This window comes from Pseudooceanicola sp. HF7 (assembly GCF_011806405.1).
Lineage (GTDB): Bacteria > Pseudomonadota > Alphaproteobacteria > Rhodobacterales > Rhodobacteraceae > Pseudooceanicola.
The window spans coordinates 1-55,535 of the sequence record NZ_JAATOW010000005.1; the positions used below are offsets into that span (position 1 = coordinate 1).

The 55,535-nt window shown below is 65.1% G+C and carries 51 protein-coding genes and 1 pseudogene (1 of these 52 running past the window's edge); 21 read left to right on the top strand and 31 right to left on the bottom strand.

All coding sequences use genetic code 11. The annotated features are described in order from the left end of the window. Positions 1-9 precede the first annotated feature (9 nt). Positions 10-126, top strand: a complete 117-nt coding sequence (locus tag HCZ97_RS20545; protein WP_368484321.1) for an aspartate/glutamate racemase family protein — start codon at positions 10-12, stop codon at positions 124-126. Between the two features lie 16 nt (positions 127-142). On the opposite strand, the gene HCZ97_RS03965 is transcribed toward HCZ97_RS20545, so the two are convergent. The 3 genes from HCZ97_RS03965 to HCZ97_RS03975 form a co-directional block, all read right to left on the bottom strand. Further along, positions 143-595, bottom strand: coding sequence for a RidA family protein (locus HCZ97_RS03965; RefSeq protein ID WP_167687385.1), 453 nt, complete (start codon positions 593-595; stop codon positions 143-145). Beyond that, positions 595-1,209 (bottom strand): NIPSNAP family protein, encoded by a 615-nt coding sequence (locus tag HCZ97_RS03970; protein ID WP_167687386.1) that lies wholly within the window; start codon positions 1,207-1,209, stop codon positions 595-597. The genes HCZ97_RS03965 and HCZ97_RS03970 overlap by 1 nt, the downstream gene beginning before the upstream one ends. 149 nt (positions 1,210-1,358) lie before the next feature. Then, on the bottom strand, positions 1,359-2,036 hold the full coding sequence (locus tag HCZ97_RS03975; protein ID WP_167687387.1) for a GntR family transcriptional regulator: 678 nt from the start codon (positions 2,034-2,036) through the stop codon (positions 1,359-1,361). 287 nt (positions 2,037-2,323) lie between these two features. Here HCZ97_RS03975 and HCZ97_RS03980 point away from each other — a divergent pair, with 287 nt between their 5' ends. Genes HCZ97_RS03980 through HCZ97_RS03990 form a run of 3 tightly spaced genes read left to right on the top strand, consistent with a single transcriptional unit; the run spans position 2,324 to position 5,733 of the window. Continuing rightward, a complete protein-coding gene (locus HCZ97_RS03980; protein ID WP_167687388.1) occupies positions 2,324-3,391 on the top strand; it encodes a nitrilase-related carbon-nitrogen hydrolase in 1,068 nt (355 codons plus the stop codon). A 9-nt stretch (positions 3,392-3,400) separates the two neighbouring features. Continuing rightward, on the top strand, positions 3,401-4,735 hold the full coding sequence (locus HCZ97_RS03985; RefSeq protein WP_167687389.1) for a Rieske 2Fe-2S domain-containing protein: 1,335 nt from the start codon (positions 3,401-3,403) through the stop codon (positions 4,733-4,735). Continuing rightward, positions 4,732-5,733: a PDR/VanB family oxidoreductase gene (locus tag HCZ97_RS03990; protein ID WP_167687390.1), complete on the top strand. Its 1,002-nt coding sequence runs from the start codon at positions 4,732-4,734 to the stop codon at positions 5,731-5,733. Before HCZ97_RS03985 ends, HCZ97_RS03990 begins: the two co-directional genes overlap by 4 nt. On the opposite strand, the gene HCZ97_RS03995 is transcribed toward HCZ97_RS03990, so the two are convergent. The 6 genes from HCZ97_RS03995 to HCZ97_RS04020 all read right to left on the bottom strand — a co-directional run bounded on the left by HCZ97_RS03995 (position 5,730) and on the right by HCZ97_RS04020 (position 11,554). Beyond that, a complete protein-coding gene (locus HCZ97_RS03995) occupies positions 5,730-6,341 on the bottom strand; it encodes an exonuclease (RefSeq protein ID WP_167687391.1) in 612 nt (203 codons plus the stop codon). The two genes, HCZ97_RS03990 and HCZ97_RS03995, sit on opposite strands and share 4 nt — an antisense overlap. A gap of 192 nt (positions 6,342-6,533) precedes the next feature. After that, on the bottom strand, positions 6,534-7,352 hold the full coding sequence (locus HCZ97_RS04000) for an ABC transporter permease (protein WP_167687392.1): 819 nt from the start codon (positions 7,350-7,352) through the stop codon (positions 6,534-6,536). A gap of 3 nt (positions 7,353-7,355) precedes the next feature. Next, the gene (locus tag HCZ97_RS04005) at positions 7,356-8,207 is read right to left on the bottom strand and encodes an ABC transporter ATP-binding protein (protein ID WP_167687528.1); all 852 of its coding nucleotides are present in this window, start codon (positions 8,205-8,207) and stop codon (positions 7,356-7,358) included. 65 nt (positions 8,208-8,272) lie between these two features. After that, the gene (locus HCZ97_RS04010; protein ID WP_167687393.1) at positions 8,273-9,061 is read right to left on the bottom strand and encodes an SDR family NAD(P)-dependent oxidoreductase; all 789 of its coding nucleotides are present in this window, start codon (positions 9,059-9,061) and stop codon (positions 8,273-8,275) included. 104 nt (positions 9,062-9,165) lie between these two features. Further along, positions 9,166-10,179 carry an ABC transporter substrate-binding protein gene (locus HCZ97_RS04015; protein ID WP_167687394.1) on the bottom strand — a complete coding sequence of 338 codons (1,014 nt, stop codon included), beginning with the start codon at positions 10,177-10,179 and terminating at the stop codon, positions 9,166-9,168. Between the two features lie 352 nt (positions 10,180-10,531). Continuing rightward, positions 10,532-11,554 carry a nitrilase-related carbon-nitrogen hydrolase gene (locus HCZ97_RS04020; RefSeq protein ID WP_167687395.1) on the bottom strand — a complete coding sequence of 341 codons (1,023 nt, stop codon included), beginning with the start codon at positions 11,552-11,554 and terminating at the stop codon, positions 10,532-10,534. A gap of 303 nt (positions 11,555-11,857) precedes the next feature. Between HCZ97_RS04020 and HCZ97_RS04025 the strand changes: the two genes are divergently transcribed. Continuing rightward, positions 11,858-12,541 (top strand): GntR family transcriptional regulator, encoded by a 684-nt coding sequence (locus tag HCZ97_RS04025; protein WP_217701720.1) that lies wholly within the window; start codon positions 11,858-11,860, stop codon positions 12,539-12,541. A gap of 29 nt (positions 12,542-12,570) precedes the next feature. Next, positions 12,571-14,025: an MFS transporter gene (locus HCZ97_RS04030; protein ID WP_167687397.1), complete on the top strand. Its 1,455-nt coding sequence runs from the start codon at positions 12,571-12,573 to the stop codon at positions 14,023-14,025. Between the two features lie 74 nt (positions 14,026-14,099). Here the strand turns inward: HCZ97_RS04030 and HCZ97_RS04035 are convergent, their stop codons facing one another. Beyond that, complete coding sequence (locus tag HCZ97_RS04035) at positions 14,100-15,026, bottom strand: dihydrodipicolinate synthase family protein (RefSeq protein ID WP_167687398.1); 927 nt, start codon at positions 15,024-15,026, stop codon at positions 14,100-14,102. Between HCZ97_RS04035 and HCZ97_RS20700 the strand changes: the two genes are divergently transcribed. Beyond that, positions 15,025-15,150, top strand: a complete 126-nt coding sequence (locus HCZ97_RS20700; RefSeq protein WP_303048690.1) for a hypothetical protein — start codon at positions 15,025-15,027, stop codon at positions 15,148-15,150. The two genes, HCZ97_RS04035 and HCZ97_RS20700, sit on opposite strands and share 2 nt — an antisense overlap. A gap of 22 nt (positions 15,151-15,172) precedes the next feature. On the opposite strand, the gene HCZ97_RS04040 is transcribed toward HCZ97_RS20700, so the two are convergent. Continuing rightward, complete coding sequence (locus HCZ97_RS04040) at positions 15,173-16,165, bottom strand: ABC transporter substrate-binding protein (RefSeq protein WP_254871333.1); 993 nt, start codon at positions 16,163-16,165, stop codon at positions 15,173-15,175. 141 nt (positions 16,166-16,306) lie between these two features. Between HCZ97_RS04040 and HCZ97_RS04045 the strand changes: the two genes are divergently transcribed. Next, a complete protein-coding gene (locus tag HCZ97_RS04045; protein WP_167687399.1) occupies positions 16,307-17,497 on the top strand; it encodes an amidohydrolase in 1,191 nt (396 codons plus the stop codon). Positions 17,498-17,597: 100 nt separating this feature from the next. Here the strand turns inward: HCZ97_RS04045 and HCZ97_RS04050 are convergent, their stop codons facing one another. Further along, a complete protein-coding gene (locus HCZ97_RS04050; RefSeq protein ID WP_167687400.1) occupies positions 17,598-18,365 on the bottom strand; it encodes an ABC transporter permease in 768 nt (255 codons plus the stop codon). After that, the gene (locus HCZ97_RS04055) at positions 18,362-19,234 is read right to left on the bottom strand and encodes an ABC transporter ATP-binding protein (RefSeq protein ID WP_167687401.1); all 873 of its coding nucleotides are present in this window, start codon (positions 19,232-19,234) and stop codon (positions 18,362-18,364) included. Before HCZ97_RS04055 ends, HCZ97_RS04050 begins: the two co-directional genes overlap by 4 nt. Before the next feature lie 255 nt (positions 19,235-19,489). On the opposite strand from HCZ97_RS04055, the gene HCZ97_RS04060 reads away from it, so the two are divergent. Together HCZ97_RS04060 and HCZ97_RS04065 are read left to right on the top strand one after the other, a co-directional pair. Then, positions 19,490-20,161 carry an SDR family oxidoreductase gene (locus tag HCZ97_RS04060; protein WP_167687402.1) on the top strand — a complete coding sequence of 224 codons (672 nt, stop codon included), beginning with the start codon at positions 19,490-19,492 and terminating at the stop codon, positions 20,159-20,161. A gap of 26 nt (positions 20,162-20,187) precedes the next feature. Continuing rightward, a complete protein-coding gene (locus HCZ97_RS04065) occupies positions 20,188-20,865 on the top strand; it encodes an SDR family NAD(P)-dependent oxidoreductase (RefSeq protein WP_167687403.1) in 678 nt (225 codons plus the stop codon). Between the two features lie 53 nt (positions 20,866-20,918). Here HCZ97_RS04065 and HCZ97_RS04070 read toward each other — a convergent pair whose 3' ends face one another. Beyond that, a complete protein-coding gene (locus tag HCZ97_RS04070; protein ID WP_167687404.1) occupies positions 20,919-21,566 on the bottom strand; it encodes a phosphoribosyltransferase in 648 nt (215 codons plus the stop codon). A gap of 68 nt (positions 21,567-21,634) precedes the next feature. Here HCZ97_RS04070 and HCZ97_RS04075 point away from each other — a divergent pair, with 68 nt between their 5' ends. Then, positions 21,635-22,807, top strand: a complete 1,173-nt coding sequence (locus tag HCZ97_RS04075; protein WP_167687405.1) for an amidohydrolase — start codon at positions 21,635-21,637, stop codon at positions 22,805-22,807. Positions 22,808-22,840: 33 nt separating this feature from the next. Here the strand turns inward: HCZ97_RS04075 and HCZ97_RS04080 are convergent, their stop codons facing one another. The 10 genes from HCZ97_RS04080 to HCZ97_RS04125 all read right to left on the bottom strand — a co-directional run bounded on the left by HCZ97_RS04080 (position 22,841) and on the right by HCZ97_RS04125 (position 34,673). Next, positions 22,841-23,737 (bottom strand): nucleoside hydrolase, encoded by an 897-nt coding sequence (locus HCZ97_RS04080; protein WP_167687406.1) that lies wholly within the window; start codon positions 23,735-23,737, stop codon positions 22,841-22,843. Continuing rightward, on the bottom strand, positions 23,734-25,068 hold the full coding sequence (locus HCZ97_RS04085; RefSeq protein ID WP_167687407.1) for an amidohydrolase family protein: 1,335 nt from the start codon (positions 25,066-25,068) through the stop codon (positions 23,734-23,736). Before HCZ97_RS04085 ends, HCZ97_RS04080 begins: the two co-directional genes overlap by 4 nt. Continuing rightward, the gene (locus HCZ97_RS04090) at positions 25,065-26,126 is read right to left on the bottom strand and encodes an ABC transporter ATP-binding protein (protein ID WP_167687408.1); all 1,062 of its coding nucleotides are present in this window, start codon (positions 26,124-26,126) and stop codon (positions 25,065-25,067) included. Before HCZ97_RS04090 ends, HCZ97_RS04085 begins: the two co-directional genes overlap by 4 nt. 5 nt (positions 26,127-26,131) lie before the next feature. Then, entirely contained in the window at positions 26,132-26,920 is a 789-nt protein-coding gene (locus tag HCZ97_RS04095; RefSeq protein ID WP_217701721.1) for an ABC transporter permease, read from the bottom strand. Next, positions 26,920-27,759: an ABC transporter permease gene (locus tag HCZ97_RS04100; RefSeq protein ID WP_368484316.1), complete on the bottom strand. Its 840-nt coding sequence runs from the start codon at positions 27,757-27,759 to the stop codon at positions 26,920-26,922. Before HCZ97_RS04100 ends, HCZ97_RS04095 begins: the two co-directional genes overlap by 1 nt. Before the next feature lie 156 nt (positions 27,760-27,915). After that, positions 27,916-28,932 carry an ABC transporter substrate-binding protein gene (locus tag HCZ97_RS04105; RefSeq protein WP_167687409.1) on the bottom strand — a complete coding sequence of 339 codons (1,017 nt, stop codon included), beginning with the start codon at positions 28,930-28,932 and terminating at the stop codon, positions 27,916-27,918. Positions 28,933-29,171: 239 nt separating this feature from the next. Continuing rightward, a complete protein-coding gene (locus HCZ97_RS04110; RefSeq protein WP_167687410.1) occupies positions 29,172-31,037 on the bottom strand; it encodes an adenine deaminase in 1,866 nt (621 codons plus the stop codon). A 128-nt stretch (positions 31,038-31,165) separates the two neighbouring features. Next, positions 31,166-31,705, bottom strand: coding sequence for an HdeD family acid-resistance protein (locus tag HCZ97_RS04115; RefSeq protein WP_175581636.1), 540 nt, complete (start codon positions 31,703-31,705; stop codon positions 31,166-31,168). 160 nt (positions 31,706-31,865) lie between these two features. Next, complete coding sequence (locus HCZ97_RS04120; RefSeq protein WP_167687411.1) at positions 31,866-32,966, bottom strand: AI-2E family transporter; 1,101 nt, start codon at positions 32,964-32,966, stop codon at positions 31,866-31,868. Between the two features lie 144 nt (positions 32,967-33,110). Further along, complete coding sequence (locus HCZ97_RS04125; RefSeq protein WP_167687412.1) at positions 33,111-34,673, bottom strand: phospholipase D family protein; 1,563 nt, start codon at positions 34,671-34,673, stop codon at positions 33,111-33,113. A gap of 586 nt (positions 34,674-35,259) precedes the next feature. On the opposite strand from HCZ97_RS04125, the gene HCZ97_RS04130 reads away from it, so the two are divergent. From HCZ97_RS04130 to HCZ97_RS04155, 6 genes are all read left to right on the top strand, one after another. Then, entirely contained in the window at positions 35,260-36,153 is an 894-nt protein-coding gene (locus HCZ97_RS04130) for a LysR family transcriptional regulator (RefSeq protein WP_254871336.1), read from the top strand. 111 nt (positions 36,154-36,264) lie between these two features. Continuing rightward, on the top strand, positions 36,265-37,785 hold the full coding sequence (locus tag HCZ97_RS04135; RefSeq protein WP_167687414.1) for an alpha-N-arabinofuranosidase: 1,521 nt from the start codon (positions 36,265-36,267) through the stop codon (positions 37,783-37,785). A 30-nt stretch (positions 37,786-37,815) separates the two neighbouring features. Then, a complete protein-coding gene (locus HCZ97_RS04140) occupies positions 37,816-38,901 on the top strand; it encodes an ABC transporter ATP-binding protein (RefSeq protein WP_167687415.1) in 1,086 nt (361 codons plus the stop codon). A gap of 30 nt (positions 38,902-38,931) precedes the next feature. After that, positions 38,932-40,209 carry an extracellular solute-binding protein gene (locus HCZ97_RS04145; RefSeq protein ID WP_167687416.1) on the top strand — a complete coding sequence of 426 codons (1,278 nt, stop codon included), beginning with the start codon at positions 38,932-38,934 and terminating at the stop codon, positions 40,207-40,209. A gap of 71 nt (positions 40,210-40,280) precedes the next feature. Beyond that, positions 40,281-41,168, top strand: a complete 888-nt coding sequence (locus tag HCZ97_RS04150) for a carbohydrate ABC transporter permease (protein ID WP_167687417.1) — start codon at positions 40,281-40,283, stop codon at positions 41,166-41,168. Beyond that, a complete protein-coding gene (locus HCZ97_RS04155; RefSeq protein WP_167687418.1) occupies positions 41,165-41,992 on the top strand; it encodes a carbohydrate ABC transporter permease in 828 nt (275 codons plus the stop codon). The genes HCZ97_RS04150 and HCZ97_RS04155 overlap by 4 nt, the downstream gene beginning before the upstream one ends. A 329-nt stretch (positions 41,993-42,321) precedes the next feature. On the opposite strand, the gene HCZ97_RS04160 is transcribed toward HCZ97_RS04155, so the two are convergent. The 5 genes and pseudogenes from HCZ97_RS04160 to HCZ97_RS04180 all read right to left on the bottom strand — a co-directional run bounded on the left by HCZ97_RS04160 (position 42,322) and on the right by HCZ97_RS04180 (position 49,186). Beyond that, a complete protein-coding gene (locus HCZ97_RS04160) occupies positions 42,322-43,824 on the bottom strand; it encodes an ABC transporter substrate-binding protein (RefSeq protein ID WP_167687419.1) in 1,503 nt (500 codons plus the stop codon). A gap of 128 nt (positions 43,825-43,952) precedes the next feature. Next, complete coding sequence (locus HCZ97_RS04165; protein WP_167687420.1) at positions 43,953-45,602, bottom strand: glycoside hydrolase family 3 protein; 1,650 nt, start codon at positions 45,600-45,602, stop codon at positions 43,953-43,955. Between the two features lie 79 nt (positions 45,603-45,681). Further along, positions 45,682-46,494, bottom strand: coding sequence for an ATP-binding cassette domain-containing protein (locus tag HCZ97_RS04170; RefSeq protein WP_167687421.1), 813 nt, complete (start codon positions 46,492-46,494; stop codon positions 45,682-45,684). Beyond that, a pseudogene (locus HCZ97_RS04175) lies at positions 46,491-48,248 on the bottom strand (dipeptide/oligopeptide/nickel ABC transporter permease/ATP-binding protein). Before HCZ97_RS04175 ends, HCZ97_RS04170 begins: the two are co-directional and overlap by 4 nt. Next, positions 48,245-49,186 (bottom strand): ABC transporter permease, encoded by a 942-nt coding sequence (locus HCZ97_RS04180; protein ID WP_167687422.1) that lies wholly within the window; start codon positions 49,184-49,186, stop codon positions 48,245-48,247. The pseudogene HCZ97_RS04175 and the gene HCZ97_RS04180 overlap by 4 nt, the downstream one beginning before the upstream one ends. A 253-nt stretch (positions 49,187-49,439) precedes the next feature. On the opposite strand from HCZ97_RS04180, the gene HCZ97_RS04185 reads away from it, so the two are divergent. From HCZ97_RS04185 to HCZ97_RS04200, 4 genes are all read left to right on the top strand, one after another. Continuing rightward, a complete protein-coding gene (locus HCZ97_RS04185; RefSeq protein WP_167687423.1) occupies positions 49,440-50,345 on the top strand; it encodes a LysR family transcriptional regulator in 906 nt (301 codons plus the stop codon). Between the two features lie 152 nt (positions 50,346-50,497). Next, positions 50,498-52,075: a sulfatase gene (locus HCZ97_RS04190; RefSeq protein ID WP_368484317.1), complete on the top strand. Its 1,578-nt coding sequence runs from the start codon at positions 50,498-50,500 to the stop codon at positions 52,073-52,075. 93 nt (positions 52,076-52,168) lie between these two features. After that, entirely contained in the window at positions 52,169-53,074 is a 906-nt protein-coding gene (locus HCZ97_RS04195) for a sulfite exporter TauE/SafE family protein (RefSeq protein WP_167687425.1), read from the top strand. Positions 53,075-53,079: 5 nt separating this feature from the next. Beyond that, complete coding sequence (locus HCZ97_RS04200) at positions 53,080-53,841, top strand: TIGR02186 family protein (RefSeq protein WP_167687426.1); 762 nt, start codon at positions 53,080-53,082, stop codon at positions 53,839-53,841. Between the two features lie 181 nt (positions 53,842-54,022). Here the strand turns inward: HCZ97_RS04200 and HCZ97_RS04205 are convergent, their stop codons facing one another. Together HCZ97_RS04205 and HCZ97_RS04210 are read right to left on the bottom strand one after the other, a co-directional pair. Further along, positions 54,023-54,760 carry an ABC transporter permease gene (locus tag HCZ97_RS04205; protein ID WP_167687427.1) on the bottom strand — a complete coding sequence of 246 codons (738 nt, stop codon included), beginning with the start codon at positions 54,758-54,760 and terminating at the stop codon, positions 54,023-54,025. Then, positions 54,757-55,535, bottom strand: partial view of an ABC transporter ATP-binding protein gene (locus tag HCZ97_RS04210; RefSeq protein ID WP_167687428.1) — the 3' portion only. 157 nt of this gene lie beyond the right edge of the window; only the last 779 of its 936 coding nucleotides appear in the window; its start codon lies beyond the right edge, outside the window — the gene reads right to left on this strand; it ends in the stop codon at positions 54,757-54,759. The genes HCZ97_RS04205 and HCZ97_RS04210 overlap by 4 nt, the downstream gene beginning before the upstream one ends.

Genomic DNA, 55,535 nt, shown 5'->3' on the forward strand with positions numbered 1-55,535 from the left:
GGATCGGTGGTGCTGGGCTGCGCCGGCATGGCCCCCATTCGCGGGCGGCTGGAGCGCGATATCGGGGTGCCTATCATCGACCCGGTGACCGCAGCGGCGGTGATGGCCCTGGGGGCGGTGAGCTGACACACCGCCCGCGGGCTCACTTCAGCGCGATGATCGCCTCGACCTCGCAGGAGATGCCGCCGGGCAAGGACGTCACCCCCATGGAGCTGCGCGCATGGGTCCCGCTCTCATGGCCGAAGGCCTCGACGAAGACCTCCGAACAGCCGTCGATCACAAGGGGATGCTCGGTGAACTCCGGCGTGGCGTTGACGAAGCCCAGCAGCTTCACCACGTGATCCACGCGCCCCAGGTCCCCGACAGCCGCCTGCAGGTTGGAAAGCAAGGCCAGCCCGACACGCCGGGCGCGGTGGCGCGCCTCTTGCACGCTCACCTCCTGGCCGACCTTGCCGGTCATCGGCGTGCCGTCATCGTCCAGCGGGGCCAGTCCGGACAGGTAGACCATCTTGCCGCTGATCCGGTAGGGGCGGAACATGGCCACCGGTGCCGGGGGCGGGGGCAGGGCGTCCAGCAGGCTTTGGGGAACGCCCATCAGGCCAGGTCCGAACAGGCAGCGGCCACCGCCAGTTCCGATTGCAGAGAGGTCAGGTGAACCGACCCGCCGGCAGGCGGCCAGACGCCACGCCTGGACCCCTCCGCCCGGGCAGCGGTCCGTTCATCCAGCGTCTTGTAAGGCCAGATGTGCAACATCTTGGTGGGTGCGCCCTCCACCGATTTCATGATCGTCAGCAAGGGAGAGATCTCTTCCCGCGCGGGCAGGCCCTTTTCCCAGGCCGCTTCCGTCTCATCCATGCCATGAGGCGCCACGGTATAGGTGCGGAACTCGTAGAAGGGGCCGTAATTGCCGGGTTTTAGCGGGCGCGCAAAGCCAAGCGCCTTGAAGGCGGTGCGCTCAACCCCGCCCAGGTGTTCGGCCAGCCGATAGGGGTCATAGGCCTCAAGGCAGCGGGCACGTTCGGCGTTCAGCGCCTCAACGTTCTCGTATTCCGTCAGGAAGTGAAACCGGTTCAACCCCCCGAATTCAATTGAGAAAACCCCCAGTGGCCTGCCGGTGGAGGAGAAGTTTGCATAGGTCTCTGCCAGCTTCGGCATGACCGCGCCAATGCGGTTGGGAAGCAGTGCGAGCGTTGTCAGATCGTAAATCATGGGGCCCTTTCCGGTTGGTTGCGACCTCGGCTTTTATGCTTGTGTGCCGATGGTATGCCATTTAGGTGCCATAGCGGTCACCCCATGGCAAGACGCCCCGCGCGAATATCGGCGGGGCGTCGGGAAAGGGGGTAAAAAGAAGGCGGTGCCTAGCGCGAGATGCCGGTCAGACGGTTGATGATCGCGATCTTCACGTTGTTGATATGGCCTTCCATGGCGGCGCGGGCCTGTTCGCTGTCCCCGCCTTCGACCGCTTCAAGAAGCTTGGTGTTCTCTGTCAGGTCGAAGGTGGACTCCGTCGGATTGCGATAGGCGTTCAGCACATGGGTGCGGCGGCGCAGGTCGCGGATCATGCCCGCCAGAAGCTGGTTGCCGGAGGCATCGGCGATCTCTCCGTGCAGGCTGTCATGCACGTACCAGATATCGGCTAGGGTGGCATCTTCCTTGTCCGCCAGGGCCTGCATGGCCGTACGGATCTCTGCGCAGCGGGCCTTGGGCAGGCGGCCGGCGGCCAGGCGCGCGGCCTCGGATTCCAGCAGCTGGCGCACGTTCAGGATCTCGATCAGGGCTTCAGTGGAAAAGGGCGAAACGGTCACGCCCCGGTTGGCCTGCTTGTAGACCAGACGCTCGGCTTCCAGCCGCCCCAAGGCTTCGCGGATCGGCGTGCGCGAGGCATTCAGCCGCTCGGCCATCCGCCGTTCCACGATCACGTCACCGGGCCGGAGTTCCCCAGAGATCAGGATCTGGATGAGTTGGTCATAGACCTGTTCGGTCAGATTCGGTTTCGTCTCTGACTCGGCACCGGTCACGGGGGTCGCAATGCTCATCCTCTGGCTCCGTTTTTCTTGAGGTGTGTCGCTATGTAGCGCCAACTGGCCACGCTTGGAAGGCCCGAGGTATCTCAGTTGTATTCCAGTTGTATTTTGTCGCGCCCTGTTGCCGAAAATCTGGTCTGGCCCCCAGATAATCCCGCGAAATCGCCGGCCTGATCAAATCAGGGCTTGAAATCAGTGGATCCTTCTTCAAGTCTAAATGGTATACCAACGGTGGGCAACTGGTCCGTAGCGATGGCCAGAACCACTGCGGAAGCTGAAAAGCGAACAGGGAGACGACAATGACATCCTGGAGAGCGACCTGCATCCAGATGAAAAGCGCACGGGCCGCTCAGGCAAAAAGCCGGGCAGAGGCACGTGCCGTCATCGCGATGAACCGCGACAAGCTGATATCCATGATCAATGCGGCCTGTGCCTCTGGTCAGAAGCCTGACCTGGTGGTCTTCCCGGAATTCGGGATGCAGGGGCCGCCGCTGGGCATGGAAGTGGATCAATGGATCGACTGGGCCTGCATGGAGGTGCCGGGGCCGGAGACCGCGCCGCTGCAGGATCTGGCGAGGCGGCAGGGCATCTACATCGTCGGCAACGCCTTCGAAGCGCCGGGAAAGTTTCCGGGCCGCTACTTCAACACCAGCTTCATCATCGGCCCAACGGGCGATGTCATCCTGCTGTATCGCCGGGTCAATACGGCGGCCTTCCCCAGCGTGCATGACTTCCGCACCGATTACCTGAAGGTCACGCCACAGGATCAGGTCATGCCCGTGGTCGACACGCCCCTGGGCAAGCTCTGCGTCATCGCCTGCGGAGAGATCACGGTGCCCGAAGTGGCGCGCTGTATGATGATGCAGGGGGCAGAGGTGATCCTGCACCCCACCAACTCGCGCCACAGCGCCGCCCAGGAAGCCGCCAAGCTGTGCCGGGTGACGGAAAACATGTGCGCCATGGTCTCTGGCAACGTGGCCGGACCGATCGGCTTTTCCCCCGATGGCACCTTTACCGGCGGACGCAGCCATATCCTGGACCACCTGGGCAACACCCTGGCCTTCGAGGAAAGCGCAGAGGAAAGCATCGGCGTCAGTGCGGTGATCGACATCGACAAGCTGCGCCGTGACCGGCGCGCCGACACGGGCCTGTCCAACCCCCACCTGCGCGCCCGCTACGAGATGTACGTGCCCTTTTACGAACAGGCGCGCTTTTACCCGGCGGACGGGTTCCTGGAGCGCCCGATGAAACATGCCTCTGAAACAGAGGCCTTGATCGCCCGCGCCCGGGGAAACCTGGAAGCGGCGGGCATTCTCACCCCATTGCCGGCCGATGAAGCGGAACCGGTATCCACAGTTGAACTTTAGGAGACGACAATGATTACAGCCGAAGAAAACGTGGACCTCTGCGCCGTCGGTCGCGGCACGCTGATGGGCGAGTTCTTCCGCCAGTTCTGGACCCCGGTCTGCCTCAGCTCTGAGCTGAAGGCGGACGGCGATCCAGTCCGCCTGATGATCTTGGGCGAGAAGCTGATCGGTTTCCGCGATACCGAAGGGCGCGTGGGGGTCATGGACCACCGCTGCCCGCACCGCTGTGCCTCTCTCTTTTTCGGGCGCAACGAACACGGCGGCATCCGCTGCGCCTACCACGGTTGGAAGTTCGACGTGAACGGCAAGTGCCTGGACCAGCCCAACCTGGAGGACAAGTCGAAGTACCCCGCCGGCACCCCGGCCTATGCCTACAAGACCTGCGAAAGCGGCGGCCTGGTCTTTGCGTACTTCGGTGAGCGCCAGGACAATCCCCCGCCGCTGCCTGAGATCGAGGCGATCATGGGCGAGGGCAACGATGCCAACATCGCGCTGACCCACCGGGACTGCAACTATATGCAGGCGCTGGAAGGGGATATCGACACCTCCCACCTGGGCTTCCTGCACATGGGCGGGATCGACGGCGACAACCTGGATATGTCCGATCCGGAGACCTACACGATCACGGAGAAATCCCCCAAGATCAACGTCTCCGTCATGCCCTTCGGCACGATGTATTCCGCGCAGCGCGACGCGATGGAGGGTCATGAGCACCAGCGTTACGCCTCCTACCTCTTCCCCTTCTGGGTGACTTATCCCGGGGGCGGTGAGCTGGGGGATGCCAAGACCGCCAACGCCTGGGTGCCGATAGACGACGACAGCTGCATGATCTTCAACATCGACCTGTCCCGCGCCACGGGCGGGGGGCACAAGAAGCTGAAGTACAAGGATGGCACCCCGGTCTCCGGTCTGGCGCGGCCGCTGGAATACCTGCCCACCACCACGGACTGGAAGGGCCGCTGGCGCCCGGTCAAGGATGCGTCCAACGACTACGGCATCGACCGGGACTGGCAGCGCTCAGGGGACAGCTACACCGGTATCGTCGGTGTGCCGCTGCAGGACCAGGCGATCCAGGAGAGCATGGGCCATGTGGTCGATCGCACGATGGAGCACCTGGCCGCCTCGGACCGCATGGTAATCCTGACCCGCCGCGTGATGCTGGATGCGGCTCTGGCCTGGCGCGACAACAAGGAGCTGCCCGATTTCGTGGATCATCCCGAATACGCCCGCCAGGCCCATGGCGGCGATATCGTGGTGCCCAAGGGCACCGACTGGCTGGATGGCTACGAAGAGCACATGGCCAAGGTAAAGGGCTACACGCCGCCGCCGGAGGCCGCTGAATGACGGCCCATTTTGCCAATGAGACCGGCGCAGAGGATGCGCCGGTTTCCCAGACCCAGACTCTTGAACTGCGGGTTGAGGCCATCCGCTACGCTGCCGAAACGGTGCGCGAGGTGACGCTGGTCGCCCCCGATGGCGCAGAACTGCCGGGCATCGAACCGGGCGGCCACGTGGATCTGCATCTGCCCGGCGACAGGATCCGCAGCTATTCCCTGACCAACGGCCCGGGTGAAACCACTGCCTACGTGGTAGCGGTGAACCGGGACGCGGCAAGCACCGGCGGCTCGGCCCATATCTGCGAGGATCTGCGCGTGGGCACGCGGCTCAGGGTCTCTACCGCGCCCAACAACTTCCCACTGGCCGAGGCCGCGGAAAGCCTGTTCTTTGCCGGGGGCATCGGGATCACCCCGGTCCTGTCGATGATCCGCCACCTGGAGGCACGAGGCGCCGCCTGGCGCCTGATCTACGCCGTGCGCAGCCGCGCCCAGGCGGCCTTTCTGAGCGAACTTCAGGCGCTCGATGCCGGCCGGGGCCGCCTTGAATTGCACGAGGATGATCGCAAGGGCGCCGTGCTCGACCTGGCGCAGCACCTGGCCGAAGCGCCCGAGGGCGCGCATCTGTACTGCTGTGGTCCCACGCCGATGATCGACGCTTTCGAGTCCCTCTGCGACGGACGCCCCGCCAGCCACGTCCATGTCGAACGCTTCGCCGGTCTCGCGGTCGAAGGTGCGGAAACCGCCTTTACCGTCGTGCTCAAGCGCAAGGGGTTGGAGTTCGAGGTCCCGCCGGGCAAGACCATCATAGAGGTGCTGCAGGAGAACGGCGTGAAGGTCGCCTATTCCTGCCAGTCCGGTGTCTGCGGCACCTGCGAGACGCGCGTGATCGAAGGCACCCCGGACCACCGCGACAATCTGCTCAGCGAGCGGGAGCGGGAGCGCGGGCAGGTCATGCTGATCTGCTGCTCGCTCGCCAAAAGCGACCGTCTGGTGCTGGATATCTAGCCGAAGGCGGCGGGCGACAGACGCCCGTCGCGCAACAGGTGCTGCAGGGCGAAAGCGACAGAGCGCGCATCGTCCAGCGCATCATGACCGCGCAGCTCCGGCACCCCGAGCCCGAAATGATCAGCCAGCGTGTTGCTGCGCAGGCCGTGGATTTCGTCCAGCGGCAGGCCGGCGGCCAGTGTCAGGTCACAGGCATTGCCGAAGCGCGTCACCGGCAGGGGCGGCGCGATTCCGGCCACGTAGCAGCTGATCGCCACCATGTTGAATTCGTCCTTGCCCCATGACCAGAGACGGTCATCGCCCGCGAAGTCCCCAAGCACGCTCAGCGCCGCGCCCAGCTCCTGACCTTCGGCCGCGATGGCCTCTTCCGTGATGCCGGTCAGCCGGGTGAACAGCGGGTCAAGCGGCAGGGGCGCCCCGTCGCGTCCCCGTGGTGTGACAAGGCAGGACAGGGTCTCTTCCAGTTCGAAATCACCACTCAGGGAAAGCCTCACCGCGCCGATCTGGGCAATCACCGGGTCGGGATCCTTCGGCCCGCACCAGAAGCGCATGGGCGCGCCGGGGGCGGTCAGGAATTCGCAATCATAGATCACTGCACTCTGGGTCATGGGCGTTCCTCTGGCGGTCTTGCGCCGGGCCTCGAGCGTTGGATCGGGGCGCAGCGGAAACTCCGCGGGTCCGGTGACGCGGGGCCTGCCGGACCTCCTGGTGCCGCCACCCTGCGCCGCAGGCCCCGGAATGACAAGACGCCCCAGTCGCGTTGACCGGGGCGTCCTTAGGGTTGAGCCGCGCAGGCGCGCTCAGCTCTCGCCTGCCAGGCCGCCGCCTTCGCGCCAGGGGATTGCCACCCGCTCCAGCCGCGACAGCGCGGCAAAGAACAGCATCCCCATGACGGAGATCATGATGATGGAGGCGAACTGCCGCGCGATGTCGAAGTTGGCCCCGGCAATCAGGATCAGGTAGCCCAGGCCCTTGTCGGCCCCGATGAACTCCGCGACGATGGCACCGATCACGGACAGCACCGTGGCCAGCTTCAGCCCCGCGAAGATCGACGGCAGCGCCTTGGGCAGGCGGAATTTCCAGAAGACCTCCCAGCCGTTGGCCCCCATGGAACGCGCCAGATAGAGCATTTCCGGCGTCGTCGCCTTCAGTCCCATGACCGAGTTGATCACGATCGGGAAGAAGCTGAGCAGGATCACGATGACGATCTTCGGGGTCATGCCGTAGCCGAACCAGGTCAGCAGCAGCGGTGCGATGGCCACCTTGGGGATGGTCTGGCTCATGACGATCAGGGGGTAGACGCCGCGCTCCATGAAGCGCGAATAGACGATGGCGACGGCCAGCGGCACGCCGATGCAGACCGCGCAGAGGAACCCGAACAGGATTTCGCTGAGCGTCACCAGCGCATTGGGCCAGAGCCGGTGCCAATAGGTGATGATCTCCATCACGATGACGGAGGGCGCGGGCAGGATGAACTCCGGGATGTTGCGCAGCTCCACCAGCAGCTCCCAGGTGGCGATCAGCACGATCAGGGTCCAGATCGCCGGGGGTACCGCGTTGAAGGCGCGCTTGAAGGGGTTTTCGGCGGCGGCAAAGCCGGTATCGGGGACGGAAGCCATGGCTCAGTATTCCTCTCTGAAGACGCCGAGGTTCTTGAAGATATCCGTGATCTCGTGGACGTAGCCCAGGAACTTCGGATCCTCGCGCATGGCAAGGCGACGGGGGCGGGGCAGGTCGATGTCGAACACCTGCTCGATGCGCCCGGGGCGCGGGGTCATCACCACCACCCGGTCCGACAGGAAGATCGCCTCTGAAATCGAATGGGTGATGAAGAAGACCGTCATGTCGCGCTCCGAACAGAGGCGCAGCAGGTCGATCTGCAGCTGGTCGCGGGTCATCGCGTCCAGCGCGCCGAAGGGTTCGTCCATCAGCATCAGCGGCGGCTCATGCAGCAGCGCGCGGCAGATGGAGACCCGCTGGCGCATGCCGCCTGACAGCTCGCGCGGCAGCGCATCCTCGAAATCCGCAAGAGAGACCATGCGCAGCAGGGCGCGGGCCTTTTCCAGGGCCTCCTTCTTGTCCATCTTGCGCAGCTCGGCCTGGATCAGCACGTTGTCCAACGCCGTGCGCCATTCCAGCAACACGTCCTGCTGAAAGACGATGCCGAGGTCCGAATTGGGCTTCAGGATCTCCTTGCCGCCCACGTTGATGTCGCCCGATGTCCGTCCCAGCAGGCCCGACAGCAGCATCAACAGGGTGGATTTCCCGCAGCCCGACGGCCCCAGGACGGACACGAATTCGCCTCGCTTGATATCAAGATCGACGGCGCGCAGGGCTTCGACCTCTCCCTTGCGGGAGCGGAAGATCTTGTTCACGCCCTTGATGGACACATGGCCCGGGGCGTCCGGGTCGTGGGGCGGGGTGAGGACGCCGGGCGCTTCCAGGCCGGTCGTCAGGCTGTCATTTGCTGGCATTGCATTCATGCGCGTTCACTCCGGCTCTGCGGCCGGTCCCTGTTGGTTGGAATTGGCAAGGGGGATCAGACGGATCGGATCATGCCCCCGTCGATGCGGATCGTGCTTCCGGTGATGTAGCTGGCGGGCTGACCGGCCAGGAAGGCGGCGGTGGCCCCGAATTCGGCCGGCGCGCCGTAGCGCCCGGCAGGGATCGTCGCGCGGGAGGCCGCGGCGATCTCTTCCACGGTCTTGCCGGCGCGTTCGGCCGCCCCGGCGTCCAGCGCCTGGGTGCGGGCGGTGCCGATGCGCCCGGGCGCCAGGACATTGACGGTCACGCCGTCCCGGGCCACCTCGCCAGCCAGCGTCTTCATAAAGGCCAGGACAGAGGCGCGCAGCGCGTTGGACACCGGCAGATGCGGGATCGGCTGCACCACCCCGGAAGAGGCGACCGTCAGGATGCGGCCCCATTTGGCAGCGCGCATCTGGGGCAGCAGTTTCAGCGTCAGCCGGATCACCGGGTCGACCATCGTGCCGTAGTGGGCGGCCATCACATCGGGATCCACCGCGCTGGCGAGGCCGGGGGGCGGGCCGCCGGTATTGTTGACCAGGATATCCACCTGGCCGGTGCGCCGCCGCGCGCCCTCGATCAGCAGATCGACAACGCCGGGATCGGCAAAATCGGCCTCCACGTAATCGCAGAGGGGGCGCAGCGCGTCGGGAAGCTGCGCGATGGCGGCCTCAAGCCGCGCCGCGGATCGGCCGGAGATCGTGACGCTGGTGCCTTCGGCCATCAGCGCCGTGGCAATGGCCAGCCCCAGGCCGGAGCTGGCGCCGGTCACAAGGGCATGTTTGCCCGTCAGTCCAAGGTTCATGGGTCTTCTCTTTCTTCAAGCTGCGACCCGGAGGGGGAAGACCTCCGGGTGCAGGGAAGCGGGGCCGGGAAGGGGGCACCGGCCCCGCGCGTGGCGATCTGGGATCAGTTGGTGCCAAGGCCGGGCTGGTAGGCATTCGTGTAGATGTCCCCCGGGGTCAGACCCGGCGCCATGTTGCCGTATTGCTCCAGCAGGGAAATCGTCAGCTCGATATCCTCCGGGGCGACCCAGCCATAGGGTTTGCCCAAGGTGGCCTCGGTGTGCTCGTATTTGGGCATCACATTGATATCGTTCATGATCTGCTCAGGATCACTGTCCGGACGTGCCTCCATCATAATCTCATGCGCGGTTTCGGGATCCGCTTCGACGTCCGCCTTGGCCTTGACCAGAGCCGTCAGGAAGCCAGAGACGACATCCTCGTTCTCAGCCAGGTAGTCCTTGCGCACGATGACGGAGGACCCAAGGATGTTGACCCCGTGATCGGCAAACAGCATCGGCTCTTCGATCGGCCTGATCGCGGCCACCTTGTCCCCGTCGGGATTGGCCCAGCCATTGATGAAATCCACGTCCCCCTTCAGCAGCGCGACCCGGTCCCCGCCGCCATTGATGACGATCACCTCGATCTTGTCGAAATCCACGTCATTGGCCTCTGCAAAGGCGCGGATCATCCCGTCCTCAAGGTTGCCCGCATCGGTGCCCATGCGCTTGCCCTCGATATCCTTTGGCGTGACGATCCCGGACCCCTCCAGCGAGATGATGGAGGTCGGGTCCTTCTGCAGCAGCCCGGCCACGGCGATGATATTGTCCGCGCCCGCCGCCTGCTGGGCCTGGGCCAGCGCGCCCAGCCCCGCGATGCCGATATCGAAATCACCGTTGCCGATGGCCTGGATTGTCCCGGTGGAGCCATTGCCGTCCACGATCTCCACGTCCAGGCCCTCGGCCTCGAAGAAGCCCTTTTCATCGGCCACGAAGAAGGGCGCATCCACGCCGCCCGCGATCCAGGCCAGGCGCAGCTTCACCTCCTGAAGGTCGTCGGCAAGGGCGGGGGCCAGGCTGGCAGAGCAGAACACCGCGGTGGCGACAAGCGCCGTTGTCTTTCTTAGGAAATGTCTCGTCATTTTCTGGGTCCCTGTTGGCTGGTATGACCGTTGTTGTTATTTGGCATTCAGATGGTATGCCGCGCGCTTTCGCTGCGTCAAACGCCGCCAAGCGGTTTTGGTCGGTCAATGGCGTTTAGTTGGTATACCACTCTCTGCCTGCATGGATTTAGGGCAGCCGAATGACCGGGCGCGTTAAGAAAGCAGCCCTGAAAGCCCCATTTTTCCTGACCATCTGGACGGAAAGCGAGGCAGGCGGGGCGAATCTGTCCGTGGTCCGGTGGCCTGCCGGACGGGACACCCGGGCATAAAAAAGGCCGCCCCGAAGGGCGGCCAGTTCCCTCTTGCAAGGGCGGGGTCATCTCACGGGTCGTCAGGCAGACCGCAGCACACCGGACTTCGCCAGGTTCTCCAGCGCCACCTCATGGACCGGGGCGAAATCCTCGTTGGTCTCCACCGCCTTGGCCGCCAGGCCATTGGCCGGGTAGAACTCCGCCGCGTTGTAATAATCCCGGTACATCTGGAAACGCGAGCGCAGCAGCCCATTGCCCATGCCCCGGTCAGCCCGCGCGCGGCGCAGCTCTTCCACGTCGATCATGGCCGAGATCGTGACCTCCTCCGCGCTCTCTTCCAGCGCCATATGCGCGCCGCGGTAATCCACGATCATCGAATGGCCGCCCGTCAGCGTATCGGAAAAACCCGCAAGGCCGGCAATATTGGTCGAAACCAGGAAGCACATGTTCTCTGCCGCGCGGCACTGCTTGGCGCAATCCGCGATCGGGGTCAGCGGCTCGTTGTTGGGATGCAGCAGCACCTCTGCGCCCTTCATCATGAAGACGCGGGAGACTTCGGGCACGTTGACCTCTCCACAGGGGAAGATCGCCAGACGGCCCAGCTCCGTATCGGCCACGGGGAACAGCGCGTCTTCGCCGTAGGCCTCCACGTAGTCATCCAGGATGTCATGCGGAGAGGTGAAGGTCGCCGTGTTGATCCGGCGATAGCGCAGGATGACCTCTCCCTTCGGATCCAGCAGGAAGGAGGAGTTGAAATAGCGGTCCGGCCATTTCGCATCCACTTCAAAGTGGTTGCCGGCGATGTAGATGCCGAATTCCCGGGCCAGGGCCTCGAAGGGGGCGGTGATCGGGCCGGGCATGGGCGCGCAGGCCTTCTCGATCCAGGCAGAGGCCGAATTGGCGCGCGGCGGCCCCTGGAAGCCGAATTCCGGCAGCACCACGAGCCTGGGCGGGGTGGGGCCTTCGCAGGCGGCACGTATCCTGGCAACGGCGTTGGCGATATTGCCGTTGATGATTTCCCAGGCCTCTTCGCGGGTCTCTGCATTGGCCGCGATCCTGCTTTCCATCTGGATGCAGGTCGCGCGCCAGGGTTCGATGGGCATAGGTGTCTCCCTGATAGTCTGTTGGGATGAAGGGTGTTGTCACTTACTGTGTGCAATTGGTATACCGATGCGAAACAATGCCTGTCAACGCGGCCCGCCACCCTTGTCCGCTCCCGGGGCAGGAAAGGGACAGGACTGCCCGATTGCGCATCACCACTCAATTTTCAAAGGCTTCACATGTTTGCCTACATTCGGTATTGAAATGGTGGACCAATGATATGCAAACAGGCGATAGCCAGGTCTGCGCGGGTCCGCCCGAGCAGCGACAACAGGAATGAAAGGGACCGCGTGGACCGTATCGCCATGACGAAAGACCTGCTGGCAGAGCCTGGCTCGACCGCGGAGGCGCCGGATCAGAGCCTGGCGAATGTCGCCTACGGGCGGATCATGGACATGCTGCTCTCCGGCCAGGTCAAGCCGGGCGAGGCCCTGCATGAACGCCGCCTGGCCCAGATGATGCAGATCTCGCGCACCCCGGTGCGCGAAGCGCTCTTCCGCCTGGAAGCAGAGGCGCTGCTGATCCGCGGGGCAGGGCGCAACCTGGTCGTGGCCGATATCAGCGTTGAAAGCTACGTCCGCCTTCTGGACCTGCGCCGCATCCAGGAGGTAGAGGCCGCAGCCCGCGCCACCGGGCGCATCACGCCAGAGGTCCTGGTCCGGGTTGAAGCCGCGCTCGATCACCTGTTGCAATTGAACGAGGTCACCTCGGCCCAGCACTGGGCCGTCGATGACCTGGTGCATCACTCCATCGCCGAGGCCGCGGGCAACCCGATGCTGACACAGTCGATCCGCGACCTGCGGCGGCGCACCCATATCTTCAACACGCACCGGATCTCTCACCGGCTGCGCCCAGGGGCAGAGGAACACCGCGCCCTGATCCGGGCGGCGGCGGGCGATGATCCGGACCACACCCGGCAGCTCATGGGCGATCATATTGATCACGTGCGGGATGCAATCGTGGATTACATCCTCGGCATCAGGCGTTAGACCCGGTTTGCACGACGTCAGGAAATCCCATGTCAGAAACGACAGAGACCGCCCGTCCGGCGGTCAGATCCCGTTTTCCCTTTCTTGATCGCGGAACGCCGCGCCTGCTGGCGGCCTCGATGCTGGCGCTCTTCATGGCCGCGCTCGACCAGACCATCGTCGGGCCGGTGCTCGCCGATATCCTGGCGGAATTCGGCGGCGGCGCGCTGCTGGCCTGGGTACCCACGGGCTTCCTGCTGGTCGCCATGGTGGCCGCGCCGCTCTATGGCGCGGTGGCCGATATCCAGGGGCGGCGCTTTGCGCTGCTGCTGGCCAACGTGCTCTTCCTGGGTGGCTCCATCGCCTGCGCGCTGGCCCCCTCGCTCTGGCTTCTGGTGCTGGCGCGCCTCTTGCAGGGCGCGGGCGCGGGGGGCCTTGTCTCCATCCCCTTCATCATCGTCGCGGACCGCGTGCCAATGAGCCGCCGACCGCTTTTCAGCGCCTTCATCTCCACCATCTACGCGGTGGCGGGGCTGGCCGGGCCGCTCGCGGGTGGCGCGCTGGCGGAATACATGAGCTGGCGGTGGGTCTTCTGGATCAACCTGCCGGCCTGCCTGCTGGTGTGGTACGGGGTGCAGACGGCGCTGGCCCCGCGCGCGGCCTCACGCGGGCGTCAGATCGACTGGACCGGGGCCTTCCTGCTGCTCTGCGCCTCCGTGCCGCTTTTGCTGATCTTCACCGGCGGCGAAGCCGGGGCAGAGGCCGCTGGCCCGCTGCTGCCCGTGCCCGTCCTGGGCGCGCTCAGCGCGCTGTTCTGGGGTCTCTTCGCCTGGCGGATGCTGCGTGCAAAGGATCCGCTGATCCCGGTCAAGGTGCTGACCAACCGCTCCATCCTTCTGGCCTCCCTCGGGCTGGCCTGCTGCGGCGGGGCCAACATCGGGCTGGCGGTTTACCTGCCGCTCTATTTCCAGAAGTTCCACGGGCTGAGCGCAAGCGAGGCCGGCATGACCCTGCTGGCGATGATCTCCGGCGGGTTGGTTGGGGCCTATATCCCGCCGCAGATCCTGCGCTTCTACCCTTCCTACAAGCCGCTCATGGTCGGGTCCGCCCTTGGCGCGGCGATCAGCGGGCTGGCCCTGACCTGGATCATGGCCGGGCAACCCACGCTGGGCGCGCTTCTGCTGCCGATGTGGATCATGGGGCTTTGCATCGGGCTGCTCTTTCCGATCTTCCCTCTGGTGGTGCAGAACGCCGCAGAACCCGTGCAGATGGGGTCGGCCATCGGCGTGCTGTCCTTCCTGCGTTCCATGGGGGGCACGGTGGGCGTGTCCATCATCGGGATGATGGCCGTGGGATCGGGGCTGGCCGTGGACATCCTGCCCGATGACCCCCTCCCGATCTGGAGCCTGGGGGCCGCGGCTGCCGGGATCATGATGGTGGCCTTCCTCGGCCTGTCCTGCCTGCCCAACCGCAAGCTTGAAGGCTTCGGGCGGGCTCGCCGCTAAGATGCGGGATCTAAACGACAAAGGCCGGGCAGAGCGCCCGGCCTTTCGCATTATCAGACACTACCAGCGGCGCCTCAGCCCAGTTCGGCCAGGCGCTTCTCCAGCCGTCCCATCAGGAAATCGACCTCTGCCATGGCCTCCGGGGACAGGCTGGCCCCCGGCTTGCGCATCGCCGGGCTGGCAATCGCCCCGCGTTTGGCCAGCACGTACTTGCGCACCGCCAGCCCAAGACCCGGCTGCGCCTCGTAGCGCACCAGCGGCAGGTAGGCATCGAACAGGTCCTGCGCGCGGTCATAGTCGCCCGCCTCGGACAGCTTGACCACCTGCGCCAGCATCTCGGGATAAGCAAAACCCGTCATCGACCCATCGGCGCCGCGCCGCATTTCCTCGGCCAGGAACAGCCCGGCGTTGGCCACGAAGATCGACCGCCGCACCTGGCCCGCCGCCTCTGCCTTGCGGATGGCGGTGATCTTTTCCAGCCCCGGCCAGTCCTCGTGCTTCAGCATCACGATGGAGGGGTGGTCATTGAAGATCTGGTTCATCGTCGGGACAGAGATGTTCACCCCCGTGGCCAGCGGGAAATCCTGCAGGCAGACGGGCACGTCGGTGCCGATCGTGTCGATGACATTGCCGTAATAGGCGCGGATCGTCTCGTTCGTGGTCAGCGATCCCGGCGGGGCCACCAGCACCCCGGAGGCGCCTTCATCCATGACCGCGGCGGTCAGATCGCGGATCGCCGCCAGCCCGGGGGCCGAAACACCCACGATCACGGGGCGCCCCGCCATCCGCTTCAGCGTCGCGCGGGTGATCTCCAGCGCCTCTGTTGGGGTCAGCTTGGGCGCTTCCCCCATCATGCCAAGGATGGTCAGACCGTCTGCCCCGGCCTCCATGTAGAAATCGATCACGCGGTCCAGGCTGGGCCAGTCGATATCGCCATCCGGGGTAAAGGGCGTGACGGCGATGACGAAGACGCCTTTGGTGCTTGAAGAAATCAGGGGCATGGCTGCGAAGTCTTTCCTGTGCGTTGAGGCGCCGCCGGGACGGGCGACGCCGGTCTTTGATATCTCCGGTCCGGCCGTCACCGGCCCGGCAGGCCCGATCCGTCGACGCGGTGGGCCAGAGTAAACCGAACCCAGGTCAGTCGACCTCAGTCCGCGGGAACGTAGACCACGTCCGCCGGCTCCAGATCCTTGGACAGCGGCGTGACCTTGTTCACCACCGCGATGTTATGCGCCACGCGCTCCATGTCGAAGACATATCCGTTGCTGGCGAAGACATCGTTGTCAAAGGCAAAGGAAAGCGAGTTCGGCACCATCTGCGCCTGCGCCGGGCGCTGCATCCCGTCCACATGGGCCACGATGGCATCCACGGCGGCCTCGGGATCGGCCTGGGCGGCGTCATAGGTGCATTGCACCGCCGCGGCAAAGCGGGCGACCAGGTCGGGATTGGTCGCGATCATCTTGTCAGAGGTGAAGATGGAGGCGTTGTAGATGTCCAGCGTGTCGCCGTAATAGACCGCGCGCACCGATTTCCCGACCCCTTCTGCCACCGCGTTCAGCCCCACGACGGACGTCACGTAAGAGGCCAGCGCATCGATCTTGCCCTGCAACAGCAGCCCGTTCAGCGCCGAATAATCCGCCGTGGTCTTCTCGATCTTGTCGTAATCGGCTCCGGCCATCTCCACACCCAGCGGCAGGAAGGTCATGGCCGAATTGCCCACCGAAGAGCCCACGGTATGCCCCTCCAGGTCGGTCAGGGACTGGATCGGGCTGTCCGACAGCACCGCCACGGAAGAGGGGTTCTGCGACACGATCGGCATGATCGCCTTGACCGGGGCATCGGTCTCGGAAACGGAGCTGATCAGCGTGCCAAGATCGGTGACAGAGAAATCCGCAACCCCGGTGGCGACCTTTGTCACCGCATCCGCCGCGCCATACCCGCGAGAGATCGTGATATCGATGTCCTGATCGGCAAAGCAGCCCTCATCGAGCCCCAGGTAATAGGCGGCAGAGATCCCGCCCGGGGTCCAGTCCAGCTGGAAGGCAACGGGATCCGCGGCCATGGCCGGCCCGGCAAGCGATAGGCCAAGGGCAAGAGCAGGGGCAGCGCCTGTGCCAACTTTGGGCAGGGGGAAAGTCATGGTCGGATTCTCCTGTCGGTCTTGTGGTTTGTTGTTGGCATACCACTAGAATACCCATAGCCTCCGGTCCACAGATTATCGCCGTCCGACCTTCCAAAGGGCCTGTTTGGGAACGGCGAAGCACAGCAGAGAGGAAAAAACATGCAGATGGAAAAGGTGTTTGCGGCAGTCTCGGCGCATCAGGATGAAATGGTCGCCCTGCGTCGGGACATCCACATGCATCCCGAGACCAGCTATGAGGAACACCGCACCTCTGCCATCGTGATGCAGAAGCTAAAAGAGTGGGGGATCGAAGCCCACCAGGGCCTGGCCGGCACCGGCGTTGTCGCGGTGATCAGGGGCAATCGTCCGGGCAATCGCTCCGTCGGGCTGCGTGCCGACATGGATGCGCTCAACATGACAGAGACCAATGACTTTGCCCATAAATCGACCATTCCGGGCAAGTTCCACGGCTGCGGGCATGACGGGCATACCACCATGCTGCTGAATGCGGCGCGCTACCTGAAAGAGAACCCCGATTTCGGCGGCACGGTGCATTGCATCTTCCAGCCCGCGGAAGAGGGCGGCGCGGGCGGTCAGAGGATGATCGAGGAGGGGCTCTTTGACCAGTTCCCCTGCGACGCGGTCTATTCGCTGCACAACAAGCCGGGCCTGCCGGTGGGCAGCTTCATCACCCGGGTCGGCGGCCAGCTGGCCTGCGCGGACCAGTGGCAGGTGACCTTCAACGGCACCGGCGGCCATGCCGGCGCGCCGGAAAAGTCGGTCGACCTGATGACGGCGCTGGCGCATTTCATCCTGGGCATCCAGGGGATCGTCGCACGCAACATCGTGGCCCAGGAAAGCGCCGTGCTGACCATCGGCATCATCGAGGCGGGGACAAGCCACAACGTCATGCCCGCCCGGATCGTGGTCACCGGGACGGCCCGCTGCCACAACTTCGACATCCGCGCCCTGCTTCAGAAACGCCTCAGGGAGGTGGCCGATAGCGCGGCCGCCATGTGCTTGGCTAGCGCCGAGCTGGTCTATGACGAAGGCTACCCGCCGCTGGTCAATGCCGCCGATCAGACCGCCATCGCGGTCGCTGCCGCCACCGCACTTGCCGGGGCAGAGAACGTGGATGGCAACAGCCCGCCCATCAATGCCGCCGATGATTTCGCCTACATGGCAATCGCGCGCCCGAGCTGCAACGTGATGATGGGCAATGGCGACGGCCCGGAGTGGAAGAACAACCACAGGCCCGATTACGACTTCAATGACGAGATCATCCCCTGGGGCACCGCCTACTGGGTCTCCGTCGTGAACCAGGAGCTTGGGGATGGGGCGGCGGCCTGACCTGCCGCGCCTTCCGGAGCGTCCCAATCGGGGGCGCCAGCACCAAACGAAAGGGCCGGCGGAGACACCGGCCCTTGGTCGTTCCGCGCTTCGTCTGCGCTCAATCGCCCGCGTCGGTCTTGATCGACCAGGCGAAAAAGCCGCGATGAATCCAGTTCACCGCCTGGTACAAAAGCACCGAGATCAGCGCCAGCATCACCACGCAGGCGGTGGCCGTGGGGATCGCGAACTGCGCCGTGGAAGAGGTCACAAGATAGCCCAGCCCCTTGTTGGCGTTGACGAATTCCGCCACCACCGCGCCGATGACCGCCACCGTCACGCCGATGCGCAGACCGGAGAAGATGAAGGACACCGCATGGGGCAGGCGCACGGTCAGGATCTCCACCATGGTCGAGGCCCCGGCAACCCGCGCCAGGTCCAGCATCTCTGACGGCGTGTCCATCATGCCCGATGCGGTGGCGACCATGATCGGGAAGAAGCAGGTCAGGGTGACGATGATCAGCCGCGTGGTCTCATCCGTGCCGAAGATCACCACCAGGATCGGCGCGATGGCGATGATCGGGATGGCATTGAAGAAGACGATCAGTGGATAGAACATCTCTGAAATGGTGCGGTTGACCGATACCAGCACGCCCAGCGGAATGCCCACGCAGCAGGCGCAGAAGAAGCCCAGCACGATGGTATTCAGCGTCTGCAGGGCATGGTCGAACAGCACAAGCCCCAGCCCCTGGCCGCCGCCCCAGATGTCAGAGGGCGCGGGCATCAGGTAGACCGGGATCTCGAAGGTGACAGAGGCCAGCTGCCAGAGCGCGATGAAGGTGACGAAGGTGGCGACGGGCAGGACGACCTTGCGGACAGCGGGGCTCATGCCTGGACCTCCCGGCGCTTGCGCGGCCCGAAGATGTCATCGCGGATCCGCCGGGAATACTCGTGGAAGGCGGGCAGGGCGCCGCTTTCGGGCCCCCGCGGCTTCGGGATGTCGACCTCGATCAGGTCCTGCAGCCGCCCGGGGCGCGCGGACATCACCGCCACCCGGTCAGACAGCAGCACCGCTTCGGAAATCGAATGCGTGACCAGCAGGATGGTCTTCTTGGTGCGCGCGTGGATCTCCAGCAGGTCCAGTTGCAGATCCTCCCGCGTCAGCGCATCCAGCGCGCCGAAGGGTTCATCCATCAGCAGGATCTTGGGATCCAGGATCAGGCTACGCGCGATGGAGGCCCGCTGCTGCATGCCCCCCGACAGCTCATGCGGCATCCGCTTGGCCATCTCCGCCAGCCCGACAAGCTCCAGCAGCTCAAGGGCGCGCGCCTTGTCCTCTTTCGTCGCGCGGCCACGCAGCACGCGGGCGGGATAAAGCACGTTGTCCAGCACGTTGCGCCAGGGCAGCAGCGTGGGGCGCTGGAACACGATCGCCACCTCCGAAAAGCCCTGCCGCGTCTTGCCGCCACCGATCCAGAAATCCCCCGAGCTCAGCGGTTGAAGCCCGGCCAGGATACGCAGCGCCGTGGATTTCCCGCAGCCCGACGGCCCGACGAGAGAGACGATCTCCTCGCGGTAGATCGTCAGGTTCAGATCCTCCAGCGCGGTCAGCGCCTCGCCTTTGCGGGTCTCGAAGGTGACACCGGCATGGGACAGCTCGATGATCGGTTCCTTGCGCTCCGCAGAGGGCTTTGGCGCGGGCGGCGTGGCGCGCGCGACCAGGGTCAGCGCCGGGTCGCGCAGGGGGGCTTGGGTCATGTCGTGGCTCACTTTGGTCTTGTCCTGCGGGGTGCGGGCACCCCTCGACAACATGGCATACCGTAGGAGTACCAATTGCCAGCGCAAAGCCGCGCGTCCCCGGAAAGAAGCCTCTCGCTGCCGAAATAGTGAGCGCAAATGCCAATAATTGAGCGCCGCTTTCGCCCCGATCTCCCCAAATTCACCCGCGAAATTGCCGCGGGGCATTTCGATGGTGTACCAAATGCACACCATAATCACAGGGAAGGGGATCCCATGCCATCAATGCTGATAACCGGGGCCAACCGGGGAATCGGGCTGGAGCTGGCGCGCCAGTTCGCCGCCGCCGGATGGGAGGTGATCGGAACCGCCCGCAATCCCGACAGCGCGACAGAGCTGGCCAAGGTCGCGCAGGTCGTGCCGCTTGAGGTCACCGATCCACAGGCCATCGACGTGCTGGTAAAGGCGCTCGACGGGCGGCCAATCGACGTGCTGATCGCCAATGCCGGCATCGCCCTCAACCTGCAAGCCAGCGCCGCAGATGTCACGCGGGCGGAATTCCTCAAGGTGATCCGCACCAATACCTTCGCCCCCCTGGCCCTGGCCCGCGCGCTCAAGCCGAACCTGCTGGCCGGGCAGCTGCGGCTTTGCTGTGCCATGTCCAGCCTCATGTCCTCGGTCTCTGCCAATGACTGGGGCACGCAATACAGCTACCGCGCCTCGAAAACCGCGCTGAATGCCACCTGGTCCGCGCTGGCCGCCGAATGGGCACCAGAGGGGATCACCTGCACGCTGCTGCGCCCCGGCATGGTGGCGACGGACATGACCAATGGCGTCGGCCTGCAGGTGCAGGACTCCGTGGCCGGCATGAAGGCCGTGGTCGAAGGGCTCAGCCTGTCCGATGCGGGCCGGATCATCGGCTATGACGGCCTGGACGTGCCCTGGTGACCCCCGGTGAAAAAGGAGACCAGATAATGCCGACAGTACTTGTCACCGGCGCCAACAGCGGCATCGGGCTGGAATTTGCCCGCCAGTATGGCGCGCGCGGCTGGGCCGTGATCGCGGCCAACCGCACCCCCTTCAATCCGGGCGATTTCGCCGCGCTTGGGCCTGACGTGACAGAGCTGCGCTATGACGCGCTTCAGGACAGGACCGCTGCCGATCTCGCCCAGCGGCTCAGGGGCCGGCCCATTGACGTGGCAATCCTGAACGCCGGGATCAGCGAGGAAACGACCAGCGCCCCGGAAAAGGTGACCGCCGACAGCTTCGAGCGGACGATGCTGGTGAACACCTGGGCGCCGCTGCACCTGGCCGCCCTGCTGGAAGAGAACCTGAAGGCGGGCAGGGCAAAGACCCTTGTCGGCATCTCCAGCCTTGCCAGCCAGACCGGTCGCTACGACGTGCCGCGCCAGTTCGCCTATCGCGCCTCAAAGGCGGCGCTGAACCAGATGTGGCGCAACTTGGCCGTGGAGTGGAAGGATTGGGGCGCGACCTGTCTGACCCTGCGCCCCGGTCGGGTGAAGACCCGCATGACCGATTGGCAGGGCGATCTTGACGTTGACCAGGCCGTGCGCGGCATGATCGGGCTGATCGACGCCGCAGAGCCCGCGCAATCGGGCCAGTTCCTCTGGCACATGGACCAACCGGCCTGAGGCCGATCACAGGCCGGCGTACCGGCGCATGACTGCCCGCCTTCGGGCGGGCCTCAGCTTTCCTGCCAGCCGCTCTCCGTCTTGATCAGGATCGGCGTGCGGAAGGCGCCTTCGACGGGGCAGCCGGTGATGCGCTCCTGCCAGGCCGTTCCCTGCAGCATCGCCGCGCCGATCGCCACCGGGGTGACATCGACCAGCGCCAGCAGCTCCAGCACCGCCGCCATGGAGGATCCCGTCGACAGCACGTCGTCGATCACCGCCACCCGGCCTTTCAGCAGCGGCAGCATCCGGGGATCCAGGTACAGCCGCTTGCCCAGGCCCGGCGTGGTGATGGAGGACAGCGGCACGGACAGCGCCTCGTCGTACCAGAACTTGCGACTGGTCCCCAGCGGCACCTTGCGGCTGTGGTCCAGCCGGCGGGCCACGGCCTCGGCCAGGGGCATGCCCAGGGTGGGCACGGAAACGATCACATCCGGCGCATGGGCACGCAGCTTCTCCGCCACCACGTCCGACAGCGCATCCAGAACGCCAAAGCTTGCCTGGTTCAGGATCATGGAGGCCACGCCGCGCTTGCCATCGGGCAGGGTGCGGATCGGCAGCAGCAGCGTCTGCCCGCCCAGCGGGGCGGCATAGCTTTCCTGGTCAGGCTGGACCCCGGGGGTCAGATCGTCGTGCAGCTGCTGCCAGACATCGGTTCTCATGGCGTTCCTCTCTTGCGTCCCGCGCCCGGCGGCGTAGGTTCGCACAAAATACGCAGGAGCCGCCGAACATGAAAGACGATAGCCTCATCGCGCCCGGAAAACTCGCCGATCTCACGCAGATGCGGCGCGATCTTCACGCGCATCCAGAGCTTGGCTTCGAAGAGCACCGCACCGCGGATATCGTCGCCGCGCGGCTTGAAGCGGCCGGGATCGAGGTGACGCGCGGTCTGGGCGGCACCGGCGTTGTCGGCACCCTGCGCAAGGGCGATGGCAACCGCGCGATCCTGCTGCGTGCGGACATGGATGCGCTGGCCATGACAGAGGCGACGGGGCTGGAGTATGCCTCAACTTCGCCGGGGCGGATGCATGCCTGCGGCCATGACGGCCATACCACCATGTTGCTTGGTGCCGCCGAAGAGCTGGCGGGGCGCGATTTCTCCGGCACGGTGCATTTCGTCTTCCAGCCCGCCGAAGAGGGGCGCGGGGGTGGCAAGGCCATGGTCGCGGACGGCTTCTTCGATCAGTTCCCGGTGGATGCGGCCTATGGGCTGCACAACATGCCAGGGCTTGAGCTGGGCGTGGTGGCCGCCGTCGAAGGCCCGCAGCTGGCTAGTTCGGACAGCTGGCAGGTCACCTTCCGCGGCGTGGGCTCTCACGGGGCGAAACCGCACCAGGGCCGGGACGCGGTGACGGCGGCGGGGGTCTTCCTGGCCCAAGTCCATGGCATCGTCGCGCGTGAGGTCGATCCGCTGGAACCAGCCGTGATCTCTGCCTGCGCGCTTGAGGCCGGGGATTTCAACGCCCTCAACGTGATCCCGGACGCGGTGCGCATCGGCGGCACCGCGCGGGCCTATTCGCTTTCCGTGCGCGACCAGCTGGAAGAGGCGATCGGCCGCCATGCGCGCGGCGTCGCCGCCGGCTACGGGATCGAGGTCGATTATGTCTTCACCCGCCGCATCGCCCCGGTGGTGAACGATCCTGTCCCCACCGCCCTGGCGCAGCGGGCCGCCACCCGCGCCCTTGGGACAGAGCACATGCGCTCGGCTTTCCCGCCCTCCACGGCGGGGGATGATTTCTCCGAATTCGGCACGCGGGTGCCCGGCGCCTATGTCTGGCTCGGCATGGGCGAGATGCGCGAGAACGGCCAGCATCACAACGTGAACTACGATTTCAACGATGCCTGCATCCCCCACGGCGTCGCCTGGTGGTGCGCCGTGGTGGAAGAGGAACTGGGCCGCTAGGCCCCTGGCTGGCTGACCCTCAAAGGCTGGCCCTCACAAGGCCAGCCCCCGGCGCAGCTCTGCGCGCAGGGCGGGGGCATCCAGCCCCATGACGACCCGGATCTCGCGCGGGCCGGGGTGCAGGCAGCCGCTGTGCGGACAGGCCTCGACAGAGCGCATGGTGACCCGGAACAGCTCCGGCCGGATGGCAAAGAGCGGCACGCAGGGATCATGCAGCGGGCGGCTTTCGCGCGCCGGCGCGTCAGGGGCGCCACTGGTGAAATAGGCCGCGATCAGATCCGCGCAGGTCACCGCGGCGGGCGTGCCCATGGCGCGCAGATCGGCCAGGTAATCGGGCCCCGCGCGCAACTGGCGCGTGGCATCCAGCGGGATGAAGGTCAGCGCCAGATCGGAGTCCAGCACCCGAACAAGCGCCTCCGGGTCATGGCCAAAGTTGAACTCCGCACCAGAGGCCATGTTGCCCGGCTCCTCCAGCGCGCCGCCCATGGCGATAACCCTGCGCAGGCGCATGGCGCTTTGCGGGAAGCGTTCCAGCAGCAGCGCCAGGTTTGTCAGCGGGCCCAGGCAAAACAGGTCGATGCTGCCCGGCTCCGCCCCGTCCAGGATCGCCGCCATGGCCGCGCAGGCATCGCGCGAGTCCACCTCGCGGGCAGGATCGGGCAGGACCACGCCGCCCAGCCCGTCGTCGCCATGAATGGCAAGCTCGGGCTGGTTCTCGCGGTCCAGCGGGGCGGCGGCGCCGGCATGCACCGGGGTCTCCACCCCGGCCAGCGTGGCGATGGAGCCGGCGTTGCGGGTGGTCACCTCCAGCCCGATATTGCCCGCCACGGTGGTCATGGCCGCGATCTGCAGATCCGGGTGGCGCAGGGCGTAAAGGATGGCGATGGCGTCGTCGATGCCGGGATCGGTGTCGATGATGGCGTGGATCATTCGGAAAGTGCCTTGCGGTCGATCTCCACGATCTTCGCCTTGAAACGGGACGCGACCTGCAGCGCATCCGCCAGCGCCTTCTCGGCATCCAGCCGCAGGCAGGTTCGGTCCGTCATCAGCCACTCTCCGGCGACCATGGTGGCCGTGACATCGGAAGGCAGCGTGGCGAAGGTAAGCATGGAGTAGATGTCGTAAATGGGATGCAGCCGGGGATCGGACAGCGAAATGCGGATCAGGTCCGCCTCCTTGCCCGGTTCCAGCGACCCGGTGCGATGGGACAGGCCCAGGGTGGCCGCGCCCTCGATGGTGGCCATGCGGATCACGTCCACGCAGGGCAGGGCCTTGCGCGTGCCAGAGGCGATCTTCTGGAACATGGTGGCCGGGGCGAACTGGCTGAACAGGTCCAGCGTATTGCCGGACATCGGCCCATCCGTGGCCAGCCCAACCGGGATGCCGCGAGCCCGCAGCGCGGTCACCGGCGCGATGCCGCGCCCCGCCTTGCCGTTGGAGCGCGCGTTGTGGCTGACCTTCACGCCGCGCTCGGCCATCAGGTCCATGTCGCTTTCGCTGGGGTACATGACATGGGCCGCGACCAGCTCCGGGCGCAGCAACCCGGCGCGATCGGTCAGCTCCACGGTAGAGGACCCCTGAGCCGCGGCCCAGTCCAGCTCTGCCGTGGTCTCTGCCAGGTGCATCTGGATCGGCACGCCCATATGCGCCTCTGACCACTCCGCCACGCGACCCATCAGGGCAACGCCGGTGGAATAGGGCGCATGGGGCGCGGGGGCGGCCATGATGCGGGGGTGATCGGCGTAGCGCTCGGCCAGGGCCTCGACCAGGGCAAAGCCCTCGTCCCAGCTGCCGTGATCGGGGGCGTCGAAATCCGCCAGCGTCTGGCCGATGACACCGCGCATCCCGGCCTGGTCCAGCACGGCGCCGATGCGATCCTCGAAATAATACATGTCCGCGACGCAGGTAACCCCGCCGCGGATCATCTCAAGGGCGGCCAGCCGTGCACCCACCTCTGTCACATCCGCTGTCACCAGCGCACGTTCCATCGGCAGGATGTAGCGGTAAAGACGGTCGTCTACGTCCTCGCCCAGGCCCCGGAACAGGGTCATGGGCATGTGGCAATGGGGGTTGACCATGCCCGGCATGATCAGGTCCCCGCCCATGTCCTCGACCGTCTCGGCCCGGGCCAGGTAGGCCTCGGGCACCGGATCCGCGCCAAGCGCGACGATCCCGGTGCCCTCCAGCGCAAGCCAGCCGCTCTCGATCTCCTGCAGCGCGTGATCCATGGTCAGGATCCGCGCATTGGTCAGAAGCTTCATGCGGTTTCCGCAGGCAGCAGGCAGCATTGCTCGGGCTGCGGCACCAGGTTCACGTGCAGCCCCGGTTCCAGCGGGTTGGTGAGCGGGCCATTGGCCTTGAGCTCGCCCGCGGGGGTCATGCATTGGTACTGGTAGGCACGGCCCAGGTAGGTGCGCAGGCCCAGGGTGGCCGGGATGCCCCAGTCGGTGGTCGAAACTTCAAGCCCCTCGGGCCGCGTGGCCAGGACGAAATCCTGTGCCGGCACGGTGAACTTGTCCTTGGGGAAGTCCAGCGTGGCGCCGCCCTCCATCTCCGCACGCACGGCATCGCCCGCTTCGGAAATGACACGCATGGGGATCATGTTCTCGAAGCCAACGAAATCGGCGACAAAGGCGTTCGCGGGGCGCGAATACAGCACCTCCGGCGTGTCCAGCTGCATGATGCGGCCCGCGTTCATGATTGCCACGCGGTCAGAGATCGAAAACGCCTCTTCCTGGTCGTGGGTGACGTAAAGCGCGGTGGTGCCATTGGCCTGCTGCAGGCGGCGGATCTCCACCCGCATGTCGACGCGCAGCTTGGCATCCAGGTTGGACAGCGGTTCATCGAACATCAGCAGCGGCGGCTCAATCACCAGCGCACGGGCCAGGGCGACCCGCTGGCGCTGACCGCCCGACAGGTTGGCCGGGTAGCGATCCGCCAGGTGGCCCAGGCCGACGCGCTCGATCATGTCATCGGCGCGCTTGTGGCGCTCTGCCGTGCCCATGCCGCGCTGCTTCAGCCCGAAGGCCACGTTGTCGCGCACGCTCAGGTGCGGGAACAGCGCATAGGTCTGGAACACCAGCCCGATGTCGCGCGAATGGGCGGGCAGGCGGGTCAGGTCCCGGTCGCCCAGCATGATGGTGCCCGCGGTGGGCTCCAGGAAGCCGGCGACAAGGCGCAGGGTGGTGGTCTTGCCACAGCCCGACGCGCCTAGAAGCGAGACAAGCTCGCCTTCGCCGACATGCAGGGAAAGGTCCTCAAGCACCTTGGTGGTGCCGTAGTGGGCCGTGATGGCATCGAGGGAAAGGGAAACTGTCATGGGCTCTATTTCGTCAGGAAGGTCAGGCCAAGGGTCCGTTCCACGATCGCCATGACCCCGACGGTCACGAACATCAGCAGGACGGAAACAGAGGCGATTGTGGGATCGAAGAACTGCTCCATGTGGGCAAGCAGCTGGATCGGCAGGGTCGAGACGCCCGGACCGGTCAGGAAGATCGACACCGAGACATCGTTGAGAGAGGTGATGAAGGCCAGGATGAAACCGGCGATGATGCCCGCTTTGACGTTGGGCAGCACGATGGTGAAGAAGGCCTTCCAGCGCGGGCAGCCAAGGGAAACGGCGGCGTCCTCGATGGAGAAGTCGAAGGCATTGAGGGAGGCCCCGACAACCCGCACGCAATAGGGCAGCACCAGCAGCGCGTGGCCCAGCAGCAGGGAGGTCATGATCGGAAGCCCGGCGCCGATGGCGACGGATTTCATCAGCGAGAAGCCCAGCACGATCTCAGGGATCAGGATGGGCAGCACGTAGACATTGCCCAGGAACTTGGGCAGCTCGACCCGGTAGCGGGCCAGCGCATAGGCCGCCGGAACCCCGATCATCATGGAGATCGCGGTGCCGCCGACCGCCAGCGCGAAGGAGGTCATGATCGTGCGGCGGAAGGCCGAGATCTCGAAGATGTTCTGGTACCAGTGCAGCGTCAGCCCTTCCGGCGGGAAGGTCAGGAAGGCCGTGTCCGACAGCGAGGTGCCGATGATGATCACCAGCGGACCGACCAGGAACAGGAAGGTCAGGACCGCGAAGGCGACAAGAAGGGGATGGGTACGGGTGTTCATCAGCCAGCCACCGGGTTCAGTTTACGTGCCACGCGGGACATCAGGAGGACGGTGGTCAGCGTCACGACCACCATGATCGCCGCCACGGTAGAGGCCGCGACCCAGTCGAAGCGCACCATGGCGTTCTGGTAAAGGAAGGTGCCCATCATCATCTGGCGCTCACCGCCCAGCAGCTGCGGCGTGGCATAGGATGTGAAGGAGCCGGTGAAGACCAGCACGGAGCCCACGATCAGCCCCGGCACCGCCATCGGCAGCACCACCTCGCGGAAGGCCGCCGCGGGCTTGGCGCCCAGCGATGCGGCCGCGTCGGTCATATCCTGCGGGATGCCTTCCAGCACGCCCACCAGGGTCAGGATCATCAGCGGCACGAAGAGGTAGACCATGGCCACGATCACCGACCCTTCGGTGTAAAGCATCGACAGCGGCTCCGTGATCACGCCGATCCAGAGCAGGAAATCGTTCAGGATGCCGTTCTTGCCCAGGATGATGAGCCAGGCAAAGCTGCGCACCACCACGCCGGTCAGCAGCGGGAAGACCGCGGCGATGATCAGCAGGCTCTTCAGCCGGCCGGGCGTCTTGGCGACCACCCAGGCGGTCAGGAACCCGATGATGACGGAAATCACGGTGGTGATCACCGCCACTTCCATGGTGCGCCAAAGCACGCGCATCCGCAGCCGGGAATCAAAGTAGGCAGCATAGGTGGCAAAGGGGCCTTCCGGATCGCCGAAGGTCGTGGCGAGGGTGGAAAACACCGGTAACAGCAGGAAGCAGGTCACCAGCAAAATGGCCGGGGCGGATAAGGCCCAGGCGCGCAGGCGGGGGGAGGATCTGAAAGGCACCACGATGTTCCGGTGTTTAGGTCAGTTAAAGCAGGCGCTGCGCCGAATGGCTTTCGGCGCAGGCTGAGGCGCAGGGACCTGCGCAGGACGGTCGCGGAAAACTCCGCGTCTCTGCGGGCCGGTGCGGGGCGATCCCGCGCGGCCCGCAAAGGGCACTCACATGCCGAAGATCTCGTTCCACATGTCGATCCAGTCGGACTTGTGGGCGTTCATCTTGGCGTAATCCATGGTGTTCAGCTCATCGATCGCCTCTTCGCCATAGGTCCACATGGCGGCCTGTTCCGGCGTCAGGTCGACGTTCATGTTGATCGGCGCGTCCACACCCTGTTCCGCGTTCTTCTGCTGCACTTCGTCGGAGAGGACGAAGTTGATGAACTCGTAGGCCAGGTCGACGTTCTCTGCACCCTTGGGGATGTTGAGCGTGTTGAGCACGGCGATGTCGCCGTCTTCAAGATCGGCCCAGGTCATGGTCGGCACGGCTTCACGCAGCGAGCGCAGGGTGAAATCCTGCGTCATCGTGATCTGGGCTTCGCCGGTCGACACAAGGTTCACCATTTCGGAGCCGGTGTTGTAGTTCTTGACCACGTGGGGCTTCAGGGCTTCGATCAGCTCGAAGGCGGGGGCATCATCCTCGTAGGCGTCCGTGCCTGCGACCATGCCGGCCTGCACGACAACCATCGGGCCCGCCGTGGTGGTGATGCCGGGAAGAGAGATCTTGCCGTCGGTCTCGCCGCCCAGGAAATCCGCCCAGGAGGTGATCGGCTCCACCGTAGCGCTGTCGTAGACCACGCCGATGCGGCCCACGGTATAGGCCGGGCCGAAGCCGCCCTGCGGGTCACGGGCAACCGGGTAGATGTTCTCGATGTTCGGCGCCTTGGAGGCATCGAATTCCTGGAACACGCCCTTTTCGATGCCGATCTGGCTGTAGGCATCGGTCAGGAAGATGACGTCGACGCCCTTGCCACCGCGGGCCTGCAGCTTGCCCAGGCGGTCGGCGTTGTTGCCGGTCTCGAAGACCACGTCGCAGCCGCACATTTCCTTGAAGGGTTCGATGATATTGGCGTCCAGCTTGTCGCCGTTATAGCCCCACCAGGAGACGGTCAGCGTTTCGGACTGGGCCGCGGCCGCAGAAGCCACAAGCGCAAGGACGGAAAGAGTACCAAGTTTTTTCATGGGGTATTCCCTGTTGTCTACGGGCAGGCGGATAGGCTCCGCCCGCGATTTATGTGACGCGTGAACTATTCCGTCGGGGCACCGGAAGGCAAATAGCCACGGGCCTGGTGACGGACTTTTCCAGCTTCATTCCTGCAAGAGCGCCTTTTCAACCGGCAGGAAGCGGCGCGGGTCGTGGTCATTTGTGTGCATATGACTCTAACCCGCGTCGGATTTTCTGGCTGCGTCCGGCCGCCAGCTTACCAGACAACCGGGTGAGTCGCGCCATTCGTGACATTCACCAGCCCCTGGGGTGCGTGCTCGGAGGGGGCCACCAGGACCCATTGCCAGGGCGAACAGGTCAGCGTGGCCCAGGCCAGGCGCTCCGGGAAGCCGGGCTGCCAGCGCGGGTTGAAGCTGGGCTCGTAGAGCCATTCGATCCCTTCGGCGGCACGGTAAAGCGCCTGCATCTCCGCATCCACGGCCTCGGCGGGGCGGGCGGTCATCAGGCCGGCGATTTCCCAGCCGACGGTGGCCAGCACCTTGCCCTGGGACACCAGCGCCCAGCCGCCTTGCATCTCGGCCACGGTATTGGCCGCCAGCGCCATGGCGGCATCAGAGGATCCGCAGGCCCAGAGGTTATGCTTGTCATGCGCCATCGAGCAGGCCAGCGCCGTGTCGGGCGTGGCCGGGCCACAGCCCAGCCAGAACATCTTCGACACGGCCCCCTCGCCAGAGAAGCGGTCGATGATGGCGAACTTGGTGATGTTGCGCGCGCTGTCGCGCTGCACCGCGCCATCCACCACGGGCAGATCGGCGGTCAGGAACTCCGGCGCCCAGTGGAAGGGGCGCAACAGGGCGGCGGTCATCGCCGCGCGCCCCGGTTCGGCGGCAATGCGGAAGTCCTCGGCCTTTAGCTGGCGTCCCACGTTCACCGTCTTGCGCGCCCAGTCGGGCCAGTCGATACGCGGCACCTCCGCCAGGTAGCGCGTGCCCTCGGACACCTTCTGCCCATCCGCCCAGACCTCCGCGATGGAGAAGGCCTCCACATCATCCAGCAGCACGATATCGGCGTAGCGGCCCGGGGCGATCAGCCCCTGCCAGGCCTCCAGCCGCATGTGGCGGGCGGGGTTGATGGTGGCGCATTGCACGGCGATTTCCGGGGCCAGCCCGGCCTCGATTGCCATGCGGACGTTGTGATCCGTCGCGCCGGTCTTGAAGGTATCGGTGGCAGAGCGGTCATCGGTGGCAAAGGCCACCCGCGACCAGTCCCGCAGGCCCAGTTGCAGCAGGCCCTGCACCATTTCTTTCAAGGAATGGATGCGCAGCTCGATGAACAGCCCGGCAGAGAGCTTGTTCATGGCTTCCTTTGCGGTCCACATCTCGTGATCAGAGCTGATGCCGGCGGCCGCAAAGGCATTGATCGTGGGCAGGTCGGTCAGCCCGGCGGCATGGCCCTCCACCACGGCGCGGGCCTCCAGCGTGGCGGTGATCATGCCCCAGAGACGGGCGTGGGACGGGTTCTCGGGATCGGAGACTCCGGGCCAGTCCATGACCTCGTCCAGGCCCGCGACCATGCGGCTTTCCTTCAGGAAGTCGCGCTGCGCCTCGTAACCCAGCCAGCCGCCGCCATGCTCATAGGCGGTGGGTGGTACGGCAGAGCCGGGCAGGGGGTAGATCTTCAGCGGCGACCCGGCGCGGCGGGCGGCCAGCCAGAAATCCAGCGTCCGGTCGGCATCCACGTTGGAAAACTCGTGGCTGGCCTCGCAGGTCCAGGTATTGCCGCGCGGCAGGACCAGCGCGGCCTCGTATTCCGGTGTCAGGTGAGAGCTTTCGATATGCTTGTGCACTTCGCCCAGGCCCGGAACCGCGTGCAGGTCGGGCAGGTCGATCACCTCTGCGGCCGTGCCGGGCCAGCTGCCCACGGGGCCGACATAGGCGATGCGCGCCCCCGAGATCACCACTTCCTGGCCCTCGCGCCAAAGCCCCGTGCCCGCATCCAGCAGGCGTCCGGGGCGCAGGATCCGATCCGCCGGCGCCTTGCCAAGGGAGACCTGCAGCAGCGCCTGGCGAATGGCGGCTTCGGCTTTCGGGTCAAGATCGGTATCGGGGGGAAGCGGGGTCATCTGGGGGTCCGGCGTCATGGAAGGTGCCCCCGCCTAGCCCAGTGACGGACGGGCGGCAAGGGATCCGCCCCGCCGCCCGTTCTTGCGTTTTTGCGCGCTCAACCGGTGGTGGCGCGGCCCGGTCGGGCCTAGGCCTCGTGCGGGGCGTTCTTCAGCAGCATCCCCAGGGCCACCAGCGACGCCCCGGTCGAGATCAGCTCGACCGACAGCAGGATGCCCAGGGTGACGGCGGCAGAGGCCGGGAAGTTGGTGAAGATCATCACCGCCAGCACGATGGAGATCACGCCACTGATCAGCATCATGAAGCGGAACTGCTGGTTGCGGGCGGTCAGCGCATAGATGATCTTGGAAATGCCGCTGGCCGTGAACATGATCGCCGCGACGAAGGTCAGGGTGATGATCCCTTCCAGCGGGTTATAAAGCAGCGAGCCCCCCAGCCAGAGGTACAGCACCGTCAGCACCACGGCCCAGAGGCGCTCCCGCCAGCCCTCGGCGCGGAAGATGGTGATCAGCTTCAGCACGCCCAGCAGCAGGAAGATCCAGGCCACCATCTGCTGCGCGGTCACCGTGGCCGCGAAGGGATTGAGCAGGGCGACGATGCCCCCGATGATGCCGATCACCCCCAGGATGACCCACCATGTCCAGTTCACGCCAGTCGTCTCGGCCATGCCGCACCCCCGATGCTTGCGGGAATGACGATATGAAATTCCCTATCTCCCTGAGGTTGCGCCTGAATTCTAACCAAGTCAATCTGGGCGGGCAGGGGCGTGGGAAATATCTCCCTCCTGTTACATTCACCCCGGCAGACCCCATGCAGACCGCCCCGGCTCAGCCCCGGGCCACGGGCTCGGCGGGCACTGGCTCGGCCGGCACGGGCAGCTCGTCATCCACGCGTTCGGCCAGCAGCAGCGCCAGCCAGCGCGTGGAGTCAAAGCTCGACAGGATGATCGTCAGGATGGAGGTCAGCGGCACCGCGAGGATCGCCCCCGGGATCCCCCAAAGCGCTGTCCAGCTGGCCAGCGCCAGCAGCACCACGAAGGGCGACAGGTTCAGCTGCCGCCCGATAAGGCGCGGCTCGATGATATTGCCCAGCACGAACTGGGCCGAACTCAGCGATACCGCCAGCCCCAGGGTCACGGGGAGCGAGCCGAACTGCGCCAGCGACAGCGCCACCGGGAAGAAGACCCCCAGGTAGGAGCCGACATAGGGGATGTAGTTCAGCATTCCGATCACCACCGCCCAGAACAGCGCGAAATCGACCCCGAACAGCACCAGGATCACGTAAGAGGTCGTGCCCAGGATCAGGTTGATCAGCGTCTTGAAGGCCAGGTAGCGGCTGATCTTGACGTTGATGTCCGCCAGCACACGCGACACCCGCTGGTGCTGGGCACGGTCCTTCAGGGCCGCGGCCAGGCGGCGCTGGAAAGACGCGCGCTCGGCCATCAGGAAAGCGGCATAGATCGAGATCAGCAGGATGATCGCGCCCAGGTTGGTAAAGCCCCCCAGGATCGCCAGGAAGAGCGCGCGCAGATCGATCCGGCCCACGGTCTGCTCTCGGATCTCGTCCCAAAGCTCCTGTTCGTCGAAATGGTAATGGACCGCCGCCTCGTCGGCCATGGCGCGCAGGTTCTCCTGGTAGCGCGGCGCGACGGCGATGATCTCCTGCACGGTGGCAGAGACGATGATGCCCAGGGCCACGATGATCAGGATCAGCCCCACCAGCAGGAACAGCCGCACGATCTGCTCTGGCACCCAGGACACCAGCGGCAAGCGGCGCAATTGCGCGGCGGTGGATTCCAGCAGGTAGATCAGGATGATCGCCGTCACGATGGGCAGCAGCAGGGCCTGCCCGATATACAGCATCGTTCCGATCCCCAGAACCAGCAGCAGGGACAGCACCAGCGTCTGCAGGGAGTTTTCCTTTGTCACGCGGTCTTGCTCCGTCTCATCTTGCTCCGTCTCATGTCATGATCCTCCTGGCCGGCCCGCAGCGCTCAGGCCGCGCGCTTCACTTATGGCGGCTGGCCCGGGCCGGGCACAGTGGGCAACCGGCTCACTTTTGGGTGAACGGGGCTACAATTGCCCGCCGATCGGCACCAGCCCCAGGAACCAGGTCGACATGGCGCGCCAGAGGCTGTCATGCGGCTCGTTGCGGTAAAGATACCAGGTGTTCGGATCGGACCGGTCCAGCCATTCGATCTGCCCATCCTCGTCCAGCGCCAGTTCGAAGGCCGCGCCGGGCAGGTAGGCCTCGAACCCGTCGGCCAGGCGCGTCGCCAGCAGGGGGGATTCGATCATTACCCCCATCTCGGAATTGATCACGGCAGAGCGCGGATCCCAGTTGAACGACCCGATGAAGACGCGCTCGCGGTCGATCACATAGGCCTTGGCATGCAGGCTGGATTGCGACAGCCCCAGCCCGAAGCGTTCGCGCGCCGCCTGGTGGCCCTTCTTCGGCTTCAGCTCCCAAAGATCGACGCCCGCTTCCAGAAGCTCATCGCGCGAATGGGCGTAATGCCCGTGGACAGAGGGCACATCGGTGGCCTCCATCGAATTGGTCAGGATGGTCACGTCCACGCCGCGCGCTTCCATATCGGTGAACAGCTGGGTGCCCGCCTTGCGCGGCACGAAATAGGCAGAGGCCAGGTGCAGCGATGTCTCTGCCGCCCGCAGGTAGGGCAGCATGGCCCCCGACAGCGTGTCGTCGAAATCCAGCGCGCCGGCGGCCTTCTCGGGCGGATCGGCATAGACCGTGCCCGGGGCCCAGACCAGCTTGACCTGGCCCTTCTGCAGGGCGCTGGCCAGGCTGGTTTCCAGCGCCGCGCCATAGGGGGTGTCGCGGGCCTCTTCGACCAGGGCGGCCAGCCGGCTGCGGGCCTCTGCCACGCCAAAGGCCGCCGGGTCCTCACCCACAAGCACGGTGGCCGGGATCGCATGGGGACTGTTCCAGTAGCCGTCGAAACTGGTCGACACCTGTTGCGCCACCGGCCCGGCGGCCAGCACGTCCAGGTCGTCATAGTTGGAATCGTCCCGGGCCGAGAAATACTCATCCCCGATGTTGCGCCCGCCAAGGATGGTCACCTGGTTGTCGAAGGTCGTCGACTTGTTGTGCATCCGCCGGTTGATGCGCTTGAACTCCAGCAGCGCGCCCACCGCCTTGGACCGGTCCCGGCGGAAGGGGTTGAACAGGCGGATCTCGATATTGGGATGGGCGTCCAGCGCGCGCATCATGTCATCATATTGCCGGGTATCCATGTCATCCAGTAGCAGACGCACGCGCACCCCGCGATCCGCCGCCTTCAGCAGCGCCTGGGCGAACAGGTGGCCAGAGATATCGTCATGCAGCAGGTAGTATTGCGCATCGATGGTTTCGGTTGCCATGCTCGACAGGGCCAGCCGGAAGGCCAGCGCCTCCACCCCGTCCGGCAGGATGCGGAATCCCGAGCGCCCGTCGCCGGGATTGCCCAGCGCGCGGCTGGCGCGGCCCAGCCGGGTTGACCCGGTATCGACCGCCGCGAAGGACACGCTTTTCTCGATCGTCTCGGGCAGGGGGCTGCAGGCAGTGAGTGCCCCCAGGGTCAGGGTGCCCAACAGGGCTATCCGGCGCAGCGCCTTGGACGGGATCGGGAAGGGCATTGGAACACCTCGGCCTGTTGCATGGGGCGCGCCCCTGTGCGGGGCTGTTGCTGTCAGGACCTCGGGACGCCGCGCGGGCGGGCGGCGACAGGGCCCTTTGTCGCCATATTGACCTGACCCGCGCCGGATCGCCAGAGCGGAGTACAACCGCCGCGTTGTCCCTTGCTGTCCCTGTTCACCCCTTGGGCGTGCGGGGCGGGGCTTTTCCCTGCCGCGCTGTGCATCTGCGCAGGTTAGCATACCCTTGGCCCACCGCGCGCTGCGCACCGACGTTATACCGACGTGATACCGACACGAAACAGACGTGCCACCGACGCGGTTTTCGCCCCGATTTCCCCCGTGCAAATTTGCACATCGACGGCTGCGGAACGTCGAACTCCGGAACGGGTTCAGCCGCCATCCGAGGGCGCGATCCAAGCTGCTACACCCGTCTTGCGTGCAGAGCACCTGACGGCGCCGCGGGCCGACGCGGTTGCCCGAAGCCCCCGGACGGCCTATTCCCGGAAGGGCCGGCCAGGCTGGCATAAGCATTTCAACCCAGCAGGTTACCGTGGATCTTTATCTTCGTTCTCTCAGGCCGGTTCAGTTGCGCCTGCTCACGGCCATCGCCCGGCATGGCAAGCTGCGCCTGGCCGCGGATGCCTGTGGCATGACCACGCCCGCGGCCTCCCGCATGCTGGCCGACATGGAAGCCCAGCTTGAAACCGAGCTTTTCGAGCGCAAACCAAAGGGCATGGTGCCTACCCCCGCCGGAGAGGTCCTCGCCCGGCACGCCCGAAAACTGGTCCACGACGTCGACAAGATGGCCGAAGAGTTCGCGGCCCAGCTGGACGGGCAGGGTGGCTCGGTCCGGGTCGGGGCCGTGACGGGCGGCGCGCTGGCCATCCTGATCCCCGCGCTTCTGGACCTCAAGCGGGTCGCGCCCAAGGTCGATGTCTCGCTCGATGTGTCTTCGTCCTCTCAGCTCATGCTCGGTCTTGAGCGGGGCCAATACGACTTCACGCTCAGCCGCGTGGGCTCGCACGATTATTCCCGTGATTTCGACATCTTGCCGGCCAAGACCGAATCCATCCTGCTCATGGTGCGCCGCAGCCATCCGCTGGCAGACGCCGGTCCGGTGTCCCTGGCCGATCTGCAAGACGCCCTGTGGACCATGCAGGACCGCGGCGCGCCGATCCGCCATGCCCTGGAAATCGCCTTCCACGAAGAAGGGATCGATCTGCCGCAGAGCATGATCAAGACCGCCTCCGTGGTGGCGATCATGGCGCTGCTGCGGGATTCGGATGTCATCGCGGTCATCACGCAGGAGGTCGCTGACCTGCTGCTGTCGCCGCCCTATTGCGCCGATCTGACCCTGCTTGAAACCGTCCGCCCCATCGCGATCGAGCCCTATTACGTACTCTGCCCAAGGGACCGCCTGATCTCTCCGGCTGCCGCACGGCTGCTGGATCTGGTGAAGGGACGCATCTCCGGGGCCTAACTCCCGACGGCGTTACCAATTCTGTCAACGCGAGAGGAGAAGAAGTAAATTTCTGTTAACTCATCCGCTGCGTAGGGTCTGTGCAATCAGGATTTGTATCGGGGAGGGGCTATGAAGAGCCGCGCAACAATTCATCGGGACTACAAGATCGCCAGGATTGATGATCGTCTCTATTCCGCCTTCATCGAACACATGGGGCGCGCGATCTACGGCGGGATCTATGAACCTGACCACCCGACGGCGAATGAACTCGGCTTCCGCAAGGACGTGCTGGAGCTGGTCCGCGGCCTGAAGATCCCCGCGATCCGCTACCCGGGGGGCAATTTCGTCTCGGCCTATAAGTGGGAAGACGGCATCGGTCCGCAAGAGGATCGTCCCGTGCGCCTCGACCTTGCCTGGCGCTCGAAGGAGACCAACCAGGTCGGCATCAATGAATTCGCCAAGTGGGCCAAGGACGCGGATATCGAGATGATGCTGGCCGTAAACCTGGGCACCCGTGGCATCGAAGAGGCGCGCAACTTCGTCGAGTATTGCAACCACCCCTCCGGCACCTACTGGAGCGACCTGCGCCGCACCCATGGCGTTGCCGACCCCTACGGCGTGAAAATGTGGTGCCTTGGCAACGAGATGGACGGCCCCTGGCAGATCGGCCACATGGAGGCCAAGGAATACGGCCGCCTTGCGGACGAGACCTCCAAGGCCGTGAAGGCCTTCGGCGGCGGGATCGAGACGGTGGTCTGCGGGTCCTCCAACGACCAGATGCCGACCTACCCGGACTGGGAACGCCAGGTGCTGGAAGAGTGCTACGAGAACGTCGACTACATCTCGCTGCACAAGTACTTCGGCAATTCCAGCCACAACACGTTGAACTACTTTGCGAAAATCGAGGAGACGGGCCGCTACATCCAGTCCATTGCCGGTGTCATCGACTACGTGAAAGCCAAGAAGCGCGCCAGGAACGATGTCTTCATCTGTTTCGATGAATGGAACGTCTGGTATCACAACCGCGAGCAGGACAGCAAAAACTGGCATTCCTGGGACTGGCCAGAGGCGCCCGCGCTGCTGGAAGAGGATTACAACCTCGAGGATGCGATCTTCGTCGGTGGGCTGCTGAACGAATTCATCCGCCGCTCCGACCGGGTCAAGATCGCCTGCATCGCGCAGCTGGTAAACGTCATCGCGCCGATCCGCACCAGGACGGGGGGTCCGGCCTGGGCGACGACGATCTACTACCCCTACCAGTTCGCCAGCCTCTATGGCCGGGGCACGGCCCTGAACGTGGCCGTGGACGGGCCGCGCTACGACGCCGAGGCGGCTCAGGATGTGAACTACCTCGACGTGGCCGCGGTGCTTGCGCCCGACGGCGGCTCCGTTACCGTCTTCGCGATCAACCGGGCGCTGGATGAGGCCATGGACCTTGATATGGCGCTGCACGGCTTCACGAACCTGAAGCTGATCGACCACCAGGTGATGGGCGGCGACAGCAAGGATGCGCGCGTGGCCAACACCTGTGAGGATCCGGACCGGATCAAGCCGCGACAGGGAGAGGCACTGGGCGTGGTGGACGGGGCGCTGAAGGGCACCCTGCCGGCCTTCTCCTACAGTGTCATCCGCCTGTCGGTCGGCGCGTGAGACGGGCGTGAGGACACAAGAGGAAGACCAATGAGCGACACCGGAGTTCAACTGAAGGACGTCAAGAAAAGCTTCAGCGTCGTGGACGTCATTCGCGGCGTCGACATGGAGATCAAGCGCGGACAATTCGCGGTCTTTGTGGGGCCTTCGGGCTGTGGCAAGTCCACCCTACTGCGCATGATCGCGGGGCTGGAGGACACCAGCGCCGGCAAGATCCTGATCGGGGACCGCGATGTGACGGACGTCGACCCGGCTGACCGGGGCGTCGCCATGGTCTTCCAATCTTACGCGCTTTATCCGCACCTGTCGGTCTTCGAGAACATGGCCTTCAGCCTGCGCCTGGCCAAGCGGCCCAAGGCCGAGGTGAAGGAAAAGGTTCACGAGGCCGCGCAGGTCCTGCAACTGACCGAACAGCTGGACAAGAAGCCCGCGCAACTCTCTGGCGGGCAGCGCCAGCGGGTTGCCATCGGCCGCGCCATCGTGCGCGCGCCCGAGGTCTTCCTGTTCGACGAACCGCTCTCCAACCTCGACGCCGAACTGCGCGTACAGATGCGGCTGGAACTGGCTCGCCTGCACCTGAAGCTGGGCGCGACGATGATCTACGTCACCCACGACCAGGTCGAGGCCATGACGCTGGCCGACGTGATCTTCGTGCTGCAGGGCGGCTACGTGCAGCAATCCGGCGCGCCGCTCGATCTTTACGAGGACCCGAGCAACCGTTTCGTCGCGGGGTTCATCGGCTCTCCGTCAATGAACTTCTTCAACGCGACGGTCGTGGCCCGGGCCGATGGCCGCCTGACGGCGCGCCTCGACGGCCAGCCGGACCAGAGCTTCGACATCGCCATGACCACCGCGCTGGAGCCGGGCACACCTGTCACCCTTGGCATCCGCCCCGAGCACCTGGTGGTGAGCGAGGGCGAGGGCATGCGCGTCACGGTCGACGTGGCCGAGGAACTGGGAGGCGTGTCCTATCAGCATGGCACGCTTGAGGGCGGCGAAGCGGTGATCTTCCAACAGATCGGCGCGCGCCACGGCATGCACGGCACCGTGCAGACCATCCTGCCGCAGACCGACCGCATTTTCGTGTTCTCCCGGGAGGGGGATCGCATTCGCTGAGCTGACTGACACCTTGGAGGAGGAAAGAAGATGAAGAAATCACTGGGCAAACTGGCGATGACAACGGCGCTGGTCATGGGGCTCGGCAGCCCGGCATGGGCGGACGTCGAAATCGAATGGTGGGATTTCCTGGCCGGCGGTGACGGCGTCCGGATGAAGGCGCTGATCGACCAGTTCAACGAGGAACACCCCGACATCACCATCGAGGGCACCACCCTGGAATGGGGTCTGCCCTTCTACACCAAGGTCCGCACCGCGGTCGCCGTGGGCCAGGGCCCCGACATCATGACCTATCACCTGTCGCGCCTGCCGCTGGCGCTGGAAGAAGGCGTGCTGTCGCCGATCACGGCCGCGGATCTGGAAACGGCCGGGATCTCCACCGACGACTTCTTCCCGGCCACCATCACCGCCGCCTCGACCGACGACGGCGAGCTGATGGCCGTGCCCTTCGATATCCATGCCATCGTCGCCTATTACAACCGCAGCGCGCTGGAAGGCACCGACTGGCTGGACGCGGATGGCAATCTGACCGGCCTTACCTCGGTTGAGGACATGACCGCGCTGCTGACCTGGGCCAAGGAAGAGGGCTTCTCGGATCCGCTCAGCTTCCAGTCCGAAGGCGGCGGCGGCACCTGGCGGATGTTCTACACACTGCTGCGCCAACAGGGCGGCGAGATGCTAACCGATGGCGAGGTGCTGGCAGGCGACAACATGGACAAGGCCGTGACCGCTATCCAGACGCTGGCCGACTGGCGTTCTGCCGGGCTGATCCCCGAGCAGGCCTCCTACGAGGCTTCGGTCGCGCTGTTCTCCGGCAAGAAGTCCGTCATGCACATCAACGGCGTCTGGGAGGTCCCGACCTTCAAGGATGCCGCCGAGAACGAGGCCCTGGGCTTTGACTGGTTCGCCAATGAAGTGCCCCAGCTGATGGACCAGCCCGCAACCTGGGCCGACAGCCACGCCTTCGCCATTCCCAACGATCCGGAGATGAGCCAGGAAAAACGCGACGCGGTCCTGACCGTTATCGGCTGGATGGAGAAACACTCCCTTGCATGGGCCGGCGCGGGCCATATCCCGGCCTACAAGCCGACCGTGGAAAGCGCCGACTACGCAGCGCTGGAACCGAACGCGACCTATGCCTCTCTGGCGGATAACGCCGCCTTTGATCCGCGCTCCAAGATCGCCGGCGTCGCCTCGCCGATCTATGACGCGGTGGACAACCTGATCGCCCCGGCGATGCATGGTTTCCTGAGCCCGGAGGATGCAGCCGAACAGATGAAGGAACAGCTGCAGGCACTGCTGGACTGATCTGGCCGGTGTTATGCCGGGGGCGCCCACCGTGCCCCCGGCTTTTCTGACGAATGCGAAGGGAGGTCGCCATGTCCACTGCCAAACGCCGCCGTCGAGAGTTACGGAATGCGGCCCTCATGGTCGGCCCCTTCGTTCTCATCTTGCTCATTTTCTTCCTCTACCCGACCTACAAGGTCATCGCGCTCAGCTTCACCGACGCGCCGCTGATCGGAGAGGGCGAATGGATCGGCCTGGCGAACTACGCCAAGCTGTTGAACGACAAGCTGTTCTACACCTCGATCTGGAACAACTTCTACTTCGTGCTGCTGACGGTGATCCCGACCACGGTGATCGCGCTTTTGATCGCCCTTGCGGTCAGCAAGCTGAAGGGCCGGATGCAGGCGCTGATCCTGACGCTGTTCTTCCTGCCCTACGTCCTGCCGGTGTCGGTGGTCACGTTGATCTGGGCCTGGATGCTGGATTTCCAGTTCGGGATCCTGCAACCCCTGATCGAAGCCGTCACCGGCAAGTCGGTGCCCGTGTTCAAGAACCCCCATTGGGTCATGCCGATGATCGCGGTGGTGACGATCTGGTGGACCAACGGGTTCAACGTGCTGCTGATGATCGCCGGGTTGCGCAACATCCCCACGGACCTTTACGAGGCCGCCGCCCTTGATGGCGCAACCGCCTGGCAGCGCTTCTGGCGCGTGACCTGGCCCTTGCTATGGCCAGTCACGGCGCTGGTGTTGACGCTGCAGCTGATCCTGCAACTGAAGCTGTTCGACCAGGTCTACCTGCTGTCGAAAGGCGGGCCCTTCAACTCTTCCTACGTGGTGCTGATGCAGATGTACCGAGAGGCCTTCCAGTTGAACAACGGCGGCTATGCCTCGGCCATCGCGATGGTGCTGTTCCTCATCATCGTCATCGTCTCGGTCCTGCAATTCCAGCTTCTGCGCATCGGAGGGCGCCGCAAATGACCGCGAAACAGGCCCGCAACATCGCCTTCTCCGCCCTCGTGCTGATCGCCGCCGCGATCTGGATCTTCCCGCTCTACTGGGCGCTGACGACATCGCTGCGCAGCGAGAACCGCGTGGTGTCCGAAGGTGCCGGCGTGCTGATGGACGAGTTGAACGTCTCGGCCTACATCGACGTGCTGTCCAATTCCAAGCTGCCGATGTGGTACCTGAACTCGGTCGGCACCTCGCTGATCATCACGGTGATCGTGCTGATCACGGGCATGATGTGCGCCTACGCGCTGTCGCAGCTGCGCTTTCCGGGGCGCAAGGCGCTGTACCTGATCGTGGTCGGCAGCTTCATGGTACCGGTGCCGGCGCTTTACGTGGCGCAATTCGTGCTGATGAGCGACCTTGGCCTGATCAACACATGGTGGGGTATCATCCTGCCGCAGCTGATCGTTCCGGTCGTGGTCATCGTCTACAAGCAGTTCTTCGACGCCATCCCGAAAGAGATGCGCGAGGCCGTGCTGCTGGACGGGGGTGGGGAATTCACGCTGCTGTTCAAGCTTTACCTGCCGCTGAACTGGGGCATCACCGCCGCACTGGCGATCATCACCTTCATTTCTGCCTGGAACAACTTCTTCTGGCCCTTCCTGGTGGTGACGAGCGAAAGCATGATGACCATTCCGGTGGGGATCACGCAGGTGAACGACAGCTTCGGCGTCTTCTATGCCCGCATGATGGCCCTGGCGCTGCTGGCTGCCGCCCCTGTGATCATCGGCTACCTGATCTTCCAGAAGCGCGTGACGGAGGCTGTGATGATCTCTGCCGGTGTGAAGGGGTAAGGTGGCGCAAACCCTGCGCTGCCATCTCTGGCCAGGGTTGGCCAAAACCTAAGCGGGAGAAACCGCGCCTATTGCGCTCTGAACAAGAGCGCAGAAGCGAGTCGCGACAGATCCGAGCTTGTCGCCTAATTCTCCATCAGTGACCGAACTGTTGCGCCATGACTCCCTCGTCACTCGTACGCAGAGTGGCGTGTGTCTGATCCGCGAGCAGCCACGCGGAGAATGCGAGGGGTTGGGCCGAGGGGGAGGACCGATCACAGACTTTCCCAAAAGAGAAACGGAGGGCCATTTCTGGCCCTCCGCGTCAGGATCGAGATGCTTGCCTCAGCTCATTGCTGCGGGCGGTAGTCCCAGAGCCAAGGCACGACGTTCAGCGACGGCATGGTCACCTCGACGTCGCCGTTGGTCATGTAGACACTGTCGTAGGAATACCAGGGCGCGAACCAGGCGTTGTCGACCAGGTATTCGGTGATGGCGTGGAAGGGCGCATCGTCATCCAGGGGCGCGTATTGCGCGGCCTCGATCAGCGCAGTCAGCTCCTCGGTCTCGCTTTTGCGGGTGTTCCAGGCGGCGTCAGGCGCGATGAACTTCTGCACGTCGCCCCAGGCCGTCTCAGAGCCAAGCCGGAAGAGGAACATCGGATACTTGCCGGACAGCAGGTCGGAGATGGTCGTCGCGGGCGATACTTTCTGCCACTCGACGGTGATGCCAATCTCTTGCAGCTGCTGTGCGAGGATCGGGTTGTACGAGGTCATCGAGGCCAGTTCGGGCATCTGGATGGTGATGCCGTCGCCATAGCCGGCCTCTTCGATCAGGGCGCGGGCCGCATCCGGATCGTAGGGATAGCGGTCCTTCAGGTCATCCACGTGCAGGCGGTTCGGGGCGACATTCGGCTGATCGGACAGCGTGCCGAAACCCTTGTCAACGAATTCCAGGATCGAGGGTGCGTCGACGGCCATGTTGATGGCCTGGCGCACGCGCACATCCCCAAGAGCCGGCACCATCTCGCCCGCGCGGTCGGCGATGAAGATGGAGAACATGTCGATGGAGCGGTTGGACACATCCAAACGCGAGGCCTCGGCCTCTGCCGCGGCGCGCGGATCGCCCGGTGCCGCGTCGATCTGGCCGGAGCGCAGGGCGTTCAGTCGCGCGCTGAGGTCAGCCATCGGCGTGATCGAGACGTTCTCGAACGGGAAGGCCTCGGGGTTCCAGTAATCGGGGTTGCGGCGGTAAACATATTGCCGGCCCTGAACCGAGGCGTCCTGGTCATAGATGTAGGGCCCGGAGCCGACGGGGATCGCCTTGGCCTCTTCGGTGCCCAGGGTCGCGGGCGCGGCAAGCACGCCGCCAACGGTGCCCAGCGAATAGAGGATCGCCGGGTTCGGCTCAGACAGGTGGATCACCAGCTCTGTGGCCGAGGGCGTGTCGATCGAGGAAATGCCTTCGATGCCCCAGCGGTTCTGGCCGTTGCTGTTGAGCAGGAATTCGATGTTTGCCTTGGCGGCCTCGGCATCCACCGGGCTTCCATCGGTGAAGGTCAGTCCTTCGCGCAGGGTCAGCGTCAGGGTCTGGCCATCCTCGGCCAGCTCGTAGCTTTCGGCGACATTCGGGTGAATTTCCCCTTCGCTGTCGACACGCAAAAGGGTGTCGAAGACAGGCTGCCAATACGTCGCCCAGTGCGAGGTGCGCAGCATGGAGCGGTCAAAGGTCTGGTTGTCGCGGAACGCGCCGATGGCGAGGGTCTCGGGGCTATTGGAGATTTCCGCTGCGGCGGGCAGAGCAAGCGCCGCCGAAACGCAGAGGGCCGCCGAAGCGACAGTGGTCTTGAGCATAGGATCCTCCCTTTGCCCGGCACACTATCCGTGCCGGATGGTCATGTATTTGGTAGATCGGCGAGGTATCTATCAGAAGTGCAAATATACCTTGCGGTGATACGCCGTCGTTATACCTGCGCGCCCCTTTACAGGCGCGCCTCCGGTCTGCCCTCGAAGGGGTCCACCGGGCTGCTCCCGGCGAAGGCGGCGCGACCCATCAGCGCTTCAAGCACGGCGCGCTGCATCTGATCGTGGGTCGAATAAGCGTTGATGTAGGCGGGCACCCTGGGGGCATCGTAAAGGTAGTAGGGATAGCCGAAGGAGATCATCACCGTCGGCATCCGCTGCCAGGGGCGCGACATGGCGGTCTTGAAGTGACCGTGCAGGGCGCGCCAGTCCAGGAAAATCCGCCCCCGGGTCAACAGCGTTTCCTCTCCGAAGAGATAAAGGACGAGATCCTGGCCCTCGGTCTGCAAGGGCGTGCCGTAGGGGGCCGTGGTCACGTCGAAGCCTTCGGCTTTCAGCATGTTGGGGAGCAGGAAGGGAATGGTGGCATTGTTCATCGGCTCGACGATGCCCGGGGTGACGACCAGGATGCGGCGGTGCCGCGCAGGGTCCAGCGGCAGGGTGCCGGGGTTATCCTTGACCAGCGTCGGCGCGGCGGCAAAGGCGCGGGCCGCGAGCTCGGTGCTGGGGTCCGGCATCGCCGGGGTGGGCTGCTTGCGGTGCAGGCCAATAGAGGCCTTCAGCCCCAGGACCCGCGTCACCGCATCCTCGAACCGCGAGGTCGGAATAGTGCCGTCCGCTGCGGCGCGGGCCACGGCCGCGATTTCTGCCGCCGGATCCGACGAGAACAGCACCATGTCGCAGCCCCCGGCGATGATCTGCACCTTGGCGTCCGGTCCCTCGATGACAGAGGACAGTCCGGCCATCTCGGAAGCATCGGAAACGATCAGCCCATTGAAGCCCAAGTGCTCGCGCAACAGGCCGATGTTCAGCGCATGAGAAATCGTCGCGGGCTTGTAGAGTTCTTCGGGGTCGGACTCCCCCTGGGCGGCGACCCAGGCCGGGAAGGCGATATGAGCGGACATCACCGCACGGGCTCCGGAGGCGATGGCGGCACGGTAAAGTGCGCCGTGAGTGGCGTCCCATTCATCCATCGTCAGCGGGTTCACGGTGGTTACCAGGTGTTGGTCACGGTCGTCGTGTCCCTCGCCGGGCCAGTGCTTGACGGTGGCGGCAAGGCCAGCGGTTTCGAAGGCCTCGAGCTGAGCCAGTGCATGGCGCTGGATCCGCGCGGGGTCCGATCCGTAGCCGCGTGTGGCCACGATGGCGCTGCGCGGGGCGGCGTTGATGTCGAGGACGGGCGTGAAGGACCAGTTGACGCCGATCGAGAGGGCCTCCTTGGCCATGGTGGCGCTGATGTCGCGGGTCAACGCCTCGTCGTCGGCCGCCGCAAGCGCCAGCGGGTTCGGCACGGGCGTGCCGAAAGGCAGGCTCATGCGCGACCCTTCCAGATCGGCAGATACCAGAAGAGGCACCTCGGCACCGTTCTGAAACCCGGCCAGGGCTGCGCGCTCGGCTCCGCCATCGGAGGTGAAGAAGCGGGTCAGGCCGCCTGGCTGCAACGCGGCGATCTCCGCCAGGGCGGCTGCATCTATGGGCCCGCGCGAGTTCAGGTTGAACAATTGTGCCGCGCGCTGGTCGTGGCTGAGGCGGGCAAAGGTCGACGCCACCCAGTCAAGCGCCTGGGCGTCCAGGTTGAAGGGCGGGCGGGCAAGGTGGGACAGGTCCATGGGGCGGTCACGGTCTTTGGACAGAGGGAAAGAAAGACGCCACCGGCGCAGGGCGGGTGGCGTCGGATAGGTCAGGTGGTCAGGCGTCGTCGCGCAGGGCGAGGAATTCTTCCCGGCGCTTGGCCTGGCGCACCGGATCAGGGACCGGAGCGGCCAGCAGCAGGCGCTTGGTATAGGGGTGTTCGGGCCGCGCCGTCACCTGGTCGCAATCGCCGAATTCGACGATCTCGCCACTGCGCATCACCGCGACACGGTGCGAGATGTGGCGCACCACGGCCAGGTCATGGCTGACGAAAAGATAGGCGACCCCGGTGCGTTCCTGGATCTCGATAAAGAGATCCAGCACCTTGGCCTGGGTCGACAGGTCCAGCGCCGAAACAGGCTCGTCGCAGACAATCAGCCGGGGAGACAAGGCCAGGGCCCGGGCGATCGCCACCCGCTGTCGTTGCCCGCCCGAGAACTCGCGCGGGTAGCGGTGCGCGGCGTCTGCGGGAAGGTTCACCTGATCCAGAAGCTCCCGCACGCGGGCGCGGGCCTCCTCGCGCGTGGCGATCTTGCGGGCGATCATCGGCTCCGTCAGGATGTCCTCGATGGTCATCGACGGGTTGAGCGAGGTGTAGGGATCCTGGAACACGGCCTGGATCCGGGCCGCGTCGCCGGTGCGGTTCCGGGGTGCGACATTGCCGATCTCCTGGCCCTCGAAGTGGATCTCACCACTGGTCACCGGGCCGATGCCCAGGATCGACCGCCCGATGGTGGTCTTGCCAGAGCCGCTTTCCCCCACCAGGCCCACGGTTTCGCCGGGACGGATATCGAAGCTGACATCCTTCAGCACATGGAACGGGCCGAATTTGACGTTCACATTGCGGACGTCGACAAGTTTCTCGCTCATGCCTTGGCTCCTTTGGCTGCGGGGGCCACGTAGGTGCGGGTCTTGGGGTCTTCCAGGACCGAGCCCAGCAGCATCTGCGTGTAGCTCTGCTGCGGGTTGGCGAAGAGCTGTGTCGCCTCGTTCTCTTCGACGATCTGGCCCTGGTGCATCACGGCGACCCTGTCGCAGATGTCGGCGACCACGCCGAAGTTGTGGGTGACCATGACGATAGTCATGTCGAACTCCTCGCGCAGTTCACGCAGAAGCTCCAGCACCTCGGCCTGCACGGTCACGTCCAGAGCGGTGGTCGGTTCATCCGCGATCAGCAGGGTCGGGCCGGACGCTACGGCGCCCGCGATCAGCACCCGTTGTGCCATGCCGCCCGAGATCTGGTGCGGATAGGCCCGGAAGGTGCGTTCGGGATCTGGCAGGCCGACGCGCGCCAGCATCTTCAGCGCCCGCTCCGTCGCCTCTGCCTTGCTGAGGCCCAGGGTATCCATCAGCGGTTCGATCAGCTGCTGACCGATGCGGAACATCGGGTCGAGGTTACTCATCGGCTCCTGCGGCATTTAGGCCAGCTTGCGGCCGCGGATCTCGCGCATCTGTTTTTCCGTGGCGCGGGTCAGGTCCTGGCCGTCGAAGACGATGGACCCCGACAGCACGCGCCCGCCGGTGGAAAGCAGGTCGAGGATGGCAAAGGCCGTCTGGCTCTTGCCGGAGCCGCTTTCGCCAACAAGGCCCAGCACCTCACCGCGCTTGACCTGAAGGGTCACGCCGCGCACGACCTCACGCCATTTGCCGCCGTCGGGGTAGCCCACGACCAGGTCGCGCACATCCAGCAGCACGTCCGTGGCAGGTACAGGGCTCTTGGCTTCGGCCTTGGCGGGCAGGGCGGGGGCGCGGGTCGAGCCTGTCTGGCGCAGGCTGTCGCGGATCGCGTTAGCCAGCAGCACCATGGCACCCACGGTCAACGAGATCGCAAGGCCCGGCCACAGGATACCCATAGGGGATACATACATGTTCTCGAAAGCGCCCTGCAGAATGCCGCCCCATGTGGGCGTGCCGGGATCGCCAAGGCCGAGGAATTCCAGACCCGCCTGGATCACGATGGCGATGCCGCCGACGATCGACGTCTGGATGACGATGGGTTCTCTTACCGCGAGCAGGATGTGGCGCCGGATGATGCGCAGATCGCCCAGACCCGAGACGCGTGCGGCGTCGATGTAGAGCTCACCCCGCACGGCCTTCACGAGCGTCCGCGTCAGCCGGTAGAAACCGGGAGAGAGCATGACGCCGAAGACGGCCATGGACAGGTAGATCGAGGCGCCCAGGGACTGGTAGAGCGCCAGCAGCACGATCAGCGCGGGAAGGGCCATCAGCCCGTCCGAAATCCAGCTGCTGATCATCTCGAACCGGCGGCCAAAATAGCCGGCGAAAAGGCCCGTGGTCACGCCGATCGTGGCGGCCACGCCGATGGCGACCAGCGCCCCCAGCAGAGTGTTGCGCGCGCCGAAGACGATACGGCTGAAGATGTCCCGGCCCGAGCCGTCGCCGCCCAGAAGGTAGCCGTCGCCCGGTGGGGTGTTGACCTTGAAGATCTGCACGGCCGTCGGATCGTTGGGCGCGATGACCGGCGCGAAGATCGCCGTCAGCACGACGACGGTGATGATCGCCGTGGCCAGCAGGCCCAGCGGATCCTTGAGCACCGAGCGGATCAGGTTGGGGCGCTGCGGCGCGGCGGCGGGCTGGGAAGAAGTCATGCTGCTGTCCGTCATTGCAAGCGCACCTTGGGATTGATCCAGGCGTTCAGGATGTCGATGAGAAGGTTCACGCAGATCACCACCACGATCAGGGTCACGACCACGCCCATCAGGACGGGGATGTCCCCTTGCAGGGCCGCGTCGACGGTCAACTGGCCAAGGCCGGGGATGGCGAAGACACGCTCGATGATTGCGGCGCCGCCCAGCAGGGCGATAAACTGCACCGACAACACCGTCAGCGCCGCGGGCAGGGCGTTGCGCAGGGCGTGTTTGTAAAGGATCGACCGCCAGCGCACGCCGCGTGCGCGCAGGGTACGGACGTAGTCCTGGCGCAGGGCGTCGATCACCGCGCCGCGCACCTGTTGCGAGGCCGAGGCGATGCCGGAGAAGACCAGTGCGGCCACCGGCAGCACCAGCGACATCACCCAGCCCGAGGGCGAAGTTCCGAAGGAAATGTAGCCCGTCGGCGGGAACCAGCCAAGGTTGACGCCGAAGACGACGACCAGGATCAGGCCCAGCCAGAAGTTCGGCATGGCAAAGCCCGCGACAGAGATGACCTGGATCACCCGATCCGCCAGTCCGCGCCGCACGGCCGCGGTCATGCCCAGGATCGAGGAGACCACCATCATGATCAGGATCGCCACGCCGACGATCGACAGGGTGACCGGCAGGCGGCTGGACAGGGCATCAGAAACACGCTGGTTCATGATCCAGCTGTCGCCGAAATCGCCTTGGACCGCGCCACTGACCCAGCGGCCATATTGCACGGGCAGGGGCTGATCGAGGCCCAGCTCGGTTTCGAAGGCGGCGATGTCGGCTGCGGTGGCCTGTTCGCCCAGCACGTTGCGCGCCACGTTGTCGGTGCCGCCGAAGATCAGCGCGAAGGTGCAGGTACAGACCAGCACCAGAAGGACCAGGCCCGAGGCCAGGCGTTTGAGAAGATAATTCAGCATGGCTGGCCCTCTGCCGGACAAACGAGGCAGCGGCAAGCCCTGCTTGCGGGCGCCGTCAGACGCGCCACGGACTGGCGCGCGGTGTGCGGTCGATACACGGTCGGTCTCCTCCCGAAGTTTTCGTCTGCGGGGGCGAAGGCTTCCAGTTGCCCGAAGTCATGGCTGGCCCGCAATTCGGGGTCAGGTAGCAGTTGCAGGCATGAGCCGATAATGAAAATATCCCTCCGAATGATACGCGAGGGTTATACCTAAGATGCTCGACCAGATTACGCACCTCTTCCGCCTGCAGGCGATCTTCGAAGAGGGGAGCCTGCGCAAGGCTGCCGAGCGTCTGAACCTGACCCAGCCGGCGCTGTCCCGTTCACTGGCCCAGTTGGAGCAGTATTTCGGCCGCCCGCTTCTGGAACGCCACGCCCGCGGTGTCACGCCCACGCCCTTCGGTGAACGGGTCCTGTCGGAATCCCTTCGGATGCAACGGCAATGGGCGATCTCCGAGGCTGCGCTGCGGTCAGGCGAGGTGGAGGGGACCCGGGTCATGCGCATTGGTGCCGGGCCGGTCTGGCGAGCCGTCATGGTGCCCGAACTGCTCCTGCATTTGCAGAAGGCCTTCCCCAAGATGGATTTCGTGGTGAAGAACACCCGGTATTCGCAGGCCGTCACGGATCTGCGTGAGGGTCGCCTCGACGTTCTCTTCACCGGGGCGCCGCTGGAAGAAGGCGCGGCACAGCGTCTACGGGCGCATGCCTTTGCAGAAATCGCGGATCACGTGGTGGCCCGGGAATGCCACCCGATCTTCGAAACCCGCGGCCCGGATGGTCTGGTGCCGCTGGAGCGGCTACTTGATTACCCTTGGGTGATCTACGATGAGATCCCGGCCTACGCGGCCACGGCCGGCAACGCCCTGTTCGAACAGATCGGACGCGACCCCCGGATCAGCGTGCGCTGCGAAAGCCTGCTGTCGACAATGACGGTCCTGCAACGGGGAGACTTCCTGTCCATACTGCCCGATGCTGCGGCGCGTGCCGTGCAATCGCCGGCCCTGCGGGAAGTGCCGGTGTCCTTGCGCCCGCGTCGAACCACCGCCCAGATCATCTACCGCGACGAACTGGAAGACTGGCCACCGCTTCAGGCCCTGTTGGACAGCGCGGCCTCCATCTGATCAGGTCGATCCGGGCGATAGCGCGGACGTATCACTGGGCTGGATTATTGCATTATCGCTGCATCCCTCTGATCGCTAGCTTGCCTCCTGACCCGATCCGGATGCCATGGGCGTCCGGTCCAAGGCGGCCTGCCGCGAGAAGGAGGATACCCGTGCGCCCCAATATCATCTTCATCATGTCCGACGATCATGCCTCCAGGGCGATCTCGGCCTATGGCGCCGGCCTAAACCACACGCCCAACCTTGATCGGCTGGCGCAGGAGGGGATGCGGCACGATGCGACCTATGTGACCAATTCGATATGCACGCCGTCGCGCGCGGCGATCCTGACGGGCACACACAACCATACGAACTGCGTTACGACGTTGGTCACCCACCTGGACAACCGGATGCCAAACCTGGCGAAATCGCTGCGCTCCAGCGGCTACGCAACGGGCATCTACGGCAAGTGGCACCTGGGCGAAGGGCCAGCACACCAGCCGACCGGCTTCGATGAATGGGCTGTGGTGCCGGGGCAGGGGGATTATTGGGACCCCGCCTTCATCTTCCCCGACGGGCGCCGCAACATCGCCGGCTATGCCACAGACATCATCACCGACATGTCGGTCGATTTCATCCGGCGTCATGGCAGCACGGACGGCGACAAGCCCTTCTTCCTGATGTGCCACCACAAGGCGCCGCACCGCAGTTTTGAGCCGCACCCGCGTCATGCCCACCTGTGGGAAGACGAAGACATCCCCCTTCCCGAGACATTCAACGACGACTACGCCAACCGTGCCAAGGCGGCCGAGGCTGCCAAGATGCGCGTTCGCTCGGACATGACCTGGGAAGACCTGGCGCTGGTCCAGCCCGTCGGCCCGGCAGAGGTCGCAGGAGAGCTGGTCGTTGATTTCCTCAAGTCCCGGAAGGTGCCGGACCTGATGCCGGGGAAGGAGATTACAGTGATCTGCGCCGAGACCGGTACGAAACACCATTTCGACGACCCGCAGGCCTTCGCCGAGTTCAAGTACCAGCGCTTCATGAAACGCTACCTGCGCACCGTGCAATCCATCGACGATGGCGTGGGCCGCATCCTGGACACGCTGGACGAAACCGGCCTCGCGGAGAACACCATCGTGGTCTACACCTCTGATCAGGGTTTCTTCCTGGGCGAGCACGGCTGGTTCGACAAGCGCTACATGTACGAGGAAAGCCTGCAGATGCCCTTCCTCGTGCGCTACCCGGCGGCGATCCCTGCCGGCAGCACCTCTTCCGACATTTGCTGCAACGTGGATTTTGCGCCGACGTTCCTCGACTATGCTGGCGTGACCATCCCGTCCTACATGCAGGGTTCTTCGATGCGTCCGGTCCTGGAAGGGCGCACGCCAGAGGACTGGGACCAGCTGGCCTACCACCGCTACTGGATGCACAACGATGCCTTCCACGGCGCCTGGGCGCATTACGGCGTGCGCGATCCGCGTTGGAAGCTGATCTACTGGTACAACGACGACCTTGGCCAGATCGGTGCCCGCCCCAACGGGGCCGCGCCCGAGTGGGAGCTGTTCGATTGCGAGAATGACCCGCATGAGCTGACCAACCTCGCGGGTGACCCAGCCTACCGAGCGGAATTCGAGCGCATGCTGGGCCTTCTGGATCGGCGCATGGCCGAAATCGGCGACATCCCGGAACACGACAGCGCCGCCGTGCTTGCCAGCCTGGCCGGTCCCGAGGCCGCTCATCAGCAAGCCTGACCGCCTAGCGCCCGCTTCGTCCCTGCGAGGTGGCCGCGCCCTTGGCGCGGCGCCTCTGCTTTGCTTTTGTCACCACGCCGCCTGGATCTGCCCATGATCTATCTTCCAGTCGCCGAGGTGTCGGCCAATGCCTGGCTTCTGATCGGCTTGGGCGCGCTCGTCGGCTTCATGTCCGGCATGTTCGGGGTCGGCGGAGGCTTCCTGCTGACACCGCTGCTGTTCTTCGTCGGCATTCCACCGGCGGTGGCCGTGGCAACGCAATCCAACCAGATCGTCGCCTCGTCCTTTTCGGGCGCGCTGGCCCATTTCAAGCGTCGCACCCTGGACCTGAAGATGGGCGCCGTGCTGACTGTGGGCGGGCTGGCGGGATCCTTGCTCGGAGTTCAGGTTTTCGCATGGCTCAGCAGCCTCGGGCAGATCGACCTGGCGGTGCAGCTTTTCTACGTCGTCTTCCTGGGCGGTATCGGCGCAATGATGTTCGTGGAAAGCGCTCGCTCGCTGATGCGCCGGGCACCGGCGTCGCCGCGTCGCAGACGCAGTCTGGCGCAGCGGATGCCCTTGCGGATGCGCTTCCGTACCTCGGGGCTTTATATCTCGGTGCTGCCCCCCTTGGCGGTCGGCATGCTCTGCGGGGTGCTGGCGGCGATCATGGGGGTCGGCGGTGGTTTCCTGATGCTGCCCGCGATGATCTACCTGCTCCAGATGCCGACCAAGGTGGTCATCGGCACCTCGCTGTTGCAGATCACCGTGGTCGCCGGTTTCACCACCATCCTGCAGGCCCGCACCAACGGCAGCGTCGACATCGTTCTTGCGTTGCTGCTGCTGCTTGGCGGCGTACTGGGCGCGCAACTTGGCGCGGTCGTCGGGGCGAAGCTGCGGGGAGAGCAGTTGCGGATCCTATTGTCGATCATCGTGCTGGTCGTCGCCGCCAAGGTGGCACTTGATCTGGTAACGCCGCCCGGCGATCCCTTCAGCCTGGAAATCGACCTTACAAGATGAGAGTCTTGGCACTTCTCCTTCTCGCGTTCAGCACTTTGGCGGGACCGGCCAGCGCGGAGCGCACGGTGATGGCTCTCAGCCAGGAAGAGGTTGGGATCTCGGCGACCTTCGATGGCACCGACATCCTCGTCTATGGCGGCATCACGCTTGAAACAGGAGAGACGCGGCCTGCCGGTCCGCTCGGTGTGATCGTGACGGTCGACGGTCCGCCCGCGATTGCCACGGTACGCCGCAAGACCTCGGTCGGGGGCATCTGGATCAACTCGGACGCCGGGCGGTACGTGCCGGTGCCCAGTTTCTACTCCGTCGCTTCAACCGCACCTCTGGACAGGTTGGTGACCCCAGAAGAGGATCGCCTTTACGCGATTGGAATTGCCGCGCGGGTCCGATCTGTCACCGTGAGACGCCCGACCGGGGAGGCTGAACAGTTTGACGAGGCCTTGCAGCGGATCGGGCTGCGGGACGGTCGCTTCCGGCTGCGCCCGGACGGGGTCGAACTGCGGTCTGGCACACTCTTCCAGGCCAGCTTCAGCCTGCCCGCGACGATTTCCAACGGAGACTACGTGGTACGGGTCTTCCTGACGCGGGACGGGCAGGTCATCGACGCTTCGCGCCGGGTCTTCGCGGTAAAGAAGGCCCCGGTGGAGCGCTTCGTCTTTCAGCTGGCGAAGGAGAACGGCACGCTTTACGGCGTGCTCTGCGTTGTGCTGGCCGTGGCAGCGGGTTGGCTGGCTTCTGTGGTCGTTGGGCTGATCCGTAAGCGGTAGGCGAAGGGCAGACCTCTAGGAAAGTCCAGTAGCGCAGAGCGCCGTGGCCTTCCGGGAGTGTTTCGGGCTTAGGCAGCCAAGTGCTCCAAATCCCCGTCAGAAAGCCCTCGTCGGAGGCGAACGATCTTCTTGCTCTTGATGTTGAACACCAACAGTCCCTCAGGCCTTGGAAAACTCTGCGTCATCCCGCGCCGGTTCGCTTGGCAAGGAATGCCTCCAGCTGAATGAGGGCGTCGTAGATCAGCACCGCGAACAGGCCAACGATCAGGCCGCCTTGCAACACGAAGGCGGTGTTGTTGGTCAGAAGCCCCGCGATAATCACCTCGCCGAGTGTCCGCGCCGCGACAGTGGAGCCGATGGTCGCGGTGCCAAGGGCGATCACCACCGACAGCCGGATGCCCGTAAGCATCACCGGAAACGCCAGCGGCAGTTCCACCTTTAGAAGCCGCCGCCAGCGGTTCAGCCCTATTCCGCGGGCTGCATCCATCGTTGTCGGTGGCAAAGTGGTCAGGGCGGTGACGGAATTCTCGAAGATCGGCAACAGGCCGTAGAGGAACAGGGCCACCAGCGTCGGCCCGGCACCGAAACCAAGTGTAGGTACGGCAAGGGCCAGCACGGCTACGGGCGGAAACGTCTGCCCCATATTGGCGATGGTGCGCGAAAGCGGGCGGAAGGCTTCGCCTGCCGGGCGCGTGACGAAGATGGCGAGCGCCACGGCCACGATTGTCGCCGCGAGGGTTGCAGCGGCGACGAGGCCGAGGTGGCTGAGCGAAAGGGACAGCAGCGAGCTTCGGGCATAGATCACCGGCGCACCCTGTGGCGCCAGCGGTGCGAAGATCGGCGTGAACCATTCGGGCCGCAGCACAAGCGCCAGCAGCAACAGCACCAGGAGGGGGCGCAGGACCCGTCCGATCTTCACGAGCCCAGTTCCGCGCGATTGCGGATCGCGTCGAAGGTGACGCGGCCGACGAGGACGCCCTCGCGCGTGACGGGCACGGCGGAGCGCCCGGTCGAGAGGCAGGCGGCCAGCGCCTCACGCAGGCTGGCATCCGCTGGCATGGCCTCGCCTTCGGCCGGGCCGCTCTCAATGAGCTCTGACAAGGGGACAAGCGACAGAAGGCGCAGCGGGCGTTCGACATCGCCCACCATGTCGCGGACGAAATTCGTGGCCGGCTTGGCGATGATCTCGGCCGGCGTGGCGTACTGCACCAGCCGACCACCGTCCATCACCGCGACCTTGTCACCAAGATGGATCGCCTCTTCCATGTCGTGGGTGACGAGCATGATGGTCGATCCCAGCCGCCGCTGAATGCGGCGCAGATCGTCCTGCGCGCGGGCCCGGATGATCGGATCAAGCGCGCCGAAGGGTTCGTCCATCAGCAGAAGTTCGGGACGCGAGGCCAGCGCCCGCGCCACGCCCACGCGTTGCTGCTGGCCACCGGAAAGCTCTGCCGGGTAGCGATCGCGGAAGGCGGCGGGCTCCATTGAAAAGAGGGTCAGCAGTTCGTCGACGCGCGCACGGATCTTGTCTTTCTTCCAGCCCAAAAGCAGCGGCACGGCCGCGATGTTGCGCGCCACGGTATGGTGCGGGAACAGCCCGTGCCCCTGGATGGCATAGCCGATCCGCCGTCGCAGCAGGTGAGGCTTCTCGGCATGTGTCGGCTTACCGTTGATCCGCACCTCGCCGGACGTGG

What these genes read in the sequence shown, in the direction of transcription:
- HCZ97_RS20700 (WP_303048690.1), top strand. Translation starts at nt 15,025, where the DNA reads ATGGCTGCGAAGTCTTTCCTGTGCGTTGAGGCGCCGCCGGGACGGGCG.
- HCZ97_RS04160 (WP_167687419.1), bottom strand. Translation starts at nt 43,824, where the DNA reads ATGCTCAAGACCACTGTCGCTTCGGCGGCCCTCTGCGTTTCGGCGGCG.
- HCZ97_RS03995 (WP_167687391.1), bottom strand. Translation starts at nt 6,341, where the DNA reads ATGACCCAGAGTGCAGTGATCTATGATTGCGAATTCCTGACCGCCCCC.
- HCZ97_RS04195 (WP_167687425.1), top strand. Translation starts at nt 52,169, where the DNA reads ATGATCTATCTTCCAGTCGCCGAGGTGTCGGCCAATGCCTGGCTTCTG.
- HCZ97_RS04185 (WP_167687423.1), top strand. Translation starts at nt 49,440, where the DNA reads ATGCTCGACCAGATTACGCACCTCTTCCGCCTGCAGGCGATCTTCGAA.
- HCZ97_RS04015 (WP_167687394.1), bottom strand. Translation starts at nt 10,179, where the DNA reads ATGACGAGACATTTCCTAAGAAAGACAACGGCGCTTGTCGCCACCGCG.
- HCZ97_RS04115 (WP_175581636.1), bottom strand. Translation starts at nt 31,705, where the DNA reads ATGGCCGAGACGACTGGCGTGAACTGGACATGGTGGGTCATCCTGGGG.
- HCZ97_RS03985 (WP_167687389.1), top strand. Translation starts at nt 3,401, where the DNA reads ATGATTACAGCCGAAGAAAACGTGGACCTCTGCGCCGTCGGTCGCGGC.
- HCZ97_RS04090 (WP_167687408.1), bottom strand. Translation starts at nt 26,126, where the DNA reads ATGACAGTTTCCCTTTCCCTCGATGCCATCACGGCCCACTACGGCACC.
- HCZ97_RS04085 (WP_167687407.1), bottom strand. Translation starts at nt 25,068, where the DNA reads ATGAAGCTTCTGACCAATGCGCGGATCCTGACCATGGATCACGCGCTG.
- HCZ97_RS04020 (WP_167687395.1), bottom strand. Translation starts at nt 11,554, where the DNA reads ATGCCCATCGAACCCTGGCGCGCGACCTGCATCCAGATGGAAAGCAGG.
- HCZ97_RS04180 (WP_167687422.1), bottom strand. Translation starts at nt 49,186, where the DNA reads ATGCTGAATTATCTTCTCAAACGCCTGGCCTCGGGCCTGGTCCTTCTG.
- HCZ97_RS04145 (WP_167687416.1), top strand. Translation starts at nt 38,932, where the DNA reads ATGAAGAAATCACTGGGCAAACTGGCGATGACAACGGCGCTGGTCATG.
- HCZ97_RS04125 (WP_167687412.1), bottom strand. Translation starts at nt 34,673, where the DNA reads ATGCCCTTCCCGATCCCGTCCAAGGCGCTGCGCCGGATAGCCCTGTTG.
- HCZ97_RS04035 (WP_167687398.1), bottom strand. Translation starts at nt 15,026, where the DNA reads ATGCCCCTGATTTCTTCAAGCACCAAAGGCGTCTTCGTCATCGCCGTC.
- HCZ97_RS04080 (WP_167687406.1), bottom strand. Translation starts at nt 23,737, where the DNA reads ATGATCCACGCCATCATCGACACCGATCCCGGCATCGACGACGCCATC.
- HCZ97_RS04030 (WP_167687397.1), top strand. Translation starts at nt 12,571, where the DNA reads ATGTCAGAAACGACAGAGACCGCCCGTCCGGCGGTCAGATCCCGTTTT.
- HCZ97_RS03980 (WP_167687388.1), top strand. Translation starts at nt 2,324, where the DNA reads ATGACATCCTGGAGAGCGACCTGCATCCAGATGAAAAGCGCACGGGCC.
- HCZ97_RS04060 (WP_167687402.1), top strand. Translation starts at nt 19,490, where the DNA reads ATGCCATCAATGCTGATAACCGGGGCCAACCGGGGAATCGGGCTGGAG.
- HCZ97_RS03970 (WP_167687386.1), bottom strand. Translation starts at nt 1,209, where the DNA reads ATGATTTACGATCTGACAACGCTCGCACTGCTTCCCAACCGCATTGGC.
- HCZ97_RS04045 (WP_167687399.1), top strand. Translation starts at nt 16,307, where the DNA reads ATGCAGATGGAAAAGGTGTTTGCGGCAGTCTCGGCGCATCAGGATGAA.
- HCZ97_RS04000 (WP_167687392.1), bottom strand. Translation starts at nt 7,352, where the DNA reads ATGGCTTCCGTCCCCGATACCGGCTTTGCCGCCGCCGAAAACCCCTTC.
- HCZ97_RS04135 (WP_167687414.1), top strand. Translation starts at nt 36,265, where the DNA reads ATGAAGAGCCGCGCAACAATTCATCGGGACTACAAGATCGCCAGGATT.
- HCZ97_RS04140 (WP_167687415.1), top strand. Translation starts at nt 37,816, where the DNA reads ATGAGCGACACCGGAGTTCAACTGAAGGACGTCAAGAAAAGCTTCAGC.
- HCZ97_RS04075 (WP_167687405.1), top strand. Translation starts at nt 21,635, where the DNA reads ATGAAAGACGATAGCCTCATCGCGCCCGGAAAACTCGCCGATCTCACG.
- HCZ97_RS04095 (WP_217701721.1), bottom strand. Translation starts at nt 26,920, where the DNA reads ATGAACACCCGTACCCATCCCCTTCTTGTCGCCTTCGCGGTCCTGACC.
- HCZ97_RS03975 (WP_167687387.1), bottom strand. Translation starts at nt 2,036, where the DNA reads ATGAGCATTGCGACCCCCGTGACCGGTGCCGAGTCAGAGACGAAACCG.
- HCZ97_RS03965 (WP_167687385.1), bottom strand. Translation starts at nt 595, where the DNA reads ATGGGCGTTCCCCAAAGCCTGCTGGACGCCCTGCCCCCGCCCCCGGCA.
- HCZ97_RS03990 (WP_167687390.1), top strand. Translation starts at nt 4,732, where the DNA reads ATGACGGCCCATTTTGCCAATGAGACCGGCGCAGAGGATGCGCCGGTT.
- HCZ97_RS04040 (WP_254871333.1), bottom strand. Translation starts at nt 16,165, where the DNA reads ATGACTTTCCCCCTGCCCAAAGTTGGCACAGGCGCTGCCCCTGCTCTT.
- HCZ97_RS04165 (WP_167687420.1), bottom strand. Translation starts at nt 45,602, where the DNA reads ATGGACCTGTCCCACCTTGCCCGCCCGCCCTTCAACCTGGACGCCCAG.
- HCZ97_RS04025 (WP_217701720.1), top strand. Translation starts at nt 11,858, where the DNA reads ATGACGAAAGACCTGCTGGCAGAGCCTGGCTCGACCGCGGAGGCGCCG.
- HCZ97_RS04150 (WP_167687417.1), top strand. Translation starts at nt 40,281, where the DNA reads ATGTCCACTGCCAAACGCCGCCGTCGAGAGTTACGGAATGCGGCCCTC.
- HCZ97_RS04170 (WP_167687421.1), bottom strand. Translation starts at nt 46,494, where the DNA reads ATGAGCGAGAAACTTGTCGACGTCCGCAATGTGAACGTCAAATTCGGC.
- HCZ97_RS04010 (WP_167687393.1), bottom strand. Translation starts at nt 9,061, where the DNA reads ATGAACCTTGGACTGACGGGCAAACATGCCCTTGTGACCGGCGCCAGC.
- HCZ97_RS04005 (WP_167687528.1), bottom strand. Translation starts at nt 8,207, where the DNA reads ATGCCAGCAAATGACAGCCTGACGACCGGCCTGGAAGCGCCCGGCGTC.
- HCZ97_RS04105 (WP_167687409.1), bottom strand. Translation starts at nt 28,932, where the DNA reads ATGAAAAAACTTGGTACTCTTTCCGTCCTTGCGCTTGTGGCTTCTGCG.
- HCZ97_RS04155 (WP_167687418.1), top strand. Translation starts at nt 41,165, where the DNA reads ATGACCGCGAAACAGGCCCGCAACATCGCCTTCTCCGCCCTCGTGCTG.
- HCZ97_RS04055 (WP_167687401.1), bottom strand. Translation starts at nt 19,234, where the DNA reads ATGACCCAAGCCCCCCTGCGCGACCCGGCGCTGACCCTGGTCGCGCGC.
- HCZ97_RS04065 (WP_167687403.1), top strand. Translation starts at nt 20,188, where the DNA reads ATGCCGACAGTACTTGTCACCGGCGCCAACAGCGGCATCGGGCTGGAA.
- HCZ97_RS04070 (WP_167687404.1), bottom strand. Translation starts at nt 21,566, where the DNA reads ATGAGAACCGATGTCTGGCAGCAGCTGCACGACGATCTGACCCCCGGG.
- HCZ97_RS04050 (WP_167687400.1), bottom strand. Translation starts at nt 18,365, where the DNA reads ATGAGCCCCGCTGTCCGCAAGGTCGTCCTGCCCGTCGCCACCTTCGTC.
- HCZ97_RS04110 (WP_167687410.1), bottom strand. Translation starts at nt 31,037, where the DNA reads ATGACCCCGCTTCCCCCCGATACCGATCTTGACCCGAAAGCCGAAGCC.